This is a genomic window from Streptomyces sp. NPDC052040, from assembly GCF_044548405.1.
Classification (GTDB): domain Bacteria; phylum Actinomycetota; class Actinomycetes; order Streptomycetales; family Streptomycetaceae; genus Streptomyces.
In genome coordinates, this window is the sequence record NZ_JBIUBV010000023.1 from 1 (window position 1) to 55846 (window position 55846).

Below are 55846 nucleotides of genomic sequence, written 5' to 3' on the forward strand. Positions count from 1 at the left end.
GTCACCGTTGGGTGATCGAGCGCACCATGTCGTGGCTGTCCGGCTACCGCCGCCTCAGCCCCCGTTACGAACGAAATCCCCGCAACTACCTGGGCTTTCTGGGGCTCGCAGCCGCACTCTGCTGCTACAAGCGATACGTCCGCCTCACCCCATAGGACACGGTCTAAGTGGTCAACTCTCGAAATCCTTCGGGGGTTGCCGCAGCGGCGGGTGCCGTGCCAGGGGGCAGGGAGGATGCCTGCGTGGGGTAGGACCTCCTCGGTGGCGCGGGCGCGGGCGGTGGTTCGAAGTGGGCGATCGCGGCACTGCGGGATGGAGGCCGTGCGCCACTGGACAGATAGTCTCCGCATAGATAATCTATGGATAGATCATCTAGTCGAGGAGGCCACGCATGTGGGAGTACGAGCACACCATCGAGACCACCGCCACCCCCGAGGCGATCTGGCGGCTCTGGGCCGACGTTGAGAACTGGGGCACCTGGAACGCCGAGATTGAGAAGATCGAGATCAGTGGCCCGTTCGCGGCGGGCACGCAGATCACGATGACGCCGCCCGGAGACGACCCGGTACTGCTGCGCATCGCCGAGGCGGTCGAAGGTGAACTATTCGTCGACGAGGCGCGCTTCAACGGCCTGCTGCTGCGCACCACCCACCGGATCGACCGGATCGACCAGCACCGGATCCGCGTGGTGTACCGGATGGAGATCACCGGCACCGGCGCCGACGAGACAGGCCCGCAGATCGGCCCGGGTATCACCGCCGACTGGCCCGAGACCATGGCCTCGCTGGCCGAGTTGGCGCTGCGCTGATGCCCCTCAGCCCCGGCGACAGCCCCGGATTCCTGCTGTGGCACGCCACTCTGCGCTGGCAGCGCGACATCGCCACAGCCCTGGCCCCGCTCGATCTTACCCACGTTCAGTTCGTGCTGCTTGCCTGCACCTGGTGGCTCAACACCCAAGGCGAGCACCCCAACCAGCTGACCCTCGCCCGCCAAGCCGGCACCGACGTCAAGATGACCTCCCAGGTACTACGCACCCTGGAACACAAAGGGCTCATCGAGCGTGAAGTCGACCCGGCCGACACCCGCGCCAAACGACTGCGCGTCACCGACACCGGCGCCGACCTGGCCCCACGCGCGATTGCCGCTGTTGAGCGCGCCGACGCACGGTTCTTCCAACCGGTGCCTCTCGACGACGCAGTAGCCCTGCTCGGCCGCCTGGCCCATCCCGAAACCTGAATCGCCCTCTCCGACTAACGCTCGGCGGGGGGTTTGTTGGTGTATCGCGGGCCTTCTGGCCTGGTGTGTTGTGGGTTCGTTGAGAAGTTGAGTGGGCGGTTGGGTCGGGGTGGGCGGGGTGTGTGAGCTGGGGTTGTGTGTGGTGTGTGGAGTGTGGCCCTGGTGGGTTGTAGGTAGTTCTAGCGTGTAAAGGCTCGTTTGGCGTTTTCACTGGTCAGCGCCGTTTTGCCTGGCGGGTGGGGGTTACTGACGTTGTTGCCGTGATGTCGTCAATGTGAGTTCGGTTTCGGCGAGACATCCGTCGATGAGGTTGCTGCGGTACTGGATCTGGCGGAGACCATGCCGGAGCGTGCTGATGAGGTGGTCGGGGTCGGTGAAGGCGGTGTTGACCTGGCTGCTGCGCCGCAGCAGGGACCAGATGCCCTCGACGGGGTTGAGGTCTGGTGCATAGGCCGGCAGGAAGTAGCAGGTGATCCAGTCGTGGGCGTCGATGAACTCCCGCAGTCGGCGGTCCTTGTGGACGTTGAGGTTGTCCCACACGAGCACGATGGGTGCACCGAGCTGTTGGTGTGCGGCGATGAGCAGGTCGCGGTAGTCGGTCCAGGTGAAACTGCGTCTGCCGCCCCGCTTGTGATCGACATGCCGCTTGGGCCGGTAGATCAGCCGTGAGCGTTCACCTTGCTTGTAGCAGGCCAGAGCGGCGACGGAGAAGCGGCGCTGGGAGCGTCCTCGCACCTGGATGAGGGGTGTGCGTCCGCGCCGGGCCCAGGTCCGTGCGGTGGGCGGCGTCATCGAGAAGCCGGCCTCGTCTTCGAAGCACAGCCAGGCGTCGAGCGCCGCCACGGACCTTCCACCTGCGGCCAGGTCTCCTTCACCCAGCCCGCCACGGCCTCCTCGTCGCGCTCGAGGGCCCGGCGGGCAGGGACCTGGTGGCTGAAGCCGTTCCGGTGCAGCATCCGCGCGATCGCCGACAGTGTCATGCTCTTGTGGAACCGGCGCCCGATCAGCGTCTTGATCCGCGCCAGCATCCACGTCTGGTCCGGCCAGCCGTGCGCGACCGGCCCCTTGGCGAGCTCCTGCTCGAGCACGGTGAACAGGGCCTCACTCAGCTTGGGCCGTGACACGGGCCCGGCAGACCGCAGCCCCTCGGTCCCGGCGTCGTGCCAGGCTCGGCGCCATCGCTGCACTGAGCGCACACTCACCCGTAAGTCCTTGGCGACCTCGGCGTTGGAGGCACCCGCAGCGAACCGCTCCGCGGCCTCCAGCCGGATCCGCTCGCGAAACGCCTGCCGTTCAGGCGTCAGCCCACCACCCTGCGGATATCTCACACAACCGGCATACCTCGACGATCACACATCGTCAGCCCTCAAGGGTCTGTCAAACGAACGGTGTAACCAGGATGGTTGGGTTACTGGCGTGCCGCTGAGAGCCGGCCGTCGAAGCTGATGTCGAAGGCGTTCAACGCGGTCTTCCATCGCATGGTCCAGCGGGCCTGGCCCTTGCCGGTGGGATCGAGCGACATGATCGCCATGTAGACGCACTTCAAGGCGGCCTGCTCGTTCGGGAAGTGTCCGCGGGCCTTCACCGCTCGCCGGATCCGCGCGTTGACCGACTCGATCGCGTTGGTCGTGCAGACGATGCGTCGGATCTCGGAGTCGAACCGTAGGAACGGGGTGAACTCCTCCCAGGCCGACTCCCAGAGTTTGACGATCGCCGGATACTTCCTGCCCCAGGCGTCGGCGAACTCCGCGAATCGTTCCAGGGCGGCCTCTTCGGTCGGGGCCGTGTAGACGGGCTTAAGCAGCTTAGCGATCTTGTCCCAGTCCTGGCGGGCGGCATAGCGGAAGGAGTTCCGCAGCAGGTGGACCACGCAGGTTTGCACGATCGTCCTCGGCCAGACCGTCTCCACGGCCTCGGGCAGACCCTTGAGGCCGTCGCAGACCAGCATCAGCACGTCGCCCACGCCGCGGTTCTTGATCTCGGTGAGGATGTGCAGCCAGTGCTTGGCTCCCTCGCCGCCGTCGCCGGCCCACAGCCCAAGAATCTCCCGTCGGCCCTCAGTGGTGACGGCCATAGCCACATAGATCGGCCGGTTGGCGACGGCGCCGTCGCGGATCTTCACGTGGATGGCGTCGATGAAGACCACCGGATAGACCACGTCGAGAGGCCGGTTCTGCCACTCGGCCATGCCCTCCAAGACCTTGTCCGTGATCGTGGAGATCGTCTGCCGGGAGACCTCGGCGCCGTAGACCTCCGCGAGGTGAGCCTGGACCTCACCGGTGGCCAAGCCCTTCGCGGCCAGCGAGATCACGATCTCATCGACGCCGGTCAGACGCTTCTGCCGCTTTTTCACGATCTTCGGCTCGAAGGAGCCGTCCCGGTCGCGGGGCACGGTTATCTCCACCGGTCCCACGTCGGTCAGCACGGTCTTGGAGCGTTTCCCGTTGCGGGAGTTGCCGCCGTCCTTGCCCGCCGGATCATATTTGTCATAGCCGAGGTGGTCGGTGATCTCGCCCTCCAGGGCGGACTCCAGCAGCCGCTTGGCCAGCTGCTGGAGCAGTCCGCCCTCGCCGGCCAGCTGCAGGCCCTCGGCCTGGGCCCGGCTCACCAACTCGTCGATCAGCTGGTCGTCCACGGCCTTCGCCGACACAGCCGCTGCGGACTCGACGCCCTCGTACTCGGCCACGTTCTCACTGGTCATCGATGCATCTTCCATGATCGGGAGTTACACCGAACGATTTACAGTCCCCAGGTGCAGGGTGCATGGGAACCGTCGCCGTTGCGCAGGCGCGACGAGGACGACGTCGTCGTGACGCCGTCCCTCCAAGCGCGCCCCAGCCATCCACGAGCACGGTTGCTGACCGTGGACCGGCGAGGGCCTTGAATTTGAGGGAGCGGAGGCACACCGATGCGCCGATATCGCGAAGACAGCTCGGCGACGCTGCAGAGCTCGGATATAGGCATGCTCCAACGGTGGCCCCGACTCGCCGACTCCGGGGTCGACCAGGAGTTCCTGGCCTGGTTGGAGAGGCGGGTGCGGAAGATCTCGTGCTCGGTCGACCGAATTGCGCTGGCCGAGATGCGCTCCTGGCACCTGGATGCATCGACGGGGAACATCAAGCACAGCAGCGGCCGGTTCTTCACGATCGAGGGACTGCATACCCGTACGACCCATGGCACCGTCGCCGAGTGGAGCCAGCCGATCATCAGCCAGCCCGAGATCGGTATCCTCGGACTTCTGGTCCGGAAACACAACGGCACCCTGCAATGCCTGATACAGGCGAAGATGGAACCCGGCAACGCGAAGATGATGCAGTTGTCACCGACCGTCCAGGCGACTCGCAGCAACTACACCCGGGCGCACCACGGGAGCGCCACCCGTTATCTCGAGTACTTCACCGATCCGCAGGGTCACACCGTCCTGGTCGACGTTCTGCAGTCCGAACAAGGTTCGTGGTTCCTGCGCAAACGCAATCGCAACATGATCGTCCTGGTCGAGGAGGACTTGGCAGTCGACGACGGCTACCGCTGGGTGGACGTCCGTGATCTGCGGCGGCTGCTGAGGGTCGAGCAGCTGATCAACATGGACACCCGGTCGGTGCTGTCGTGTCTGCCTGACGGGGAGCGTGGAGAGCCGGACACGACCCGCCTCCTGCGGTGGTTCACCGGGGTCAAGAGCAGGCACGAAGTCGCGACCCGGCGAGTTCCCCTGCGAGGCATCGAGGGGTGGCGGTACGGGCCGGAGCGGATCACACACGATTCGGGGCTGTACTTCGACATCGTCGGTGTCTGCGTCACCGCGGCCGACCGGGAGGTCCTTGAGTGGGATCAGCCGATGCTCTCTCCCCGTGGGCAGGGCGTCGTGGCCTTCGTCGTCAGGAACGTCGACGGTGTCGCCCACCTGGCAGTGCGGGCCCGGTTCCAGGCAGGAGTGCTGGACGCCGCGGAACTGGGCCCGACCGTGCAGTGCACTCCCGCGAACTACTCACAGCACCCGCCGCGTTTCCTGGACTACGTCCTCGGCGCCAGTGCGGACCGCATCCTGTTCGACACCGTCCTCACCGAGGAGGGCGGTCGCTTCTACCACTCCGAAAACCGGTACATGCTCGTCGAGGCCGACGAAGACTTTCCGGTGGCACTTCCGCCGGAGTTCTGCTGGGCAAGCGTCCACCAGCTCGAAGCCCTGTTGCGACACGGCTACTACGTCAACGTCGAGGCCCGCAGCCTGCTGGCCTGCCTCCAGGCCGTCAGGTGCGGCGCATGACCGAGGACACCGAGCAGCCGCCACTACGCTTCGGCGTGCTCGGTTGCGCCGATATCGCCTTGCGCAGAACCATTCCGGCCATCCTCGCCGCCCCCACCGCGCGGTTGGTCGCGCTGGCCTCCCGCACACCGCGCAAGGCCGAACACTACGCGGACCACTTCGGGGGAGTAGCTGCCTGTGACTATCACGACCTGCTCCGACGCGATGACATCGATGCCGTCTATGTTCCACTGCCGACCGGCCTGCACGCCGAATGGATCGAGTCGGCACTGGTGGCGGGCAAACACGTGCTGGCGGAAAAGCCGCTGACCACCTGTCACCCCGACACCCTCGCCCTCACCGCGCTGGCGAACAGGCTCGGACTCACCCTGCAGGAGAATCTCACCGCTGCCCGGCACCGGCTGCACGCAGCCGTCTCTGAGCTGGTCGCGGCGGGAGAAATCGGTGAGGTGCGCGGTGTCGAAGCGTGTTTCGGTATTCCGCCGCTGCCCGCAACGGATGTGCGGTACGCCAGTGACCTGGGCGGCGGTGCGCTGTTGGACGTAGGTGTGTACCCGCTGTACGCCGCAACCCGGTTCCTGGGCGCCGGGCTGACCGTTGCGGGTGCCGTGTTGAAGACAGATCCGGCCCGGGGCGTCGATGTCGCGGGACACGCTCTGCTCTGTTCACCGTCCGGCTCAGCCGCTCACGTCACCTTCGGTTTCGAGCATGCCTATCGGTGCAGCTACCGGCTGTGGGGCAGCGAGGGTGTGGTGTCGGTCGACCGCGCGTACACGCCGCCACCGGGGTTCAGTCCGGTGATTCGCCTGGCACGCGCGGATCACGGGCGCGAGGTCGTCGTCCCTGCCGAAGACCAGTTCTTGACGACGATTTCCGAATTCGTCGCACAGACCCGGAATTCACAGATCCAGCGGTACGGCGAGAGCGACTTCCTGGAACAGGCCCAGCTCGTCGACGACGTTCGTGACAGGGCACGCATATGTGCCATCAACGGGCGGACGTGAGCGACGTCGTGAGCGCGCCGCACCGCGGCGCGCCGTCGCAGGACCGTGGCAGCGGCCCACGGCGCTGCCGGCGTACTAACTCCCAGCCACGTCCACAGGCGGTTCGTTGGCGTGGGGCGGTGGCTCGGTGTCCACATGGCCCAGCCTGGGCTCCGGTGCCAGCGGGCTGAGGTGGAACACGGCAAGCGCCGACTCGCTGCCGTGGTTGACCAACCGGTGCCTCGCACCGATCGGCACCATGATCGCTTCGTCGGCGGCGAGTTCGAGGTCCCTGCCGTCCACGGTCGCGACCATACGGCCCCTGACCACGTAGAGGAACTCTTCGGAATAGGGGTGGTAGTGCTCGGAAACGTACTCGCCCGGTTCGAGCGTCACCGCCCCCATGAACCCCGATACCGAGCCGACAGTGCTCGGACTCAGTCCGACCCTGATCTCACCGCCCCGGCGACGATTCGGCGGCACATCGCTGAATCGGACCTTCTCCACCGCAGCACGGTTGGCCTGTGACACCGCAGCTCCTTCCGGTCGAGTCGCTCTGACGACTCAGCGTCGGACGGCCCGGTCGAACATCGCTGGGAGCGGACTGGGGGCCTCGCCGACCAGCCGGACACCAGTGGTTCCGGAGTCCGGCGGCGGAAGATACCGCGAACGGCACCGACGGAGGCAGCAACGATGCGCGCGTTGTTCATCACTTGGCCCTGGGGCTCGCATCTGTATCCGATGACACCCTTCGGGTGGGCGCTGCGTGCGGCGGGACACGACGTGGTCGTCGCCGCGCAGCCCGCCTTCGCATCGACGATCACCCAGGCTGGTCTGGTCGCGCTCCCGGTCGGCGAGGACGTCGACGTCAAGGGGCAGCTCCGCCGAGCACACCAGCACGACTCCCTGGACCGCACGGCGATCGAGCACCGGGGCGCGGCTGCCGTGCAGGCGGCAACCGACAGCGCGATCGCCATAGCCGAGGACACCTATCGATTCGCGGCACACTGGCGCCCGGACTTCGTCGTCTACGAGCCGATGGCATACCTCGGTCCCGGTATCGCGCGAGACCTGGCCATCCCCGCACTGCGCCTGCTCTGGGCGACGGACTTCCTCGCCTCGGTCACGGACTTCGGCCCGACCGGGGAAGAGCTCCTCGGCGGGCTGACGACCCGGCGGGAGCTGCAGGAGTCCAACGCGTTCGGCGACCTGACGCTGGACCCCTGCCCGCCGCAGCTGCAGGTCGCCGCCGACCTGCCACGGCAGGGCATGCGCTACGTCCCATACAACGGCCCCGCTCAGCTGCCGCATCGACTGCGCACACCGCCGCAGCGACCGCGTGTCGTCGTCACCTGGGGCGGCTCGCTGCACCACCTCGGCTGGCAGCGGGCGTTCCTGGCACCCCGCATCGTGGCGGCGCTGGCCGGCCGCGACATCGAGGTGGTCGTCGCGGTACTCGACGAGCAACGCGACAGCTTCACTTGCCTGCCCGACAATGTCATCCACGTCGGCCCCGTCGCGCTGAACCTGCTACTGCCGGGCTGCGCGGCGATCATCCACCAGGGCGGTGCCGGCACCACCATGACCGCGGTGAGCTACGGCGTCCCGCAACTGATCCTGGCCTGGGCCGCCGATGCCATCGTCAATGCCGGACAGGTGGAAGCGACCGGCAGCGGGCGCCGGTTGCGGCCTGACGACCTCGATGACGCCGGCCTGGCCGACGCACTCGAGGAGTTCCTCGGCGGTCTGGCCGGGCACCAGGAGTGCGCGGACGACTTGCTCCGGGCACACCTGGCGCTGCCCACACCGGCCGAGGTCACCACCCAGCTCGCGCACGACTTCCAGCACGCCACCGGCGTATGGACGAACTTCGGGAAGCAAACAGCCTCGAACCGACGGGAGAGTGGCGACCATGACGGAGAAGCCCGACGCCGACATTCCGTTGTTTCCGATGAGCAGGCCGGGGCCGTTTGAACTGCCGGCCGAGTACGCCCGGATGCTGGAACACTGTCCGGTCCGGCGCGCCAGGCTGGCCAACGACACCGCCGTGTGGCTGATTTCCCGCTACGATGACATCCGCGCGGCCCTGACCGATCCCAGGATTCGCGCCGACCGGTCCGCTCCGGGGTTTCCCTTTCTCAACGCGGAAACCACCCATCTGCGCCAGGTCCGGGTCTTCTTCGGCATGGACTCGCCCGACCACGGGCCGGCACGGCACATGTATCAGACGGAGTTCACCGCCCAACGCTGCGAAGCGATGCGGCCGTTCCTCAAGCACTGTGTCGACGAGCGCGTCGACCGCCTGATCGCGGCCGGACCTCCCGCGGACGTGGTGCGCGCCCTGGCCTATCCGATACCCACGCTGGCGGTCGCCCGGGTTCTCGGCGTCCCGGAATCCGACTACGACGGGTTCGAGCGGATCGCGACGGCGACGATGACCAAGCGGGACGAGTCGCACTTCGCGGCGCTGTTCGCGTACATGCGTGACCTCGTCGACTATCGGGGAAGGGTGCCCGGAAACGACCTGACCAGCCGGGTTCTGCGAAAGCACGTGAAGCGTGGAAGCATTTCCACCCAGGATGTGCTGCACACCATCTTTATGATCATGACGGCCGGCATTGAGACGACGGCGGGCCTCGTGTCGCTGGGCATCGCGACGCTGTTGCAGCATCCGGATCAACTGGCCGAGCTGCGTGCCGATCCGGCACTCATGGACGGAGCAGTCGACGAGCTGTTGCGGTACCTCTCCGTCGGCGAGCTGGCGTCGGTACGGATCGCGGGCGAGGACTTCACCATGCGCGGTGTGCACATCCAAGCGGGGGAGGGCATCGTGGCGTTGGGCGCGGCAGGCAATCGCGACCCGAGAACCTATCCGGACCCCGACACCTTCGACATCCACCGGGACGCACGTCGGCACCTGGCCTTCGGCCACGGGCCGCACAAGTGCATCGGCTGGCGGCTGGCCCGACTGGAGCTGAACATCATCTTCTCCACGCTGATAGCGCGCCTGCCCGAGCTGCGGCTGGCCGGCGCCATCACCGACGACCTGCTGGACAACGAGGCCCTGGTGTTCGGGCTGCACGCCCTGGATGTGACGTGGCGAGATGGAAAGCAAGCTTGACACCCTGGGGGGTGACAAGTACGCTTTCCATGTGCGGAACAAGGTCAAGGAGCTGCGCTCGGCGCGCGGGCTCTCCCAAGCGCAGCTCGGGGCGGCCGTCGGGGTCTCACGGCAGACCATCAACTCCATCGAGGCCGAGCGGTACACGCCGTCCTTGCCGCTTGCCTTGTCCTTGGCCAGGTTCTTCCAGAGCAACGTAGAGGAGATGTTCTATGCCGACGGGGACAAAGCCCATGACTAGGACCCCGGCCACGTGGTCCGTACCGGCGTTCTTCCTCGGTATCGGCGTGGTCTGCCTGGTGACTGCGTCCGTCGGCGGCCATGTCGGCATCGGGCTCGTGGTGTTCGGCGTCATGGCGTTGTGCAGCCTGACGTTACTGGTGCTGGCACGCCGCAGTGAGGGCTACCGCGAGGCCGTCGCTCATCCGGACGAACGCTCCCACTCGATCAACCTGCGCGCCTGGGCCGGCGTGGGCGTGATCCTCACGGTGGGAAACCTGAGCGCCTTCATCGGCGAACTCGCATCCGGCCGCAGCGGCAATCCCTACTACTGGATGGTGATGGTGGCCGCCATCGGCTACATCGTGCTCATCCTGCTCTTCCGCCGGACCAGTTGAGCACCGTGTCAGCCGCACACTGAGGTGGTGATTCCCTCGGGACGTCCAAGGCCCTGGTACGGGCCGATGATCCATGCCGACGATCCCTACCCCGGCGGACTCTTCATCCTGCTCCTCACACTGATCGGCCCGGCCTATACGGCGATGGGCCTACCAGCCGGGCTCGCGGTGCTCAACTCCGGTGCCCTCGGCCTCTTTGCGGCACTGTTCGCCGTGAGCCAGTGGATCACCCCCACGTATCCGCTCGTCCTTCGGCTGTCGTGCTACGCGGGACTGACCGCACTGACGGCCTGGGGAGAGTGGGCGCTGGCACCGGGGTGGTGGGCGACCGCCGTGCTGACGGCGGTCGCGTGCGCGAATCTCCTCGTCCGCACGCGTGAGGCGGTCCTTGGCATAGCTGCCGTCACACTGCTGAGCCTGCTCTCGGGTGCTGCGCTGTCAGCGGCAGCGCTGGTCGCGGCCTCCGGCGCCATCGCCGTCCTGCGCGGCCGCCTCCTGCTGGAGGTCGCCCGGTCCCGGGCCAGCCGAAAGGCTTACGCCACAGCGGCGGTCGACAACGAGCGGCTGCGGTTCGCCAGGGATCTGCACGATCTGTTGGGCCACAGCCTGGTCACCATGATGGCGAAGGCGGAACTGGCGCAACGGCTGGCCGGCGTGGACCCGGCAGCGTCAGCGGCGGCTGCCAAGGATGTCCACGAAGTGGGACGGACCGCCATCCTCGAAGTGCAGCAGGCGATCACCGGCTACCGGTCGACGTCGTTGGCTGACGAGATCGACCAGGCGCACCGGAGTCTCGGTCCCCTGTTCCACAGCGTCGTCGTGACCGTGCCGGACCGGAGATGGCCGGCCCAGGTCGATTCGGTACTGGCCTGGGGCGTACGGGAAGCGGTGACGAACGTTCTCCGGCATGCCGATGCCAGCGAGTGCGCGATCACCGTCGAGTCGACCGGACGATCGGTCCGGCTCGACGTCGTCAACGACGACCTGGGCGGCCGAACGGTCCAGACCGGCCGCTCGGGTGGCCATGGGTTGACCGGCCTGCGGGAACGCGCGCGGGAACTCGGTGGCGACCTGACGGCCCAGGTCCGGCAGGACGGCGGGTTCCGGCTGACCATGGAACTGCCGATCGCTGCGGACGAGCCGTCCTGATCCGGGTCCGCCGACCGGCACGGCACAGGAGAAAGCTCCTGAACAACTGGGGTAGTTCCGCCTCTGTCCGGCTCTCGGTGCGACTGAAACGATCGATGACGGGCCGGCGGCACAACGGCCGCGGCGCGAGGGAACGGCACAGGGGAAGGGCACATGGCACACACAACGCAGTCTCGGCCACAAGTCGGCGGTCTGCTGACGATCATCCTGGAACTGGTCGTGTCCATCGCGGGGTACTACTGCCTGCGAGCATTCGGCATCGGCGTGATCTGGTCGCTGGCGATTCCCGGCATCGTGGTCGGTCTCATCGCGCTGGGCAGCACGATTCGCCGCAGGAAGCTCGATGCGACGGGGATACTCGTACTGCTCGAACTGGCGGCGACACTGGCGCTGTCGCTCAGCACAGGTGATGTGCGCATCGCGGCCTGCCGCCAGCCGTTGTACGTGCTGCTCGGCGGAGCGTTCTGTCTGTGCACCCTGCTCGCGGCCCGGCCTTTGACGGCGACCTTCATCGGGTCGGCGGCGACCTTCGGAGATCCCGTGCGGGCCAAGGCCTTCGAGCTGGCGTGGCAGGAGAGCCCCGACTACCGGCGTGCGCAACGAGCCATGACGTTCGCGGTCGGCTCCATCATGGTCATCGACTCCGGGTTACGGGTGCTGGTGATCTACCTCTTTCCCGCCTCGCGGATCGATCTGTCGCTGCTGCTGTCCAACGGCGCCGGCATCGTGATGTTCGTGCTGATCGGTTTCGTCGCAAGGGCCATGGTCATGCCGGCGCGGCGGATCGTGCTCGACTACGTCGACCGTCTCAAAGCCAAAGCCGAAGCCGAAGCCGAAGCCGAAGCCGAAGCCGGTCAGCCGTAGCGACCACCCCTCACCGTGCCGGGTGCTTCTTGAGTGGTCCTCGACCGGTTCGGTCCATGGTCGAGGGAACTACTCATGGATGGAGGCAACCGCTTGTGCGCGTTCTCGTTGTCACATGGGCTTGGCCCTCGCATCTGCAGCCCATGGTTCCGCTGAGCTGGGCGCTGCGGGCAGCCGGGCACGAACTGATCGTCGCAAGCACCGAGGGTCTTGTGCCGGCCATCCGGGACGCCGGGCTGCCCGCCGTGGTGCTCGGGCAGGAGCGCCCGGATGTGACGCGACGGATGACCGGATTCTATTTCGACTGGCTCGCGTCGTTGCCGGGGCCCGCGAGGGTCGAGGACGTCCGGAAGCTGGGCCCCCATGCCGTGGCGATGTACGTGGCGATGGCCGAAGCGACGATCGACGACACGTTGAGATTCGCTCGGACCTGGCGGCCTGATCTGGTGGTCTACGATCCCACCACCTTCGTCGGCCCGCTGACCGCCGCCGCCGTGAACGTCCCTGCGGCACGCCACATTTGGGGGATGGACTACACCTCGGTGACCAGGCAATTCGAGCCGGAAGCACTCGGGAAACTGTGCTCGCGCATCGGGGTCGACCCCATGGACACCCTGGGCACGGTCACCCTGGATCCCTGTCCACCGTCGTTGCAGACCGAGCTTGACGTAGCCCGGTTGCCGATGCGTTTCGTGCCGTACAACGGTCCGGGCGTCCTCCAGCCATGGCACCTGGAGACGCCCACGCGACCGCGCATCGTCCTGCTGGCCAGCAGCATCGCCGAGCTCTACCGCGAAACGGACTCGGCTAAGGGACTGTTCGCCGCGGTGCTGCGGGGCCTGGCCGGGCTGAACGTCGAGGTTCTGGCGATCGCGGGGAGCCGGACGGAGGCATTCCTCGAATCGCTGCCGGCCAACGTGCGGGTGATCGACCCGACCCCCCTGCATCTGCTGCTGCCGACGTGTGACCTGGTGATCCATCAGGGTGGCGGCGGGACCGTGATGACCTCGCTGGCCTACGGCGTGCCGCAGTTACTGCTGCCGATGTCGGTCGACCACGTCTGGAACGCCGGGCGGCTCACCCGCAGCGGTGCGGGAGACTGGCTGTCCGCGGAATCGGTCACCGCGGAGGCCGTCCGCGACCACGTCGAGCGGCTGCTGGAGGACCGGGGCCCGCGCGAGCAGGCACTGCGGTTGCGGGAAGAGATGGCGGCCCAGCCGTCCGCGGCGCAGGTGGTGGACTCGCTTGAGCGTCTCGTGGCGGAGCGGGGCGTCGCGGACGGACCGGCTCTGCTTCACCGGTGAGTGGCGAACGCTTCACCAGTGGGTGGCCAGCGACGGACTGCCCCGGTCTGGGACAGTCCACCTTTCCGCTTTCCGCCTGTCAGCCAAGAGGTTTGCGCAACGTGACGAACTGGCTGAGGACGGGATAGTTCCAGCTGGGAAAGAACTCGTCGATCCGGTCCGCGATGCGCTGCGGGTCGAACTCCGGGAACCCGCACAGCTCGGCGGGGTCGCCGCATTCGACCGTCAGGTTGTTTCGCGACAACAGGGCATGCACGTCGGTGTTTCGTCCCCAGGCGTTCTTGTCAAGCAGCCCGAAAGGTTTGACGTCGAGGAACAGGTCGATGCTCAGCACGATCAGCCCGCCCGGTGCCAGGAGGTGGCACATGGTGTCGACCATCAGCTCGGCCTCGTCCTGGTCAACGTGTTCGAGAACCGAGAGGGAGAAGATCCGGTCGAAGGAGTTCGCCTCGAAGTCGGCGTCCTGCAAGCGTTCGCTGACCAGCGTGACGTCCACGTCGAACATCGAGGTGAACCAACTGTGGATCTCCGCATGCGCGTCGTTGGTCTTCTCGACCCCGACCGACCACTTCTCGTCCTCAGACGGATCGACGTTGACGACCTTGCACCCTTGCTTGGCCAGAACGACCTGGAACCCGCTGAGCCATCCGCCGACGTCCAGCACCCGCATTCCCGGCTGCGGATCGGCGGTGAAGTAAGCCCAGGGATACTCCATGGTCCTGGTGTGGCTGGTCGGCTGGAAACCGAAGGGACCATAACGTTCCGGGTTCTTGGCGCTGAACCTCTGCAGACTCACCTGCGAGTGGTCGACGTGGAAACCGTAGGGTGCCCCCCAGCGCTTGTTCCACTCCCGGTATTCGGGCGGGATGTCCTTCTTCGCGAGCATGCCGGATTCCTCTCGTGCCGTTCGGGTCAGCATTGCCCCGCCGCCTCAAGGACCGGTGGGAATGCGGTGGGGCGGGGCTCCGGCAAGGGGCCAGCGGTTCTCCCAGGTGTTTGCGAGCAGTCCGGCCGACCATGGGGCGATGCGCGCCTTGTTCATCACCTGGGCCTGGAACACTCACTTCTACCCCATGGTCCCGCTCGGCCACGCACTGCGGGCGGCAGGCCACGAGGTCATGGTCGCCAGCCAGCCCTCGTTCACCAGCACCATCACCGACGCGGGCCTGCCCGCCCTGCCGGTCGGCCCCGACATCGACATGCAGGGCCGCGTCACAGAGGCGTACCGCAATTGGCGCCCGCCTGCCCATGGTGCCAAGGGCACATCCAAGGCCCCACGCGGCCGGAGAACCTACCAACTCGCCGCGGACTGCGCCGAGGCGATGGCCGACGAGGCGATGGACTTCGCGCACTCCTGGCAACCGGATGTCGTCGTGTACGAGCCGATGGCGCTGTTGGGGCCGCTGATGGCCGCCCACCTGGGCGTCCCCGCAATGCGGCTGCTGTGGGGAATAGACTTCTCGCGCGCGATCACCCTGCTCGGCGACGAGCTCTTCGGCGGCCTGGCCGAACGGCTGGGCGTGGACGAGTTCGCCCCGCTGGGGGATGTGACGCTGGATTCGTGCCCACCCCGGCTGCAGGTCCCCGCCGATGACGTCACCCGCCAGCCGCTGCGCTACGTCCCCTACAACGGCCCAGCCCGGCTGCCCGCTGTGCTGCGCCGTCGGCCCGACCGGCCACGCATCGCCGTCACCTGGGGCAAGACCCTGCTTCCCATCGGCCTGCACGACGGCACCCTCGGCCCCCGTATCGTCCGCGCACTCGGCCGCCACGACGTCGACGTCGTCGTCGCCACCTCCGCCGACCAACGTCAGCACTACACCGCGCTGCCCGACAACGTGAGCCATGTCGGGCCCGTCCCGCTGGACCTCCTTCTGCCCGGTTGCGCCGCCATCATCCACCACGGCGGCGGAGGTACCACCATGACCGCGATGAGTCACGGCGTCCCCCAACTGCTCCTCCCCTGGATCCCCGACGGTGTGGTCACCGCCCGGCAACTCCAGGCCACCGGCAGCGGACGTCACCTCCAACCGCAGGACCTCGACGACACCGCACTCACCGACGCACTCGAGGCGTTCCTCGCCGACCTGCCCACCTACCAGGACCACGCCGGCCGACTGGGCAGGGAGAACCGGGCCCTGCCCACCCCCTCTGAGGTCGCCACCCTGCTCGCCGCACGGCTCAGCGGCCGCACAGGTCCATGGGCCCAAGTCCGTTCCCAGCCATGCACGAGTCGTTCCCCAGCTCGCTGCCGGAACATGACCATGGACCGAATAAGTGGAGGCACACGCTGATGCGCGCACTGTTCATCACTTGGCCGTGGAATTCTCACTTCTATCCGATGGCACCGCTGGGCTGGGCACTGCGCGCCGCAGGGCACGATGTGATGGTTGCCAGTCAGCCGTCCTTCGCGCCTACGATCACCGGAGCCGGGCTGCCCGCGCTGCCCGTGGGCCCCGACCTCGACATCGTCGGTCAGCTGTCGGAAATGTACCGTGGCTGGCGCCCGGAGAACGACCGGGCCGTCGTCGAGAACAGCCCACACCGAAAGAACGGCATCGTCTCGCTGTACCGGATCGCGGAGTCCGCGGAGGCCATGGCAGAGGAGGCAACGGAATTCGCCCGGCAGTGGCGGCCGGACTTCGTCGTCTTCGAGCCGATGGCCTTCCTGGGGCCGGTTCTCGCCAGTGCGCTCGGGGTTCCCTCGATGCGCCTGCTGTGGGCCACCGACTCGTCCGCGAAAATCGCGCGCATCCAGGACGAGATGCTGGGCGGCCTCGCCCAGCGGATCGGGGCCGACCAGGTGAACCTGGTCGGCGACCTGACGCTGGACCCGTGCCCACCGCGGCTGCGCCGGGTCGACCCCAGGGTGACCGGCACGTCCATGCGTTACATCCCCTACAACGGCCCCGCCGAGCTGCCGCTGTGGTTGCGCACCCCGCCCAGCCGGCCGCGCATCCTCGTCACCTGGGGCGGGTCGTTGTTCCAGTACGGCTGGAACGAGGGCATTCTCGCTCCTCGCGTCGTGCGTGCCCTCGCGGACCAGGACGTGGAGGTCGTCGTTGCGGTGCACGGGGAGTACCGCGAGATGTTCACCGACCTGCCGGCGAACGTCGTGCACGTCGGCCCGGTCGCGCTGCATCTGCTGCTGCCCAGCTGCGCGGCCATCGTGCACCAGGGCGGCGCGGGCACCACGATGACGGCCGTGAGCTCTGGTACGCCGCAGTTCGTCGTGCCCTGGTGGCCCGACGCCATCGTCAACGCCAGACAGGTCGAAGCCACCGGCAGCGGACGCCACCTGTGGCCGGTCGACCTTGAGGACGCCACCCTGAAAGAGGCGCTCTGCCAGTTCATCGCCGATCTGCCCGACTACCAGAACGCCGCCACGCGACTACAGGACGAGCATCTCGCTCTGCCTACGCCGGCCGAGGTCGTCACCCAGATCGAGCGGGACTCAGCGGCAGGCACGGGCCTGTGGGCGGCCAGGAAACCGGCGTAATCCAAAGGGCGCGAGGGAGTTCAGATGAAGGCTCGTCCGCTGACCCTACCGGGCGCGTTCGAGGTGATACCCGACCGGCATCGCGACAAGCGGGGTGTCTTCCTCGAATGGTTCCGCGCCGACTGGCTGCGCGAGGCCACGGGACACACGTTGAACGTAGCCCAGGTCAACCTGTCGGTCTCCACACTGGGTGCGATCCGTGGCCTGCACCTGACCAGGACGCCACCGGGACAGGCCAAGTACGTCTCCTGCATGAGCGGCGCGATCGTCGATGTCCTGGTGGACCTGCGGCTCGGCTCGCCGACGTTCGGACAGCACGAAAGTGTTCGACTGGACGCGACGGAACAGCACAGCGTGTATGTGCCCGAGGGTTTCGGGCACGGGTTCTGCGCCCTCACCGAGGGCGCCACCGTCTCCTACCTGTGTTCCACCTCGTACGCTCCCGAGATCGAGTACGTGCTGAACCCGCTGGATCCCGAACTCGGCATCAGCTGGCCGGTCGCCGATCCGATCCCGTCGGACATCGCGGCCCAGGGCCGCGGACTGCGCGAGTGCCTGGATGAACAGCTCCTGCCGACCTATGACGAATGCCGGGCTCTTGCCCAGGCGCACCCGGGCCGGCCGACGTGACCCCACCGCAGCCGCGCGCGCTCGTGCTGGGTGGTACCGGCTACCTTGGTCGTCGGCTGTGTACGGCACTGGACGCCGCAGGCTGGTCCGTGCTCGCCGTAGGGCGCCGGTCAGTACCGGTCACCGCAGCCCGGCTGCTGGTGGCGGATCTCACCAGTGCGGACATCTCTGACGTGCTGGCCGAGGCGCAGCCGAGCCTGGTGGTCAACGCCGCCGGCGGGGTATGGCAACTGAGCGAACCCGAACTGATCGACTCCAATGCCGTGCTGGTCGACCGGCTGGTGGCCGCGCTCGCGAAACATCCCCGAGCGGTACGTCTCATTCAGCTGGGTTCGGCCAAGGAGTACGGCACCGGACCGGCCGGCGTCGCGATCGCCGAAGACGCCGTCGCACGGCCCGTGAGCACCTACGGCAAAAGCAAGTTGTCGGCGACCCGAGCGGTGCTTGCGGCCACGCGGCGAGGCGAACTGGAGGGTGTGATCCTGCGCCTGCCGACCACGATCGGGCCGGGCAGTCCCCAGGTGAGCCTGCTCGGTACGGTTTCCGCGGCACTGGCCGCCGCGGTGCGGGAGAACCGGCCCGCGGTGCTGCGGCTGTACCGGCTGACGGCCCATCAGGACTTCCTGGCGCTGGACGACCTGGCCCGTGGCGTCCTGGCGGCGGCGCAGAGCAGGCAGGCGGTGGGGCGGATCATCAACCTCGGCTACGGGGAGGCGATCTCCGTGCGATCACTGGTCGAGACGCTGGTGGCTGTCAGCGGTTGGCCGACACAGATCCGCGACGATGCGCCGCCGTCGGGAACCGACCGGATCGAATGGCAGCGCCTCGACATCTCGACGGCCGCCGAGTTGCTCGGCTGGACGCCTCGGCAACAACTGCGCGACGCGCTCACCGAGGTGTGGTCCGCGGTGAATCCTCAGCGCGACGCCGACGTCGCCCCCGACTCCGCGGACCGTCGGGCGACGCATTCCAAGTAGACGCCGCAGTCGGGCACGTGCCCCGCCGCGGGCCACCGCGGCCCGAGCGCGGCTGCCACTCGAGAACCGGCTGTGCCTGCTCCGTCATGACCTTTGACGCTCACTCTGGGATACCGGCACGCCTATGGACCGGTACCTCAGCGGTATTCGAGAAGGCCGTCCTAACGTTCGTTGCATGAAGGCTCTCGTTTTGTCCGGTGGCTCGGGCACGCGTCTGTGGCCCCTGACGCACACGTCGCCCAAACAACTGGTACCGGTGGCCAACAAACCGGTTCTCTACTATGCCCTTGAGGATGTCGCACGAGCTGGGATCACCGAGTTGGGGATCGTGGTCGGGGAGACCGCCTTCGAGATCCAGGAAGCGGTGGGCGACGGTTCCAAGTTCGGTCTGCAGGTGACCTACCTGCCGCAGGAAAAGCCGCTGGGACTCGCGCACGCGGTCCTCATCGCCCGGGAATACCTCGGCGACGACGACTTCGTCATGTATCTGGGTGACAGTTTCGCCGTCGGCGGGGCCGCGTGCCTGGTGCGTGAGTTCCGCGCCGACCCGACCGACGCGCGGGTCCTGCTCACCCAGGTGCCGGACCCGACCGTCTTCGGCGTGGCCGAAGTGGCCGACGACGGGCGGATCCTGGGCCTGGAGGAGAAGCCGGCGCGGCCCAAGAGCGACATGGCCGTGGTCGGCGTGTACCTCTTCACGCCCGTCGTGCACGAGGCGGTGCGAGCCGTCGAGCCGTCCTGGCGCGGCGAGCTGGAGATCACCGACGCCATCCAGCGGCTGATCGACACCCGGCATGAGGTCCGGTCGACGCGTTTTCACGGCTACTGGAAGGACACCGGCGACGCCTCCGGCGTCCTGGAGGCCAACCGGTCGGTGCTGGAGAACGTCGAGCCGCGGACCGAGGGCACGGTGGACGCGGACAGCGAGGTGATCGGCCGGGTCAGAATCGAGGCCGGCGCACAGATACGCGGCTCCCGCGTGGTCGGCCCGGCCGTGATCGGCTGCAACACGGTCATCAGCAATTCGTACGTCGGCCCCTACACCTCCATAGCGGAGGACTGCCGGGTGCAGGACACCGAGATCGAGTACTCCATCGTGCTGCGCGAGGCCCGCCTGGACGGTGTGGGCCGGCTCCGGGCATCCCTCATCGGCCGCAACGCGAGCGTGACCCCCGCCGCGCGGAAGCCGTTCAGCAACCGGCTGATCCTCGGCGATCACAGCGAGGTGCAGATCTCTCCATGAGCATACGGAGGAACGCGATGAGCGGCGGTGCCGTCGGCACTGATGGCGGTGCGGCGTGAGGGGGACGCTGCGCACCGTACGCGGTCTGGTGAGCGACTACTGCCTGCGGCCACTGTGGCGCTGCCTGATGACGTACGGATCACTCCACGTCACACCTGTCCCCCCCGACCCGTTCGATTTCTCCATCGTCGAACAGTTCGTGTATGTCACCACTTCTTGGCTCGCCCCGGTCCGCTACGCCCAGCACCAGCCCGCAAGGCTGGCCGGGCCGCGGGCCGGCCACCCCGAGCGCGTGAGGCCTGACGTGCCGCTGACGGAGCGGGAACGGCTGCTCGACCTTGAGGTCTGGTCAGCGCAGCGCCCGCACCGGACCCAGCCGCCCCGGCGGTCGCAGCGCCGCCGCGGCAGGTCCGCCCGGTAGCCTGGACGGTACGGGACAGGCGTGAGGGAGAGCGGACGTTCGTGATCAGTGTGGCGATCGTCGAGGACCAGGCGATGTTACGTTCGGCTATCGCAGCTCTGCTGGAACTGGAGCCCGACATCAGGGTCGTGGCCCAGCTCGGCCGGGGGGACACGGCGGTGGAGACCCTCGCGGATACCGGATGCGACGTTCTCCTGCTGGACGTCGAGATGCCCGGTGTCAGCGGTCTGGACGTCGCCGAGGCGCTCAAGCAGCATTCCCACCCACCGCTGGTGATGATGCTGACGACATTCCAGCGGCCCGGGTACGTGCGGCGGGCGCTGGAGGCGGGAGCGCGCGCCTACATCACGAAGGACTCGTCGGTGGGAGAGATCGCCGCCGCCATCCGACGGGTGGCCGCAGGCGAACTCCTCTTCTCCGGCCAGCAGGTGCGGCTGGCCATGGAGTCGGGCGACAGCCCGCTGAGCAAGCGGGAAGGTGACGTGCTGCGTGCCGCCCAGTTCCACGACACTCTGGCCGACATCGCGGAGTACCTGCATCTGTCGGTGAGCACCGTCAGTAACTACATCACCGCGGCGATCGCGAAGACCGCCTCCCGCAACCGGGGCCAGGCCATCAGGATCGCGCGCGACCGCGGCTGGTTGTAGCGGGCGGCACTCGCGCTGTCCTTCACCAGTCCTCGACCGGCGCGGTCCATCGTGAGGGACCTGAGAGAAGGGGTTCCTCACATGCGTGTGCCCGCTGTCACCCGCCCCATGCGCACCGCCCGCTCTGGCGACCGGGCGCGCGAACCGCGCCTCGTCGAGGCCGGGGAGCGGCGGTGAAACGGACTCTGGGGAGCCTGGCCGTCCTGGGCGGCGCGCCGGCGTTCGACACTCCCGTGGTCTTCGGACGGCCCAACATCGGTTCACGCAAGGCGTTCTACGACCGGCTGGACACGGTTCTCGACAGCAGATGGCTCTCCAACGGCGGTGTCCTGTGCGAGGAGTTCGAACGGCGCGTCGCCCAGGAGGCCGGCACCCCGTACTGCATCGCCACGTGCAACGCCACCTCCGCCCTTCAACTCGCCTTGCGGGCACGGGGTGTGACAGGCGAGGTGATCATGCCGGCATTCACCTTCGCCGCGACCGCACACGCCCTGTCATGGATCGGGCTGACCCCCGTCCTGTGCGACGTTGACCCCGACGACGGCTCGCTGCTGCTGTCGGAGGCCGAAGCCCTCATCGGCCCGGACACCACGGCCATCCTGGGCGTCCACATCTGGGGTCGGCCCAGCCGGCTGGACGAACTGACCTCGCTGGCCCGGCGCCACGGTCTCGCCCTGATCTTCGACTCCGCGCACGCCTTCGGGTGCGGCTGGAACGGGCGGCGCATAGGCGGCTTCGGCGACGCCGAGGTGTTCAGCTTCCACGCCACGAAGTTCATCAATTCCTTCGAGGGCGGTGCGCTGGTCACAGCCGACGGGGAACTGGCCCGCCGGGCCCGACAGATGCGGAACTTCGGCATCGCCGGGCACGACGACGTCGTCTCGGTGGGCACCAACGCCAAGCTGCACGAGGCCAGCGCCGCCATGGGCCTGACGTCCCTGGACGACATGGACCACTTCGTACGCAGCAACCGGGAGAACTACCGGCGCTACCAGGACGAGCTCGCTGGCACGCCGGGACTGCGGCTGCTGGAGGTCGACGAGCGCGAAGCCAACAACTACCAGTACGTCGTGCTCGACGTGGACGCCGCACGCACCGGACTGGACCGCGACGACCTGTTGGCGGTCCTGGCGGCTGAAAACGTCTTCGCCCGCCGCTACTTCTATCCGGGCTGCCACCGCATGGACCCCTACCGCACCCACCGCCCGTTCCCGGGTACCGACAGCATCGCCGCCCGCGTCATGGTGCTGCCCACCGGCGAATGCGTCACCGCTGATGACATCACCGCGGTGTGCGCGATCATCCGGTTCGCGGTGGAGCGGGGCCACGAGGTCACCCGGTGCCTGCGCCGGGCCGCCTGACCACGTGGGCTCGTACGGCACCCCGAGTCGGCCCGGACGGTAACCAGGACGTCTCGGGAACCGGTAGAAGCCACGTGCAGGAGCCGACGCCGACACATGTCCAGCGGCTCTGGAGCCCCGGGCACTGTACTGGCCGTCCGGTATGGCCGAGCTCGCGCCAATGGAAAGCCAAGGAAAATAAGGGGGGCGCACCAGATGCCCGGACTCGCATCCCGCGGGAAGCCCATCACCATACGCCGGGCAGTGGTGATCGGAGCGGGCGGATTCATCGGCAGGGAGCTCAGCGCGGTGCTGCACCAGACGGGCATCGACACCGCGTGTTTCACCAGGAAGGCCGCCTTCATGCCGCCCGTCGGGCTCGCGCACTGCCTGCTCACCGCGGACGTCGTCTTCTACCTCGCCAGCAGCATCAACCCGCTGCTCGGGGAACAGCACCCCGAAAGGGCCCAGGCGGACCACCGGCTGTTCGCGGAACTGCTCTGCCGACTGGCCCAGATGCAGGATCCACCAACGGTGATGCTGACCAGTTCCGGCGGCACGGTGTACGACCCGGACGTCCGCCCGCCATTCTCGGAAGTCTCGCCGACCCGCGCCACGGCCTCCTACGGCGCCGCCAAACTAGCGTTGGAGGAGGAGCTGTCCGCGTATTGCGGCACCATCCCGGGCATCATCCTGCGCCTGTCCAACGTCTACGGTCCCCGACAGCGCGCGACGGCCGGGCAGGGCGTCCTGGCCCACTGGCTGCGCGCGGTGCGCGAGGGCACACCGCTGAGGATCATCGGCGACCCGGCAAGCACCCGGGACTACGTGTACATCGACGACGTCGTCGACTGCATGCACCGGCTTCTGCACGTCGACCGGAGCGGGCTCCTGGCCACCTGGGGAAACCCGCTGGTCCTCAACGTCGGCTCAGGACGGCCCACCTCCCTCGCCGAACTGGCCGACGTCGTACGGAGGGTGGTGGACCATCCCCTGGTCTTCGAACACCTACCGTCCCGCGGCCTCGACCGCGCTCAGGTCTGGCTGGACGTGCGGCGGGCCCGTACCGCGATCGGCTGGCAGGCGCGAACGTCCCTGACCGACGGCGTCAGGGAGGCGTGGCGTGCGGCCGTCCCCGCGGCTGCAGGGTGATCAGGAACCGTTGACGACGCTCCAGCCGGGGGCCGGGGCGCCGTCTCCTCGCCCCGGCCCCCGGGCGCTCATGACGGTGCAGGCTGCTCGGCAGCGCGCTCGGCGACGGTGGCCAGTGCGCGCACCGTCGGGTTGTCATAGATCTCGACGACCGGGACGCGGACGCCGCAGTCGTCGGACAGGAGAGCGGCAGCCCGGATCGCCATGACCGAAGTCCCGCCCAGGGAGAAGAAGTTGTCGTCGACCCCTACGTCCTGCCGCTCCAGCACCTGCGACCACACCCGGACGACAGCGTCCTGCCACGGTGTCAGCGGGCGGACGTCCCCGGTGGCTGCCCGCGCGGACCGCGGACCAGGCCGGTCCGCGTCCCGCGTCCCGGTGCCCCGTCCCGGGACGTAACCCAGCAGCAGGTAGGGTTCGCCCGCGTCGAGCGCGAGCTCGAACAGGTCGACTGCCTCGTCCCGGTTCATGGTCCGAAAGCCCCGGCGGCGGACCGCCACGTCGAGCTCGGCGGCCTTCCGGCTCATACCGAGGCCCGACCACACGCTCCACGCCTGGGCGTGCGCCGATGCGGAACCGGGCCGGCGCGGGCCGCGGGCGAAGGCGTCGACGCCTGTGCAGGCCGCCGCGTAGGAGCCGAACGGGGAGGCACCGAAGGCGCCGTTGAGCGAGGAGAACAGCACCAGCGTGCACGAGGGGCGCCGGGCCGCCAGTCGCGCGGCGGCCCAGGCGGTCAGGAACTTGTTCCGCAGGACGGAGCGGAACGTGTCCACCGGCTCGTTCGCCACCACATGCCCCTCCGGCTCCAGCCAGTTGCTGCCCACGTCCTGCGACGCGAGGTGCAGCACCAGCCCCACCGTGCCGCCCCACCGGGTCTCCGTCTCGGTGACGGCCCCCTCGAGGGCCGCCTCGTCACCGGCGTCGCAGCACACATAGTGCACGCGGCCCCGCTCCGCCAGCGCGGTGAGGCGCCGCGCGCGCTCTCCGGCGCCGCCCACGCCCACCGGGGTGCGTCCCACCAGCACCAGGTCCATGCCGTACCGGCCCTGGAGGTGCCGCGCGAGCTCGTACCCCACATCGCTCAAACCACCGGTGATCAGTGCCGTGGCGCCGGTGCGCAACGCGGACGGGGTGCCGGGGTCAGCCGGAGCCGGCGCCTGCACGGGGACCTTGCGGGGCACGTACCGGGTGCCGTCCCGATAGGCGGCGACGGCCTCGCCGTCGGCGCTACGAGCCTCGCCGGCCAGGGTGTCCAGGACGGTGGCGGGGGTCTCGGCTGTGCCGAAGTCCACCTGCCGCACGTCGAGCCGGACGCCCTCCGTCCGTGCCGTCCTGACCAGTCCGGTCACGGTCGCCGCCAGCGGGTTCACCGGTTCGTCCGCGCGGACCGCGCATGCGTGGCGCGTCACGATGAGAAACCGTTCGGGAGGTGCCGGGGCACGCTGCGCGGACTGCAGGGCGACCAGCAGCGAGGCGGGCCCGCCTCCGTCGAGGACCTCGGGCCCCGGTGTCCGGGGCAGCGTGGTGTCCGCTCCGGGCAGCCAGATGTAGACCGCCGTCCGGGGACGCAGGCCGTGACGGTCCAGGGCGGTGTGCACAGCCGCGTGCGAGGCGGGGTCGTCCGGGTCGATCTCGTAGCGCAGCGGGGTCAGTTCACGGAAGGCGGGGCCGCGTGAGACGACGACGCTGCCGGGCGGCGCGATTCGCGCGTCCTCCGCGTCGCCGAACAGCAGCAGCACCCCTGGCTGCGTCCCCTGGGGCGGTGGCGCGGGGGTGGGGTCCCAGATCTCCGTGCACATCCAGGATGCCGGGTCCTCGGAACGGGCGTACTCCTTGGCGAGCCGCTTCCGCTGGATCTTGCCGATCGCCGTCTTCGGGAAGGACTCCGCCGGGATCAACACCACGTCGTCGGGCACGAAACCAAACCGACGTCCCGTCACCTCACGTACGGAGGAGACGAGTTCCTCCGACGTCGCGGTGGCGGCACAGGTGCGGGCCGCGAAGACGACGGTGCGGCGCTGTCCGCGGTGGGTGTGCACCCCGCACACCGCGACGAAGCCGGGCCTGAGGTCGGGGACCGACTCCAGTGCCGCCTCGATGTCGTGGACGGGGACGTTGACACCGTTGACGACGATGGCGTCGGTTCCCCGCCCCACGAGGGTCAGCTCGCCCTCGTGGACGAACGCCCGGTCCCCGGTGCGGAACCAGCCGTCGGCGGTGAACGCCTGCCGGTTCGCCTCCACGTTGCCCACGTAACCGCGAAACAGCGTGGACCCGCTGATCTCCAGGTCGCCCACCCGGTCGCACGGCAGCACCTGGCCGTCCTCGCCGGTGATGCGGACCGTGACGCCCGGCAGGGGGACGCCCGTGACGGTGAGGGCAAGCGACCTCGGCAGGCCGGGGCGGACGAAGGCCAGTGCACCGTCGAGGGAGGCCGCGTCCACATGCACCATGCCCACGGCGGTGTCGGCGGCGTCCAGGCGCGAGTAGACCACCCCGGAACCCGTTTCCGACATGCCCCAGCTCGGGTGCACGGCGTCCGTGTGAAGACCGTGCCCGGCCAGCCGGGCGGCGAACTCCTGGGCGGTCGCGCCGACGACGGCCTCGCCACCGTTGAGCATGTGCCGCAGCGCGCGCAGGTCCCAGCTGCGCCCGGTGCCCCGGCGCAGCTCGCTGTTGACGAGGCCGTAGGCGAAGTTGGGCGCCCAGGTCATCGTGGCGCGGTGCGCGCTGAGCAGGTCGAGCCACGCCAGCGGGTCCCCGAGGATGAGGCGGGTGTCCACGTCGACGTAGTCACACCCCAAGAACGCGGACTGCAGGCACCACATGACCAGACCGCCGATGTGGTCGAGCGGCATCCAGTTCAGCGCGACCTCGTCGGGCCCGAACCCGTTGTGCCGGGCCGCGGCCCACGCACGGTGGGCCAGCGCCCGGTGGGTCAGCGGCACGCATTTCGCCACGCCGGTGCTGCCCGACGTCAGCAAGTGCACCGCGACGTCGTCCGGGCACCGCTGCACGGCCCCACCGGGCTGCGGCTCGGCCGCCTGGCTGCCGGACGGGGGCAGCGCTCGCAGGTCGAGGCGGCGGATGGCGGCGTCCTCGTCGGCCCAGTCCTCGTCGACGACGACCAACGGCCCGCGGAACAGCTCGCACACGCCCCGCAGCCGGCCCCGGTCGGCCTCCCCGGAGGGGCCCGCCGCCGGCGGCGCGATCGGGGTCGGTACCGCTCCTTCGAGCACACACGCCCAGAACGCGGTGAGGAATCGCATGCTGTCGCGGACCGCGAGCACGACCGGCTCACCGGGACCGACGCCCGCCGCGCGCAGCGCCGACCGCGCCGGGCCCGCGGCATGGGCCAAATCACCGTAGGTGACCGCCAGTTCCTCGCCGCCTGCGTCGACGGTGGTGACGGTGCGGCCACCGTCCGCCGCACGCAGCAGCGCGGCGCTCAGAGTCGCCGGCCAGTCGGTGGGCGGCTCGGCCGCTTCCCCGCTCAGGACCGCCTGCGGTGGTGCGCTTACCACGTGACCTCCAGCCTCTTCAGCCCGAAGAGCACGGCCTCGTAGTCGACCGCGTCGTGGGGAATGCGTTGCGCGAGCCGCAGACCGGGCAGGCGCTCCAGCAAGGTGGTCAGGACGACAGTCAGCTCCAGCCGCGCCACCCGCGCCCCGATGCAGGCATGGGGGCCATGACCGAAGGCCAGGTGCCGACCGGGGGAGCGGTGGACGTCGAAGCGCTCCGGGTCCTCGAACACCCTCGGGTCCCTGTTGCCCGCGGCGCCCAGCAGCACCACGCCGTCGCCGGCCCGGATCGTCGTCCCGCGCAGTTCGATGTCCTCGGCCGCTATCCGCACGGCGGCGAGCTCACCGACCGACAGAAACCTCAGCAGTTCCTCGACCGCCTGGGGTACCAACTCCGGATGCCGGCGTACCGCGGTGAGCTGCTCCGGATGGTGCAGCAGTGTCAGGACGCCCAGCGAGATCATGTGCGCGGTCGTCTCGTAGCCCGCCAGCAGGATGACGAACACCGTGGCCAGCATGGACCACATTTCGAGCTGACCGGCCGCGACGTACTCCCGCAGCACTCTGCCGATCATGCCGGCGCCGGCCGAAGCGGGCGATGCGGCTGCGTCGTCGGCGATCTCCCTGACGAAGTTGAACAGTTCCTCGAACGCCTCGGTGCCACGATGGGTGAGCGCGGCCACCGACAACTGCTCCAGCCGGGGTAGTGCGCCCTCCGGCGCGCCGAGGATCCGGCCGATAGTGAGTGCGGGCACGGGCATCGCCAGCGATGTCACCAGGTCGGCCGACGGCCCTTGCGCGACCATCCGGTCCAGGTGCCCATCGACGCAACTCTGCACGAACGGCCGCAGCTCATCGACCTGCCTGGGCAGGAACTCCGACAGGAACATGCGGCGGTGCGCCAGATGGTCCGGCGCGTCCATGCCGAGAAACACCGGCACGGTGGCGAGCTGGGCGGTCTCGCTGTCGAGGGAGGGAAAACCAGGCCGCGACCGGTCCGAACTGAGCCGGGCGTCGCCCAGCAGGGCCCGGATGTCTTCGTAGCGGGACACCAGCCACACCAGGGAGCCGCCGGCCAGACGCGCCCGCCGTACCGGCGCGTGCTCGCGCATCTCGGCGTAGGCGGCCGGCAGCCCGAACGGGCAGGGCCGGCGCATCGGGAACAGCGGCACGCCTGCGGGCACGGCCTCCACCGGGCACCTGCCACCGGCCGCGGGGCTTTCTCCGCGTCCATCGGGGGCGTCCATGCGCCGACCTCCGTTCTCCTCAGGTGGCGCCGCCGACGCTGGTGCGCGGCCGTCGGAGCGGATTCGTGCCCGCATCGAGCTGCTGATCGAGGGGCAGGACAGCGATGCTGGATCGGTATCCGAGCCGTCCCCGGCATGCTGCGTCCACCATGACTGTTCTTCTCCGCGAGGACTTGCGGCTCAGCCCCGTCGGCCTCGGCACCACCATGTCGGTCTTCAGCCCGGCTGCCGAACCCGTCAGCCCGCACGAGGCACTCGCGCTCCTGCGGCACGCCGTCGACATCGGTGTCACCTTCCTCGACACCGCCGATGTGTACGGTAACGGCGCGAACGAGGAACTCGTCGGCCGGCTGCTGGCCGACCGGCGCGCCGAAGTGACGGTGGCGACGAAGTTCGGCATCACCGGCGATCTCCAGGGGGCCAGGTGCGCCCGCGGCGACCGGTCCTATGTGGCGCGCTGCGCCGAAGCCAGCCTCAGGCGGCTGGGCACCGACACCATCGACCTGTACTACCTGCACCGGGTGGACCCGAACGTGCCGATCGAGGAGACCGTCGGCGCGATGGCCGAACTCGTCACCGCCGGGAAGGTGCGCCACCTGGGTCTGTGCGAAGTCACCGCGGCCGAACTGCGTCGCGCCCACGCGGTCCACCCGATAGCGGCCGTGCAGTCCGAGTGGAGCGTGTGGAGCCGCGACGTCGAGGCCACGGTGGTCCCGGCGGCGGCCGAGCTCGGTGCCGGGTTCGTACCGTACTCGCCGCTCGGCCGCGGCATGCTCGCCGGCACGGTCAGCGAAGACTCGCTGTCGGCCGACGACCTGCGACGGGCCTTGATGCCGCGCTACAGCGAGGACAACCTCGCGGTGAACGTCTCCGCGACCGGGACCATCGCCTCGGTCGCCGAGGAGACCGGTCTGACCCAGGCGCAAGTCAGCCTTGCCTGGCTGAAGGCCAAGGGCCGGGAGTTCGGCCTGCCGGTGGTGCCGATCCCCGGCACCCGGCGACGGCGGTATCTGGCCGACAACCTCGCATCGGCCGGCGCCGTGCTCGGCGAGGACCACATCCGGCGACTGGACGCCGTGGCCGGGGCGGTGGCGGGGGCCCGGTCCCGGGACCCGCACTGGATCTCCGCCGGCCGCGGATGACGGACAACCCTTCGACGGACGGGAGACGAGGAGTTGAACGACACGCAGTCGGCCCCGCTGCACAGCGGCGCACGTACGGTGCTGACCAGAGCCATGGACGACATGGTCGCCGCCGGGGCCACCGGAGTCCTGGTACGGGTGCACGACCGGCTCGGCGTGTGGACCGCCACGGCGGGCGTCGCCCGACGCGGTCGGCCGGATCCCGTCCCCGAGGATGCCCGCTTCCGCATCGGCAGCGTCACCAAGACCTTCGTGGCGGCCGTCGTGCTGCTGCTCATGGCCGAGGGCGAGCTGGATCTCGACGATCCAGTCGACCGGTACCTTCCGCGCTTCGGCCTTGATGGCCGCATCACCATACGGATGCTCCTCACCCACGTCAGCGGCCTGTACAGCTACTCGGGGGAGAACGAGCGCGACAGCAAGGCGCAGACCGGGCTCTTCGCCACCAGCGGCGAGCTGTACGTACGGCAGCTTGCGACCTCCTACACTCCCGACGAGCTGGTCCGCTTCGCGCTGGACCGGCCCGCGTACTTCGCGCCCGGAGAGGGCTTCGCGTACTCCAACACCAACTACGTCCTGGTCGGACTGCTCATCGAGGAAATCACCGGAGAACCGTACGCACAGCAGGTGGACCGGCGGATCGTGCAGCCGCTGGGCCTGGCCGACACCACCGTGCCGGGGTGCGACATGGCCATCCCCGGCCCGCACGCCCACGGCTACCTCGGCTACCGGCACGACGGGCGGCCGATGGTGGCCGACGTCACGCACTCCAGCCCGTCCTGGTACGGGGCCGCCGGCGAGATCATCTCCAGCGCCCGGGACCTCGACGTGTTTCTCGCCGCGCTGCTCGACGGCCGGCTGCTGCCCCCGCCCGCGCTCGCCGAAGTCACCTCCTTCATCCCGCCACCCCCCAGCCCCGGCGTCAGCCCTGGTCTGTTCCGCCGGGAGTTCGCCCCCGGCCGCACCGGTATCGGCCACTTCGGCAGCGTCCCCGGCTACCTCTGCAACGCCTACAGCACCGTCGACGGTGCGGCCCGGCTCGTGATGTCGGCGACCAAGGGCGCCGTCGACCGGTTCGACCCGGCCGCCTTCTCGGCGTTCCTGACCGCCATGGACCGCGCGCTCGTCGCCTGCTTCACGTCGCTGGTTCTGCCGTCGTGACCAAGGACGTACGGTGGCTCGCCGGTCTGCCCGCACCGCAGGCCCGGTACTGGTTCGGCGAGAAGGAGAGCCCCGGATCACCGGACGCGATGGACTCCTTCACCTTCCGGATCACCGGCCCGGTCGACGAGGCGGCGCTGCGGGGGGCCCTGCGCACGGTCATCGGCCGGCACACCGCCCTGCGCACCCTCATCACCAGGCAGTCCCACCGGCTCCTCACCACGGTCGTGGAACCTGACGCCGTGGGCGAGGTGCTGGAGGTCCGCCACGCCGCGCCGCCTGAGCACGAGCAGGCTCTGCGTGCGTTCGCCCATCGCCCCTTCCACCTGGACCGCGACCTGCCGGTGCGGGCGCTACTGGTGGCCTGCGGCACGACCGACGACGGGCCTTCACACCTCGTCGTCTGCGTGCACCACGTCGCGTTCGACGGATGGTCGGCGACGCTGTTCTTCTCCCAGCTCGGCGCCGCCTACCGCGCGTTGAGGCACGGCGAACTCCCGCCCGGCGATCCGCCCAGCCACTACGAGCGGATCTGGCGTGCGCAGAGCGAGGCGGAGACGGAACGGGACCGCAGCGACCTGATGGAGTGGGCCCAGGACCTCGTCGGCGTGCCTGACCTGCCGTTGCCGCTGAGCCCCGTGCCCGACTCACCCGGCGCCCTCGGCGAACAGCTGGTCGTCCTGTCGCCCCGCCACACCGGTCTGCTCGAAGTGGCCGCGAGGAACGCGGCCACCACGCCCAACGCCCTTCTGCTCACCGCCTGGGTGAGAGCCTTGCGTGCCCTCACCGGCGGTCGCGACTTTGCCGTCGGGCTGCCGGTCAGCGGGCGCACCTCACTGGCGAGCATGACCGCGATCGGATGTTTTGTCTCGGTGGTGCCGTTGAGGTTCCGGGCCCCCGGACACGTCGAGGGCGATGTCGAGCGGGACGTCGAGCGCGACCTCGGGCAAACCGTGGCGGGACTGGCCAAGGCCCTGCGCTTCCAATTCTCTCCGCTGGAAAGCATCGTCGGCGAAGCCGTCGCCCACGACGCACACCGCACACCGTTGTGCCAGGCGGCGTTTGTATCGCAGGAACAGACTGATCTCAGCCTGCGCCTCGATGGCGCCGAGAGTGTGTACGTGCCTCGTCTCAAGCCGGAGTCCGCGTTCGAGGTGACGCTGGAGGTGTGGTTCGCCACCAGGACCACGGCGCGGATCAAACACCGCGTCGACGTCCTCGACCAGCGGCGCGCGGCGCGCCTCGCCGGCCTGTGGCGCACGGAAGTGGACACGGTTGTGAAGGTGTGTGCCGACTCGCCGCGATGACTCGCGTCCGCCGGTACCACTGCGCCGCTACGGCGACCAGTCGTGGCCTGCGGCTGTCATCGCGCACCGGGGCGAAAATTCCGTTACCAGACTGCGGCGCCGTCTTCGCCTGCTTCCGGGATCCGCCGCTGACACCAACCGACGCACGTCACGGGATGGCCGATCAGTGCGCGATGTCAACGATGTCCGTCATACCTCGGTACCACCGATTACGTGACAGGGCTTGATTCATGACGCTCCCGCCTTTCCTGTATATCCCGGAGCCATTCAGTGAAACGAACTCCTCGGGTACGCAACTGGATCTGCACACAAGAAGGCCGATACTGAACCCCAAGGCAATGATCTGGCAAGGAAATGGTGTAGAAATACAAATGCAACTGCGAGCCGACGGGCGGTGCCGGCCGCGACAAGTACCGTGACTTTGCCGGATTGTTCCCGATTTCTCTGACTCAAGCGCACTGTTCGCAACGCACAGGTGACGGACCGTTGCCCTCCCCGGGCCGCAGACCGGCTCGTCGGCCGTCCGGTGCGGGGAAGCTATCGGGCCATATGTGAATACCGCCTTGTGTGCTTGAGACACCTAGTTTCTAATGGTGATCGCGAGCAATTATCGAACGTGCATGGCCGAATCGCACCGCTGTCTATGGCATTTGAACTCGTCATGGATGACCAGTAGCGGGAAGCTTGGCAACAGGGGAGATCTGTTCGGTATGTGGCAGTGTAAAGATGTGGCGGCTGACCGGTGCGCCGCAGACGGCAACGGGAGTGAATCGGACCGTCATCGAGTAAACCGCGGCACCGGAAGAGCGGACGCGTCATCGTTGATGATTTCGGTGCTCAGTCCCTTGAGTCTCACCGTCGGGGGCGTCGACGTCACGCCGACAGCTCCGAAACTGCGGACGATCATCGCCTATCTGGCGCTCCGTAGCAACAGGGTGGTGGCGATCGAGTCGCTGATCAGCGAACTCTGGGGGCAGGAGCCGCCGGTGAGCGCCACGGCGACCCTGCAGACGTACATGTACCAGTTGCGGCAGATCCTCACCCAGAACGGCCTCAACGGCAAGGAAATCCTCCTCACCAAGCCGATCGGCTACGAACTGCGGCTCAGGTCGACAGAACTGGACCTGGACATTTTTCGTAACCTGATGGAGCAGGCCCGGGAGCATCTTCAGGAAGGAGCCGACGAATCCGCACTCGCGATCGTCACGAAGGCACTCGATATGTGCCCGGCGGCACCGCTGAACGATGTGATCGGAGGTGAGATAATCGCTTCCTACATAGGCCAGATCGGTGAATCCGTGCTGCAGGCCGTGGAACTGGGGATCGAGGCCAAGCTGCGGCTCGGATATCATCAGGAACTCGTCGCGGAACTGAAACTGCTGTGTGCCGAGCACCCGTATCACGAGAACCTGCACGCGAAACTCATGATAAGCCTGCAGAGAATGGGTAGGCGCTCCGAGGCGCTGGTCGTCTACCAGATGATCCGGAGGAACCTGCAAGACGAACTCGGCATCGACCCCTCAGCCAGTCTGCAGGAACTCCAGAACAAGATTCTGAACGCTGACTCCAGCACCGTCAGCGAAATCGAGTTATCGTGGCAGGCGCGGGAGACGATCTCCCCGGCACAACTGCCCGGCAACATTGCGGAATTCACTGGACGGGCTGCCGAGATAGAGCAGCTGGACCGTATCCTGACGACGAACCAGAACACCCTGGCGCCGACCGTCGTGACCCTGACGGGCAGCCCGGGGACGGGGAAGTCCGCGCTCGCGGTCCGTGTCTGCCACGAAATCAGGGACCGTTTCTGTGACGGCCAGCTCTACGCCGACCTGGGCGGCGGCAGCGTCGAGCCGTACCAGGTGCTCGGCCGTTTCCTGCGCGGTGCCGGGTTCAAGGGCGAGGAGATCCCGGCCGACCTCGACGAGCGTTCCCAGCTGTTCCGGAGCTGGACCGGGCAGCACGAGGTCCTCATCCTGCTGGACAACGCCGCCTCCCGCGTCCAGGTACGCCCGCTGCTGACGTCGCGACCGGGCAGTACGGTCCTCATCACCGGAACGCAGCTGGCCATCGGCGGCTTAGAGGGGTCGCGGTCGTTCCGGCTGGACGTCCCCGCGCTGGAGGAGTGCGTGGCGATCCTGGGCTCGATGGTCGGCGCGGAACGCATGGCGGGCGAGGAGGACGTCGCCCACGACATCGCCCGGCTGTGCGACCAGCTTCCGGTGGCGCTGCGCATCGTGGCCGCAAAAATCGCCACCGGCGCATACACCTCGCTGACGGCAGCCGCCCAGCGGCTGACCGACCCCGAGGCCCGGCTGGAGGAACTCCGCTTCGGGGAATGGGACATCCGTGACACCTACGCCGCCGGGTACCGCCTGCTCGACGGCCAGGGACGCAAGGCCCTGACCATGATGGCGGTCTCCGAGCTCACCTCCATGACGTCGGTGCGGATCGCCGAACTGTGCGGCTGGGACCGCCTCCACGCCGAACGCGTCCTCACCCAGCTGAAAGATCTGCGGTTTCTGCGCTCGGTCGCCGCCGGCATCGGACCGGGCAGCTACGTCATGCCTCCGCTGGTCCACTCCTTCATGGATGCCCTGATGAACGGCGAACTCGCCATGATGCGCGCGGTCGGAACCTGAACCGGCGAAAAGATACTCGCGCCGGACCCGGAGTACGGCACCCGGGAGAAAACGCCCGGCGAAGTCCGTATGTAGTCCACTACACGGTCCGGGGGCCGGCGGAATGACTGCTGACGAACCGAGCACGCAAGGCGAGGAGCGCAGGGAAATCTATGAAGCGGAAACGACCGCAGCTCGGCGGCATCACAACCGCACTCCTCGCTCTTTGCCGATCGGCGGTCCACAGGCCTTGAGCGCGTTCGGCGTCCGCGTGATACCGGCGCTCACGGCCCCAGGCATCTTGATCGGGGCGTTCACGGCGCTAGCACGATTCACTGGCGCAAACCGGATGTGGTGGTGGGCGCCCAATTCGTCGAAATCGCCGCGGCCATGGTTCTGACATCGGCTTTCCTGCTCCCGTGCGACGACGCCGGGATCATGCTGTTCGTGACCACCGGCCCGGTCTCGAAGAAGCTCCTCCCCACCGACCATCCCAACAGTCACAGACACGCCAACTCCCGCTTCGCGCGGGACACCTAGCGACGGAAGAGTCACAGAGCCGATGGCCGATCTCATTCAACTCGCCCGACTCCGCTTCGACGACTGGGACCGGGTCGGAAGGAAAGCCGCGGTACTCGGCGAGGCACGCCACGCCGGTTTCCGCGTGCCCGACGGGTTCGCGGTGCCCTGGCAGGTTCTCGCGGACGTACTCGACGGCGTCGGCGACGACCCGCGCGCCGCCGTGCAGCGCATCCGCACCGCCCCCCTCCCATCGGCGCTGCGCGAGGAGCTGTCGGCGGCGCTCGACGCACTCGGCGGCGTGCCCGTCGCGGTCCGGTCGTCCGGAGTCGAGGAGGATCTGGCGGGACGGTCGTTCGCCGGACAATACGACTCGGTACTCAAGGTGGTCGGCGTCGACGCCGTGATCAAGGCGCTCCGGCAGTGCTGGGCCTCGGCGTTCTCCGACCACCTCGCCGCCTACCGCAGCGGCGTGGGCACCCCCGCACCGGTCGGCGTCCTCATCCAGGCCATGGTCCCCGCCACCGCGGCGGGCGTGGCCTTCAGCGCGAACCCGGTCACCGGCGACCGCGACGAGACTCTGGTGAGCGCCGTGACAGGTCTCGGCGACCGGCTGATGGCGGGCGAGAGCGACGCCGACGAGTGGTCCGTCCGGGACGGCACGGCCCGACTGGTGTCCGGTCCCGGCAAGGCCATCACCGCGGCGCAGGCAGGCGAGGCGGCCCAGCTCGCCGACCGGGTCGCCGAGCAGTTCGGCACGCCCCAGGACGTGGAATGGGCGTTCAGCGACGGCACGTTGTGGCTCTTGCAGGCCCGGCCCATCACCACGCTCGCGGACGATCCGGCGCCCCCCGCCGTGGAGGTGCCGCCGGGTTTCCACGTCAGGGACCCGAGGTCCCCGGCCCCGAGGCCGCGCCTGGAGGCCACCGTGTACCTGCCCGTGCTGTCGGCGTCCGCGCGGCACCTGTTCGCCTTCACCACGAAAGTCGCGCTGACCGCGACGGAGATCGGCGGCTGGGTGTACCTCAACTCCGGTCCCGCGGAGGCCGGGAGCACGCGGCGCATCGCCGAACAGGTCGCGGAAGGCGAGCCGCTCGCCCTCGTCGAACGCTGGGAGTCCGAGTGGAAACCGGCCTACGCTGCGCGCATCGGGCAGTTACGCCAACGCGACATCCGGGCCCTGACCGAGCCGGCGCTGGCCGCCCACACCGAGGAGGTCGCCGCGTTCTTCGCGGAATTCCACGACGTCTACTTCCGGCTCGCCGGAGCCGCCATGTTCCTCAGTGCACAACTGGGCCTGCTGGCCCAGCGGTACCTCGACTGGCCGCCGGGCGACCTGCTGCCCCTGCGCGGCGGGCTGGCCGGCGCACATATGGGCGCCGTCATCGGACTGGGTGACCTGGCCAGGCAGGCCGCCGACGACCCCGTCCTGCGTGCGGAGCTGGAACGCGACACGGCGGGCGCCCTCGAACGCCTTCACTCGCTCAACCCGCACTTCGCCGAGGCGTTCGAGACGTACCTCGACGAGCACGGCCACCGCAGCCCGGGCTTCGACCTCACCGAGCCGACGTTCGCCGAACGGCCCGCCGTGGTACTCGCCATGGTGAGCGCGCAACTCGACGAACACTTCGACCCCGAGGAGCGCCGCGCCGCCCTGGCCCGCCGTGTCCACCCGCTCCGCGCCGAGCTGGAACGCCGGCTCGCCTCCCGGCCGGCCACCGAACGCCACGCCTTCGCCGCGGCGCTCGCCGCCGCCGAGCTCAGCGCGCCCATCCGCGACGAGAAGTCGCATCTGGCCGTCTCCGCTTGGGCGTTGCTGCGCTACGCCGCCCTGGAGATCGGTGCCCGCCTGGCCGCCGCGGGACAGCTGGACCGGCAGGAGGACGTCTTCCACGTCCCGCTCCAGCAGGCCCTGGCCGCACTCGGCAACTCGGCCGACCTCCACCAGGAGGTACGGCTCGGCCGGACACGGCACCAGTGGGCCCTCGCCCACCCCGGGCCGCGCTTCTACGGCACCCCGACCGCCGGACCCGCCCAGGACCCGGACCCGGACCGGGACCCGTCCGAACTCCCCGCAGGCGTCCGGCACGTGAGGGACGTGGCCCGCTGGACGACCCGCCAGATGCAGACGGCACCGCCGCAGACACCACAGACGGACGGACTCGGCGGACTCGGCGCCTCCGCCGGCCGGACCACCGGCCTGGCCCGCATCGTCCGCGGCCCGGGCGACTTCGGCCGGGTGCGCAAGGGTGACGTGCTCGTCTGCCCCGAGACCACCGCGCAGTGGGCGGTGCTCTTCCCCAGCCTCGCGGGCCTCGTCGCCGACGGCGGCAGCCTGCTGTCCCATCCGGCAATCCTCGCCCGCGAGTACGGGATCCCGGCAGTGGTCGCCACGGGCAACGCCACCGCCGTCCTGCGCGACGGGGACCTGGTCGAGGTGGACGGAACCGCCGGCACCGTTCGGCTGAACACCTTCCTCACCGCCCGGCGCACCGAGCAGCGCCATGGCTGATGGCGCAGCCGGGCCCGGCTGCGGGCGGGTGCCGTCACCGAGCGCGTGCAGGAGAGAGAAATCGCCGACCGCGTCGACACGTTCGACCTCTGGAGGATGAGATGCACGTACTGGTAGCCGGTGCCGGCGTGGGAGGGCTGTGCCTCGCGCAGGGGCTGCGCAAACGAGGGATCGGAGTCGTGGTCCTGGAACGGGACGTCGCCCCGGACGCCCGGGCGCAGGGCCTCCGGCTCAAGATAGACGCACACGGCCGGGCCGCGCTCGCGGACTGCCTGGACGAGGACTACTACCAGCTGGTCACCGCGACGGCGAACAAGCCTTACCAGTCCCGCGGCATGACGCTGGACGAGAACCTCAACGAACTGCACTCCGCCGTCCCCGCCCGGCCCGTGGACGAGGCGACGGCGAGCATCGTCGTCAACCGCCACACGCTTCGCCAGATCCTGATGTCCGAGATGAGCGGCCACGTCTTCTTCGACAAGGAATTCGAGCGTTACGAGCTTGTCGACGACCGGGTCGTGGCCCACTGCCGGGACGGCAGCATCTGGTTCGCGGACGTTCTGGTGGGCGCTGACGGGATCAATTCGACGGTGCGCGGCCAACTCGTGCCGGAAGCCGAGGTGATCGATACCGGGCTGTGGTCGATCTACGGCCAGTTGATGCTCGACGAACAGAACCGCAAGTGGCTGCCGGACAACGTCTTCGGCGGCTCCCGGCCGGTCCTCGGCCCGCAGGGCCGCACCCTGGCACTCGGGTCCTTCCAGCCCCAGATGCCCATCGACGAGGCGATCGCCCAGTTCGCCCCGCCGGCCGAGGTCACCCCCGTCGACGACTACCTCAAGTGGAACCTCATCGCCCCCGCCGAGCAGTTCGGGGTCGACGCTGCGCAGTTCTTCGGCAGCTCCCCGGAATGGTTGCACGCGAAGGCCCGCGACATGACCGCTCAATGGAGCCCGATCGTGCAGCGGATGCTGGCCGAGTCACTCGCGGCGGTGACCTTCCCCCTGGCGATACAGGCCTGCCGGCCCGGGGCGACCTGGCCGGCCGGCCGGGTCACGCTGCTCGGCGACGCCATCCACGCCACCACCCCCGTGGGCGGGGTCGGCGCCAACGTCGCCCTGCGCGACGCCGCCGCCCTGGCGCGCAACCTCGCCGAGGTCGCGGACTTCCCTGACCTCGTTCAGCCCGCCATCGCCCAGTACGAAACCGCCATGCGGGAATACGGCTACCAAGCCGTCAGCGACTCCCTGGCCGGCGCCGAACGCATCCTGCGCAGCAAGCGCCTCCTCGACACCGGACGATCCGGCTGACCACCGCGCACCATCCCCCGGCGCAGACCGGCAGGCTCAAGGGAGACGGAAGACGAGCTTGCCGGTCGTCGCCCCGGTGAGCATGGCGCGCATACCGCGGCCCACCTCACGGATGTCGAGTACGTCGGCCACCGCGGGCCGCACACCAGTGGCGACGAGGAACTCCATCAGGCCACGGAGGTCCTCGGCCGTTCCCATGCCCGAGCCCAGTACCCGGATCTCCCGGAACACCAGGTTGCGCATGGCGTCCGCCGCGCTCCCCGGGAACGTTCCGCCACCGGCCCGGTAGCCCGCGCAGACTATCGCCCCGTGCGGGTGTACGGCGGCCACGTCGTCCAGCCAGCCCATTCCGCTGACGGAGGCGTCCAGTACGGCGTCCACGGGCGCGGGAAGCAGGCGGGAGTCGGTGACGAAGACCTCCGCACCGAGCCTCGTCGCCAGCTCCCGGTCGTCCGGTTCCCCGGCGACCCACACGTGCACGCCCGCCGCGCTCGCGAGCACGATCACCGCCGAGGCGATGGTGCCCAGCCGCCGACGGCCCCGGACCAGCACCGTCTGACCGGGCACGGCGCCCGCGGTGACGAACAGCATGCGGTACGCGGTCAGCCACGCGGTGGGCAGGCACGCCGCGTCGACGGCCGACAGCTCGGGCGGTTTCGGCAGCGCGTTGCGGCACGGCACCACCGCGAACTCCGCAAAGGTCCCCTCGTGCCGCTCGGAGAGCACGGTGCGCCCCGGGTCCACACTCTCCGGCCCCGTCCAGCCGGGGGACCCCACGGACGCGTGCACGGCCACCTCGGTGCCGTCGTCGAGCACACCGCAGCCGTCGCTGCCCAGGATGACCGGATAGCGCTGCCCGGCGCCCGCACGGCCGCCGAGTACGTTGATCTCCCGCATGTTCAGCGACGTGGTGAGCATCCGGACGACCCTCCACCCCTCGGGCACCGGTTGCCGGGGATAGTCACCGACCACCGCGGCTCGCAGCGGGTCGGCGGAGTCGGGCCGGGAACAGTAGACCGCGAGCATGACGCTTCCAACCCCCCTTCCGTGCCGTGCCCTCAGGCGGCGGGCTTGCGGCCGACGACCAGGGTGTCGGCCGGACCGAGCGGAGCGACCCGCACGTCGCCGCAGCCCGCGGCCCCCAGCCACGCGGTGGCCTCGCCGGCCGTGTACTCGGAGCCCTCCTCGGTGACCAGCAGCATGTTGAGACTCACCAGGACGCGCGCCAGGTCGGTGGGTTCCTCGTCGAGCATCGCGTCATAGATCAGCAACGCGCCACCCGGCCTGACCGCCCGGTACGCCTTGGCGACGAGGAACTTTCGTTGTTCCACCGACCAGTTGTGCAGGACGTGGCCGAGGACCAGCACATCGGCTTCGGGCAACGGATCGGTGAAGAAGTCCCCGGTCCGGAAGTCGGCGCGGTCGGCGACGCCGAGCGCGGTGGCGTGCTCCGCGAACGACTCCGCAAGCTCCGGCAGGTCGAACACCGTGGCGCGCAAGGTGGAATGGAGCCTCAGCAACTGCCCCACGAGGTTGCCGCGGCAACCGCCTATGTCGGCGACGTGCCCGTGGGCGGCCCAGTCGAAGGCGCCTGCGAGGTGGCCCGCCACGAGCCCGTTGGCCGAGTCCATCATCCTCAGGTACTGCTCACGCTGACGCGGATCGCCCAGCATGGCCCGGAACGCCTCGGGTCCGGCGCCGGGCGTCTGCGGCTTGCCGGAGACCAAGGCCTCGGCGAGGTGCTGCCACGCCGGGTACAGCATCCGGTCGGCGCGCCGCAGGAACCCGCCCACGTAGTCCGCCCCGCCCGGCACCAAGGCAGCCGTGGCCGCGGCGCTGTTGGCGTAGCGGCCGTCCCGCCGCTCCAGGAGCCCCAGCACGACCAGCCCGTGCAGGAGGTCACGGGCGCCGCGAGGATGCAGCGGCAGCCCTTCCACCAGGTCCTCTGCTGTCGAGGGACCGTATCGGTGCAGGTGGGCGAAGACGCCGAGTTCCTCGGCGGCCAGCAGCAGTTTCGCGTGGCAGAACCCGTTCGCCAGGCGTTTGACCGCGGCGGAGGCAGCATCTGGCATGGACTCGGCGAGCTCGGTCATCGTCGAAACCTCACAGTCGGTGCGACACGGACACGGACACGGGTCGTCATCTCGTCAACTCGTCATCGGTGGATCGCCAGGGCGGCGGCGTTGGCCAGCACGGCGCACAGCGCCAGCACGGTGCGCACCAGATGCCAGTGCGCCCAGCGGGCCCGCGGATCGTCCCAGTCAGGGCCGACGCACAGCGGATCGGTGCTCTTGACCGTCCGGTTGATGGGCACGTTGGCCAGCTGGGACACCACACTCACCCCCGCCTGGGCGACGGCGCCGGCCGTGAACAGGACGACGCGGCCACCGTCGTCGGCCAGGACTGCCAGGACGATGTCGACCCCGGTGGAGCAGATCACCAGCGGCGGCATGACATGGTCGTAGTACTGTCCGACGAGCCGGTGCACACGGATGTACTGGTCCGCAGGCAGTCCCCGGAACGCGGGCACGACCCCCAGGGCCACCGCGACCAGCACGCCGGCCAGCACTCCGCTGGCGGCCAGCACGAACGCGCTCAGGACGGCCATCACAGACCCTCCTCCACCCACGTGCCCGCAGCGTTCCCGGGCGTCTCCCAGTCCGGGATCCGCAGCATCTCCAGGACGGCACAGCCGAAGTTCATGCCGACCCCCGCGCCGGACAGGACCACGCGGTCGCCGGCCCGCACCGCTCGCGACTCCACGAGGTGGGTGAAGGCAGCCGCCTGATCGCCCGCGCCCATGTGGCCGACCTGGCGGCCCCATTCCCAGGTGGTGCGGTCCGCATCGAGGTCGCTGTTCCACCACCGGCCGTTGGGGAACACGTACCGGGCCACCTCGTCGGCCTTGACCTCCGCCTCGTCCAGCGCCTGCTTCAAGGCGCGCTGTTGCCCCGCGGTCAGCGCCGCCACGACAGCATCGCCGGTGGCCCCCGTCGCCAGGTACTCCCGGGTCCGCGCACGCAGGTCGACCGGTACGGTGCGGCCTGCGCGGGGCTCGCCCCAGGGACGGGTGCCCCGGTACGCGCCCTCGTGCGTGGAGTCACCGGACAACACGGTGGACAGCAGCCGGGCGACCGCCGTCGTGCCCGCACGCTCGCCCCGGGACAGGACCATCGCTGCGGCGCCGTCGCCCCGCGGCAGGCCGTTGTCGGACCGGTAGCGGTCGAACTCCGGCAGGCCGTACCGGTCCGCCGTGGTGACCAGCGCCGCCCTGGACTCAGAGCGTGCCGCCAGCCAGGACGCGGCCAGGTCGAGGGCGGCCAGGCCGCCGTTGGAGGCCTGCCGGATGTCCAGGGCCGTCGCGCTTCCCGCGACCGTACGCGCCTGGATGTACGATGCGGGGACCCAGTGGTCCCGCCCCTGGAAACCGACGCTCGCGTGCGCGACGAGAGCGAAGTCGCCCGTAGGGACGGCAGACCGTTCCACGGCCAGCCGGGCCGCCGCCACCGCCATGTCCGGCGGGTGGACGTCGTCCGCGACCCGGACGGCGTGGTACTCGTCCCGGGCCGCCTCCGCCGCGTCGTAGCGGCCTTCGGCGACCGCGTCCCAGACGTCTTCCCGGCGCCCGAGCCACGCCGCGCTGGCACTGACGTAGATGTCCTTCCACCACATGGCTCGCTGCCTTTCGTACCGAGGACTCACTGCGGATGGTTGGGGGGTACGCCCGTCAGGGGCGGGCAGGGCCGTCCACCGGGAGGAGCTGCTCGATGTGGCGGGCGACATCGCCGGGAACGGGCATGTCGAGGTGTTCGGCGTACAGGAGATCGGCGGCTTTGCGGTGGTCGGGCAGATCGGTGAGGAAGGCGTCCACAGTGGTGCGCAGAGCGGCGGCGTCGAGGCCCTGGGTGGAATGGTGCCGTCCCGCGCCGGTCTTCTCGATCTGCCGGGCGTTGACGGCGGCGTCGGGAGCCCAGGGCATGATGAGTTGGGGGGTGGCGGTGGTCATGGCGGTCATGGTGGTGCCCGCTCCGCCTTGGTGGATGACGGCGTCGCAGGAGGGCAGGAGAAGGTGCAGGGCGACGGGGCCGATGTGGGTGACGTTGCCGGGCAGGTCGGTGTAGAGGTGCCGCTGGGCGTCGCTGGTGGCGATCACGATCTCGACGTCGTGTCCGGTGAGGGCGCGTACGACGTGGGGGCCGAGGATGCCGTCGTGCCAGCCCAGGTCGAAGAGCGAGCCGCCCCAGGTGACGGCGATCCGTGGCCGGGCGGGTGGCGTGCGTAGGTGTGCGGGCAGCACGGCAGGGCCGTTGTAGGGCACGTACCGCATCGGTCGGCGCACCACGTCGTCGTGGGAGATCCGCAGCGACGGCGGGGACGGATCCAGTGTCACATCGCCGAACGACTTTGCCACGTCCTGGCCGAGCTGCCCGCCGAGCTGGTCGAACATGTCTGGGTTGCGCTGCACGATGGAGGCGGCGAAGTCGGTGGCCCACAACAGGCGTACCGCGGGCACGCCCAGATCGCGAGCGAGGCCGGGGCCGAGGTAGGCCATCGGCTCGTACACGACGACATCGGGCTTCCAGTGCTCGGCGAACCGGTAGGTGTCGACCGCCATCGCCGCCGCGCTCTCGGCGGGCGCCGCCGTCCAGGCGATGTCCCGCAGCCCGCGCTCGGCTGCCGAGGCATACCCCGCCTCGCCCTCGTCGCTGTCGTCCAGGCTTGCCGGGCGCTGCCTTCCGGGCACGATGACGCGGTTCTTCAGGTCGATGTCCTCGCCGACCGGCAGCGCGGGCAGCCCGGCCTCGGTGATGACCCCGGCGAACGAAGGTTGGCTGGCGACCATGACCTCGTGGCCCGCGGCGCGCAGCGCCCAGGCGAACGGCACCATGGGGTAGTAGTGCGACCTCCAGGCCCAGGTGATGAACAACGCACGCATAAGTCTGCCTCCTCAAGCCCCCAGGGCAGCCGGCGAGCACCGCCCGGCAGCCAGCTCTTCAAGCCGGGCGACCGCCTCGGCCGGTGCGGGTTGGTCCCGCATCTCCTCGCGCAGCGCCTGCGCACGGCTGCGGTACGCGGCACCCGTGAGGACCGCGTCGAGCCGCTTGGCCGTCTCGGCCTCGCCGAACTCCTCGGGCCGCAGCACGTCCCCGGCTCCCGCCGCCAGCACCCGCTCCGCCTGGAATATCTGGTCCGGAATCTGCGGGAGGAGCAGTTGCGGCACTCCGTGCACCGCGGCCGTCAGGGCGGTGCCGTTGCCGCCCTGGTGGATGATCGCGGCGCATTCGGGCAGCACCAGGTGCAGTGCAAGCGAGTCCACCACCCGCACCTGCTGCGGAACCTCCCCGAGACGCTCCGCGTCCTTGCCGACCAGGGCCATCACGACATCGACGTCCATCCCCGCCAGCGCCTTGACGAGCCGCGCCGGCATGAACGTGTCCGGTCCCGTAATACGGCTGGTCGACGTCCCCCACGTCACGCAGACCCGGGGCCGCGCGGGCGGGGTTCGCAACCAACGCGGAAGAACCGCAGGGCCGTTGTAGGGGACATAGCGCATGGCGACACGGCGCACGTCCGCGGGGATCTGCAGTCTCGGCGGGCACGGGTCGACGGTCGCGTGCCCGAGGACGTCCACCTCGCCCACCCCCAGCCGCCCGGCCATCGCCCTGATCAGATCCGGGACGATGTTCCGGGCCTGGTAGGTGACGTCGATGCCGTGCACGTGCCGGACCGCGGGCACCCCGAGCCCCGCCGCGACGAGGGGGCCCGCGTACGTGGTCGGGTCGTACACCACCAGGTCGGGCCGCCAGGCACGGGCGAACACGGCGAGGTCGTCCAGCATCGCATCGGAGTACGCCGCGAAGGTCCCGAACACCTGCTGCACCCGGCGCAGCCGCTCGGGCGGCCAGTTCGCCATGGAGGACCCGGCGGTCGGCACCCGGGGAACGTCGGAGAACGTCATCCCCGCCATCTGCCGGCGCCGCACCTCGCCGTGGTCCAGATCCGGGCCGACGGGCACGGCGGTCGCACCCGAGTCGTTGATCACCCCGGTCAGCGCCGGCTGGCTCGCGACGCGGACCTCGTGGCCCGCCGCCTGGAGCGCCCAGACCAGCGGTGCGAGCGGCATGTAGTGCGAGGCCCAGGCCCAACTGGCGAACAGCACGCGCACGGCAGCACCTTCCTCTGATCGGGCCCTTCCCTGGGCCGTGTCGGCCCGAGCCCTGATCCTGCGGCCCGCTGCTCGGGGATCGTTCGCGCCGCGGTGAAGCGCGCCTGGAACGGACGCGGCGCCGCCCTGCCGCATCGACCACGGCTCCGCCCGTCCTCCAGCGCGCGCGGTGAGGATGCCGCCACCCGACCAAGGAGTTCAGTCATGGAGCTGGGAGTCTTCCTGTCCCACGAGACCGCCTGCGACGTAGCGGAGGAGGCCGAGCGGCTGGGATACGGCATGGCCCTCGTACCGGAGGGGTTCCGCTCGGACGCTCCCACGGTGCTGGGTGCCGTGGCGGCGCGCACGCGGCGGATCGCACTGGCGTCAGGGGTGATGCAGGTGCCTGCCCGCACCCCCGTGCTGACCGCGCTCACCGCGGCCACGCTCGACAGCGTGTCCGGCGGGCGGTTCCGGCTCGGTCTCGGGGTGTCCAACCCCGATGTGTCCCTGGGCTGGTACGGCGTCCCGTTCCCCGAGCCGCTCAGTCGCCTGCGCGAGTACGTGACGGTGGTACGGATGGCGCTGCGCGGCGAGCCGGTCCGCCATCGCGGCCGCCACTATCAGCTGCCGCCCGACGGGACCGACGAGGCGGCCCACCTTGTCGCCGCGCCCGTCCGCGCCGACCTTCCCCTCTATCTGGCCGGCGTCCGCCCCGGCAGTCTGCGACTGGCCGCCGAACTCGCGGACGGCTGGGTCGGCGTCTTCAGTTCGCCTGGGCGCATCGCAGAATCCCTGGAGCATGTGCGCAAGGTGCGGGGCACTCTGGACGGTTTCGAGGTCGTGCCCTCGGTCCCGGTCGCCATCGCCGACGACCCGGAACAGGCCGCCGACACCCTGCGCGGCTACTACGCGAACTTCATCGGTCTCGCCAGCAAGGAACGCGGTGTCTACTTCGCTCTCGCCACCGAGATGGGCTTCGGTGAAGCCGCCGAGGAGATCCACGCCCGCTGCGCGGCGGGCGACCGGGCGGGCGCGGCCAAGGCCGTTCCCTTCGCCTTCATGGACCGCACCGCCCTGATCGGCCCGGTGGCCCGCATCGCGCCACGGATCGCCCAGTACGCCGCGGCAGGCGTCACGACGCTGGGGCTGACCGTGCTCAGCCGCACACTGGCGGGGCAGCTTGCGGTGGTGCGGGCGGCGGCTGAGGCGATGGCGGGCGTGGGGGCCGTGGGCAGCGGCCCGGCCTGAACTGCGGCCGCGGGAACGGGCCTGGTGACGGCCCGGGGCGACGAAGCGGCGGGTGCGTGCGGGGGAGTCGCAGGGCGCTCCTGCGCACCCGCGGCACGGGACGTCTGCGCGGTCAGCCGAGCCAGACGCAGTCGTTCATGATGACGCGGTCCCGCATCTCCCCGAAGTTCCGCCAGGCCTGGACGCGGCGCGGCGTCAGGCACACGCTCACGGTGTCCGGCACGCGGCCGGGATCAAGCGGGAGACGGGCGTGGCGAGCCCGGACCGGGGCTGGGACGTCAGCCGGATCGGTCAGTTCCACAGTGCCGTCGATCAGCACCACGTCGGTCGCCGAACCGAACGCTGCCCGGACCCTGGCGTTGGCCGCCAGGTTGCGGCCGGTGCGGCCCGACCGCCGGGTGAGCATGGTGATCACACCGCCGTCGAAGACGTAGGAGAGCGGGACCACGTGCGGGCGGGGCCCCTCGCTGGCAAGCCAGAGGTGCCGTTCCTCCGCCAGCAGCCGCTCGGTGTCGGCGCGGCGTTGCGCGATCGACCTCGGGGCGGGAAGACCGGTGGCGCCGGGGGGACCGGGGGGACCGGCCGGAGCGTGCCGCGCTGCCGGAGAGGTTGCTTCGGACGGGGACATAGGACCTCCGCTGTGTTGGCCGGCCGAGCCGGGAGCACCGTCTGGGCCGGGATAGGGGTGACGGCCGGGCCGCTACCAGGTCACGGGAATCTCGGTGAATCCCTCCAGCAACGCCCCCTCCTGCCTCTTCAACTCCTCGGCCGGTACCGCCAGCCGCAGGTTCGGGAAACGGGTCAGCAGAGCCTGCGTGGCGATGCGGAGCTCCGCTCGGGCGAGAGAGGCGCCGATGCAGAAGTGGGGGCCGAGGCTGAAGGTGAGGTGAGGGTTGTCGGAGCGGGTGATGTCGAAGGTCCGGGGATCGAAGAAGCGGTCAGGGTCCTGGTTGGCGCAGTCAGCCGCAGGGATGATGCTCGTACCCTTCTTGATCACGCAGTCTTCGAGCTCGATGTCGTCGGTCGCGTACCGCAGCATCGACACGGAGGAGCCGACGAGCTTCCAGCGCAGCAGCTCCTCGATCGCGTTCGGCAGGAGCGCCGGATCCGCACGCAGCAGCCGCAGCTGCTCGGGGTGGCTGAGCAGCATGGCGACGCCGCCGCCGAGTTGCGTCGCGGTCGTCTCGTATCCGACGAGGAGCAGGAGCCGGCACCACCACTGCAGTTCGTACTCGCTCAGCCGCCCCTCGTCGTCATGGGCCCGGATCATCGCACTGACCAGGTCGTCGCCGGGGTGCGCGCGGCGGTGGGAGATGTGCTCGGCGATGTAGCGGCTCATCTCCGTCATCGCCGCCCGGATCTCCTCGCGCGGGAAGTGGCTGACGGACAGGAACGCCGACGTCCAGTGCCGAAACAGCGCCACGTCCTCGTCGGGGACGCCGAGCAGGCTGCAGATGACGCGCACCGGCAGGGGGAAGGCGAGCGCCTCGTTGAGGTCGACAGGGCCGCCCGAGCGTTCCATCGCGTCGAGGAGTTCGTCGGTCACGGCATGGATCCGCGGTTCCAGCCGCTGTACCCGGGCCGCGCTGAACGCCGACGCGACCAGGTTGCGCACCCGCGTGTGCTCGGGCGGGTCCGGGTTGATGCGCGGATCCTGGAACATGCTGTTGTGCCGGCTGATGCGGGCCGCGTCCGGCCGGTCCAGATTGCGGCTGAGGCGGTCGTCGGTGAGCACCTGCCGCACGTCTTGGTACCGGGTCAGCAGGACCGCCTCGTCGCCGCTCGGCAGTACGACGGGCACCAGCGGGTCGTCGTGGATCCCGGCGAGACGCTCCGGGATGCCCAGCGCCGTGGGGCGCGGGAAGGGATAGGGGCAGCGTTCAGCCATGGCAGGGCCTTTCCGGGTACGGGCTCACCAGGTCACGGGGACTTCTTGGAAGCCCTGGGTGAAGGCGTCCTCGACGCGCACCAGGCGGTCCGCCGGCACGCCGAGCCGCAGGTTCGGGAAGCGGTGCAACAAGGAGGCAAGGGCCACCTGCAGTTCAGCCCGGGCGAGCGCGGCGCCGACGCAGAAATGCCGGCCGACGCTGAAGGTCAGTTGCGGTGCGTCCCCGGAGCGGGTGACGTCGAATCGGGCGGGGCAGCCGAAGGCGGACGGGTCGTGGTTGGCGACCTCCAGGGCGGTGATGATGCTGGAGCCGCGCGGGACGGTGACACCGCCGACCTCGATGTCGTCGGTGACGTACCGCAGCATCGACAGGGAGGTGCCCACCACCTGGCAGCGCAGCAGTTCCTCGACGGCGCCGGGCAGCAGCCCCGGGTCCTGGGTGAGCTTGGCGAGCTGGTCGGGGTGGGCCGTCAGCATGACCAGCGCGCTGCACAGCTGGTTCGCGCTGGTCTCGTACCCGGCCAGCAGCAGCATCGTGGACCACCAGTGCAGCTCGGTGGCGTCCAGGCGGCCGTCCTGCTCGTCGTGGACCTCGATCAGTGCGCTGATCAGGTCCTCGCCCGGGCTGGCGCGTTTTCGTTCGATGAGGTCCGTCATGTAGTCCCACGGAGGTGTCTGCTTCAGCGCGAACTGCTCACGCTCGTCGGCTGGCACGCCCAGCAGTTCGCAGATGACCTGGATGCTGAGCGGGAACGCGAAAGCCGTGGCGAAGTCCACGGGCCGGGGCCCCGCCTCCATCACGTCGAGCAGTCCGTCGGTCAGTTCCTGGATCCGCGGCCGCAGCCGCTCCACCCGGGACGCTGTGAACGCCTTGGAGATCAGGGACCGCATCCGGGTGTGCTCGGGCGGATCCATGGACACTTGGCTCTGGAAGGCCTTGACCTTACGGGTCGTCATTCTGGCGATGCCGGGCCGGTTCCTGTTCTTGCTGACCCGGGGGTCGGTCAGCAGCGCCCGGATGTCCTCGTACCGGGTGATGAGCAGCGCCTCGTCACCACTCGGCAGTACGACGGTGACGACGGGGTCGTCGTGGAGCCCCGCGAACTCCTTCGGCTGTTCGGACGCGGACGGCCACGCGAACGGATATGCAAGGGTCCTGCCGGTCACGCAACGTCCCTCCGACGCACGGATAAGTCGGCTTCACCCTGGACCGGTGGCCTAGGGAGCCGGTCAAGTGCCGCTCGTACCCCCGCCGTCGCTCCAGGGACACCAACTTCGCTGGACCGAGAGTCGACTAACGCCCCCAAAGGTGGGCTGATCCTCGCGGAGGAACCAGGAAAGGACCGTTGGCATGCCACATCGGACGCTCATCGTCGCCCGGCTGGAGCCCGTTCACCGGCAGCGGGTGGCAGACCTGTTCGCCAGCTCCGACACCACCGACCTCCCCCATGACGTAGGCGTCAGCCGCCGCACGCTCTTCGGCTTCCACGATCTGTACTTTCACCTGATCGAGGCGGACCGCGACATCCGCCCCGGTCTGGAAAAGGCGCGATCGACCAAAGGGTTCCAGGACCTCAACTCCGAACTGGCCCAACTGGTACGACCGTACGACCCGGGCTGGCGCGAGCCACGCGACGCGATGGCGCAGTCCTTCTACGAGTGGTCGGCCGGAGGGGCGTCGTGAGGGCCGACCGCCACGTGGGGATCGGGATGTCGTGATGGGCGGACGCAAGGCGGTCATCACCGGCCTCGGGGTCGTCTCTCCGGGTGCCCTGGGCGTCAGCGCGTACTGGGATCTGCTGACGGCGGGCCGCACCACGACCCGGCCGATCTCCCTGTTCGACGCCTCCGGGTTCCGCTCCCGAGTCGCGGCCGAGTGCGACTTCGACCCGGTCGCCGCCGGGCTGGACCCCGACCGGGCCGCCCGCCTCGACCGGGTGACGCAGTTCGCGCTGGTCGCCGCGCGCGAGGCGATGGCCGACAGCGGCCTCGTCCCTGGCGAGCCGGCACCCGAGCGGGTCGGCGTCGTCGTCGGGAGCGCCGTCGGCTGCACCATGCGGCTGGAGGAGAACTACCTCCGGGTGAGCGACCACGGCCGCTTGTGGCAGGTCGACCAGCGCCAGGCCGTACCCGAGCTCTACGACTACCTCGTGCCCAGTTCGATCGCCGCCGAGGTGGCGCTGGAGCATGGCGCCCAGGGCCAGGTCGAGTGCGTGTCCACCGGCTGCACGTCGGGCCTGGACGCGGTGGGAACGGCCGCACAGCTCATCGAGGACGGCATCGCGGACGTCGTGATCGCGGGCGCCTCGGAGGCTCCCCTCTCGCCGATCACCTTGGCCTGCTTCGACGCCATCAAGGCCACAACCGCCCGCAACGACGATCCGGAGCACGCCTGTCGCCCCTTCGACCACACCCGCGACGGGTTCGTGCTGGGGGAGGGCGCGGCCGTGCTGATCCTGGAGGAGGCGGGGGCCGCCCGGCGCCGCGGCGCGCACGCGTACGGCAGCGTGCTCGGCTTCGCCCACCGCAGCAACGCCTACCACATGACGGGGCTGCGGCCGGACGGCCGGGAGCTCGGCGAGGCCATCCGGGTGGCGCTCGACCTGGCCCACGTGGACCCGGCCGATGTGGGCTACGTCAATGCCCACGGGTCCGGAACCCGGCAGAACGACCGGCACGAGACGGCAGCCTTCAAGCGCAGCCTGGGCACGCACGCCTACAAGGTGCCGGTGAGCTCCATCAAGTCGATGATCGGGCACTCCCTGGGCGCCATCGGGGCGTTGGAGGCCGCAGCGTGCGCGCTCGTCCTGCAACACCAGGTGGTGCCGCCCACGGCCAACCTCACGGAGCCGGATCCCGAGTGCGACCTGGACTACGTGCCGCGGGTGGCACGTGAACACCCCACCGACGTGGTCCTCAGCGTCGGCAGCGGATTCGGCGGCTTCCAGACCGCGCTGGTACTGGGCCGCCCCGAAGCGGCGGAGGCTGCGTGATGCGACCCTGTGCGGTGACCGGGATCGGCGTGGTCGCGCCCAACGGCATCGGCCCCGAGGCCTACTGGGAACAGCTGTTGAACGGCAAGAGCGGCATCGAGCCCATCCCGGACGGCGTGGCCGGCGTGGTCTCCGGCTTCGAGGCGGCGCAGTACATGCCCGCGCAGCTGATCGTACGGACCGACCGGTGGACGCAGTTGGGCCTTGCCGCAACCGCCCTGGCCCTCCAGGACTCCGGCACCGATCTGGCTGCCGTCCCCGAGTACGAGATCGCAGTGGTCACCGGCAGCTCCTCCGGAGGCAACGAGTTCGGCCAGCGGGAGATCGGGAAGCTGTGGACCGCAGGCCCCGCCGGCGTCAGCGCCTACCAGTCCATCGCCTGGTTCTACGCGGCGACCACCGGCCAGGTGTCGATCCGCCACGGAGCGCGGGGCCCCTGCCGCGTCGTGGTGACCGAACAGGCCTCCGGACTGGACGCGTTGGCGCAAGCGGGACGGGTGCTGCAGCGAGGCGCGCGGGTCGTGCTCGCCGGCGGTACGGAGGCCCCGCTGTCCCCGTACGCCCTGGCCTGCCAGCGGGTAGACGGCCGCATCTCCCCCCACACGGACCCCGAGCGGGCGTTCCGCCCCTTCGACCGGCACGCCGACGGGCACGTCCCCGGCGAGGGCGGGGCCATGTTCGTCGTCGAGGACACCCCCTCAACCGGCCGCCGGCCCTACGGATACCTCGCGGGCCACGCGGCGACCTTCGACCCCAGGCCCGGCAGCGGCGGCCGGCCGGGACTGCGCCGGGCGATCGAACTGGCCCTGGAGCGTGCGGCGCTGACCCCTGCGGACATCGACGCGGTCTTCGCCGACGGCGCCGCCGTGCCCGAACTCGACCAACGGGAGGCGGCGGCGATCGAGGCGGTCTTCGGCCCGTACAGCGTGCCCGTCACCGTGCCCAAGACCATGGTCGGCCGGCTGTACGCCGGAGGCGGCGCCCTCGACATCGCCACCGCGCTGCTGGCCCTGCGCGACGGCGTGATCCCGCCCACGACCGGGGCCCCCGACCTGCCCGAGCACTACCGGATCGAGCTCGTGCTGGACCGGCCGCGCCCCGCCGCCCTGCGGGCCGTGCTGGTCCTGGCACGCGGCCGCGGGGGCCACAACTCGGCCGTCGTGCTCACCGGCGAACCGCGATGAGTGGAGGAAGCAATGTCAACGGACAACGGAACCACCCGGGTGACCGGGTTCACCTTCGACGACCTGCGGGGCGTGCTGCGCAAAGCCGCGGGCGACTCTGATGCCGTCGACGGCGACATCTTCGACGTGACCTTCGCGGAACTGGGCTTCGACTCGCTCATCATGCTGGAGATCACCGCGGTGCTCGAATCCGAGCACCGGGTGAACGACCCCGACGGCGTCATCGAGATCACGCGCACGCCCCGCGAGGTCGTCGCCCTGGTCAACGGCGCCTCCAGCGCGGGCCACGTCGACAACAGCGTCGTCATCGACGCCCCCTACGAACTGGTCTGGGAGCTGACCAACGACGTACCGTCCTGGCCGGAGCTGTTCAGCGAATACGCCTCGGCCGAAGTCCTCGAACGCGACGGCGACACCGTCACCTTCCGGCTGACGACGGTGCCCGACGAGAACGGTACCCAGTGGAGCTGGGTCTCCGAGCGGCGCATGGACAAGGAGAAGGGCACGGTCCGGGCACACCGCGTGGAACGTGGCCCCTTCGCCTACATGGAGATCTTCTGGGAGTACCGCACGACCCCGCAGGGCGTGCACATGCGGTGGGTGCAGGACTTCCACCTGAACCCGCAGGCCCCGCTCGACGACGCGGCCATGGAGGAGCGGATGAACCGCAACACCCTCATCCAGATGGAACGGATCAAGGAACTCGTCGAGCAGCGCGCCAGGCGGCCTGAATGAGCACCGTACTGGCCCCTCTCGCGCTCCTCACCAACGGCATCGCGGCGGGGATCATGACCGCGACCGTCATCGGCATCGTGCCGCTGATGCTGACCCTGCCCTATGAGCGGTACGTGCAGACGGTGCACTTCCTGTGGCCCCGTTTCGACCCCGTCATGCCGCTGACCAACGGCCTGACCGTGCTGCTGGACCTGCTCCTCGCGCTCACCGCAGGGGACGGCCTCGCCCAGGCGGGATTCGCCACCGCGGGCGCACTGCTGCTGTGCGTGATGGGCATCTCCATCACCAAGAACGTCCCCGTCAACCGGTACGTCAAGTCCCTCAGCCCCGCCGCGCAACCCCCCGACTGGGCCGCGACCGATCCGCGGCGCAGGTGGCGGGCCTGGAACACCACCCGCACATCGATCGCGCTGCTCGCCTTCGCGACCAACATCGTGGCCACCGTCCGGCTCGGCTGAGCCCCCACTGCTCCCCAGGAGGGGAAAGCACACCATGCACATATCCCTGTCCGGAAAACGCGTCCTCGTCACCGGCGGAACGCGTGGCATCGGCGCCGCGATCACCCGTGCGTTCGCGCAGGCCGGAGCGAGCGTACTCACGTGTTCCCGCACCGGCGGCGAGGCAGCCGACGCCCTCGCGCGCGAGCTCAAGGCCACGCCCGGCGACCACCACTTCGTGACGGCCGACGTCAGCAGGACCGAAGACGTCCAGCGCCTCGTCGACGCCTGCCAAGAACGCCTCGGCGGGCTCGACGTCGTGGTCAACAACGCGGGCCGCATCACCCACGTTCCCATCGAGGACCTCGGCATGGACGGCTGGCGCGAGATCCTCGACACCAACCTGACCGCCGCCTACGACATCGTCCACCGAGCCGTCGCACTGCTCGGCCCCGGCGCCTCGGTCATCAACGTCGGCTCAGGCTCCGCACTGGCCGGCATCCACCACCGCGCCCACTACACCGCGGCCAAGGCCGGGCTGATCGGCCTGACCCGGTCGCTGGCCAAGGAGCTCGGGCCCCGTGGCGTCCGCGTCAACGTCCTGTCCCCGGGTGTCATCCAGACCGAGGCCAAGCTGTCCGAGGAGGTGCGCACCCGCTACCAGAAGATGACCGCCCTGGGGCGGTTGGGCACGCCCGAGGAGCTCGCCCACGTGGTGCTGTTCCTCGCCAGCGACCTGGCGTCCTACATGACCGGCGCCACCGTCAGCGTCGACGGGGGCATCTGAGATGGCGGAAGTGCTCTACCGCGTCACCTTGCGGATGCCCATACGGCCCGGCATGGAGAAGGAATTCCAGGAAGCATGGCTGGCGGGCGCCGCCCGCATAGCCGACGACCCGGGCAACGCCGGCCAGGAGCTGTCCCGCGGCGAGGGGGACGGCGCCTACTACGTCGTGAGCGACTGGGTCAGCAAGGAGGCCTTCCTCGCCTACGAACGCAGCACGAGCCACCAGGAACACCGCAGATCTCTGGCACCGTACCGTCGTGAGGGAGAGATGACGACCATGCACCTGCTGCACCGGCTCACCGGCAAGGGCGGTGCGGGATGAAGGGGGGCGTGCGGGTACTGCTCCACCTACGGGTCGCTCCCGGGGAGGAGGACCGTGTCGAGGACCTCTACCACCGCGTCAGCCGCGAACTTGCGGGCACCCCCGGGCTGCTCCGCAACGAGCTGCTCCAGGGCCTCGCCGCGCCGCAGGAGTGGGCCGTGCTGAGCGAGTGGCACGACGCCGACGCCTTCCATGCCTGGGAGAACGGGCCACACCATCGCGACACGACCGCACCGCTGCGGCCGTACCAGAACCGGACAGCCGGATCGGCGTTCGGCCTGTACGAGGTCCGGGCGGAGCACTGACACGGGCCCGACGTCCACAGGAGGCAGACGATGAGCGCTCCGCGCCGCATCGATGTGCACCACCACGCGATCGTGCCGAAGATCGCCGCGCTGATGAGGGAGAACGGCGCCCGGTTCACGCTCCCCTGGTCCCTGGAGAGCACCCTTGAGGTGATGCAGGCCCACGGCATCGCACGTGCCGTGGTGTCCAACCCGATCCCGGGGGACCTGTTCACGGACGCTCGGCAGGCGTCCGCGTTCACCCGCCGGGCCAACGAGGCCGTCGCCGAACTGGCGGCCGACCACCCCGGCAGGTTCGGGTTGCTCGCCGCGCTGCCCATGCCGTTCCTCGACGAGGCCCTCGACCATCTCCGCTTCGTCTACGACGAACTCGCGGCCGACGGCGTCGTCCTGGTGCCGCACGCCGGATCCCACTACCTGGGCGACGAACTGTTCGAACCACTCCTCGCCGAGCTCGACCGCCGCCACGCCGTGGTGCTCGTGCACCCGATGACGCTGCCGGGCGGCCCCGTCGAGGCGGCGCCCCCCGTCCTGGCCGACTTCCTGCTCGACACCACGCGCGGCGCCATCGGCCTCATCAGGTCCGGCGCACTGGAGCGGTACCCGCACATCTCCTTCGTCCTGGCGCACGGCGGCGGCTTCCTGCCGTACGCCGCCGAACGGATCGAGGTGCTCGGCGAGGCGTTCTACGGCATCGAACCGGCCCGACTGCGGGCCGCGTTGCGGCGCTTCTACTACGACACCGCCCTGGTGGGCGCGTCCGCGCTGACCTTGCTCCTGGCGGTCGCCGGGCCGGAGCGGATCCTGTTCGGGACCGACTGGTGCGCCGCACCGGCCGAGCCCGTCGCCTCCTGCGCTCAGGCGCTTGGGACCCTGCCGGAAGCTGCTCGCCGACCGATCGAACGTGACAACGCACTGCGCCTGTTCGGGGCCACGGCAGGCGCGGACGCGGCGGTCGCGCGGAAGGAGCCGATCGCAGGATGACCCGCGCGGCCCCGCCGGGGGCCTGGCGGCA

The 55846-nt window shown here is 69.6% G+C and carries 54 protein-coding genes and 1 pseudogene; 39 read left to right on the top strand and 16 right to left on the bottom strand.

The window, feature by feature from the left end; all coding sequences use genetic code 11:
- The 3 genes from ACIHAA_RS29810 to ACIHAA_RS29820 all read left to right on the top strand — a co-directional run.
- The coding region (locus tag ACIHAA_RS29810) for a transposase (protein ID WP_399822723.1) at positions 1-155 on the top strand (155 nt) is incomplete at its 5' end.
- A gap of 236 nt (positions 156-391) precedes the next feature.
- Positions 392-808 (top strand): polyketide cyclase, encoded by a 417-nt coding sequence (locus tag ACIHAA_RS29815; protein ID WP_399822597.1) that lies wholly within the window; start codon positions 392-394, stop codon positions 806-808.
- Complete coding sequence (locus ACIHAA_RS29820; RefSeq protein WP_399822599.1) at positions 808-1236, top strand: MarR family winged helix-turn-helix transcriptional regulator; 429 nt, start codon at positions 808-810, stop codon at positions 1234-1236. The genes ACIHAA_RS29815 and ACIHAA_RS29820 overlap by 1 nt, the downstream gene beginning before the upstream one ends.
- Positions 1237-1479: 243 nt before the next feature.
- Here the strand turns inward: ACIHAA_RS29820 and ACIHAA_RS29825 are convergent, their stop codons facing one another.
- From ACIHAA_RS29825 to ACIHAA_RS29835, 3 genes are all read right to left on the bottom strand, one after another.
- Positions 1480-2028, bottom strand: coding sequence for a transposase (locus ACIHAA_RS29825; RefSeq protein WP_399822725.1), 549 nt, complete (start codon positions 2026-2028; stop codon positions 1480-1482).
- Positions 2025-2564 carry a winged helix-turn-helix domain-containing protein gene (locus ACIHAA_RS29830; RefSeq protein WP_399822601.1) on the bottom strand — a complete coding sequence of 180 codons (540 nt, stop codon included), beginning with the start codon at positions 2562-2564 and terminating at the stop codon, positions 2025-2027. The genes ACIHAA_RS29825 and ACIHAA_RS29830 overlap by 4 nt, the downstream gene beginning before the upstream one ends.
- An 80-nt stretch (positions 2565-2644) precedes the next feature.
- Positions 2645-3937 carry an IS256 family transposase gene (locus ACIHAA_RS29835; RefSeq protein ID WP_399822603.1) on the bottom strand — a complete coding sequence of 431 codons (1293 nt, stop codon included), beginning with the start codon at positions 3935-3937 and terminating at the stop codon, positions 2645-2647.
- Between the two features lie 261 nt (positions 3938-4198).
- Here ACIHAA_RS29835 and ACIHAA_RS29840 point away from each other — a divergent pair, with 261 nt between their 5' ends.
- Both ACIHAA_RS29840 and ACIHAA_RS29845 read left to right on the top strand, forming a co-directional pair.
- Positions 4199-5500: an NDP-hexose 2,3-dehydratase family protein gene (locus ACIHAA_RS29840; RefSeq protein WP_399822605.1), complete on the top strand. Its 1302-nt coding sequence runs from the start codon at positions 4199-4201 to the stop codon at positions 5498-5500.
- Positions 5497-6504 (top strand): Gfo/Idh/MocA family protein, encoded by a 1008-nt coding sequence (locus ACIHAA_RS29845; protein ID WP_399822606.1) that lies wholly within the window; start codon positions 5497-5499, stop codon positions 6502-6504. Before ACIHAA_RS29840 ends, ACIHAA_RS29845 begins: the two co-directional genes overlap by 4 nt.
- Positions 6505-6579: 75 nt before the next feature.
- Here the strand turns inward: ACIHAA_RS29845 and ACIHAA_RS29850 are convergent, their stop codons facing one another.
- Positions 6580-7014: a cupin domain-containing protein gene (locus ACIHAA_RS29850; RefSeq protein ID WP_399822608.1), complete on the bottom strand. Its 435-nt coding sequence runs from the start codon at positions 7012-7014 to the stop codon at positions 6580-6582.
- A gap of 162 nt (positions 7015-7176) precedes the next feature.
- Between ACIHAA_RS29850 and ACIHAA_RS29855 the strand changes: the two genes are divergently transcribed.
- The 7 genes from ACIHAA_RS29855 to ACIHAA_RS29885 all read left to right on the top strand — a co-directional run bounded on the left by ACIHAA_RS29855 (position 7177) and on the right by ACIHAA_RS29885 (position 13538).
- Positions 7177-8457 carry a nucleotide disphospho-sugar-binding domain-containing protein gene (locus tag ACIHAA_RS29855; protein ID WP_399822610.1) on the top strand — a complete coding sequence of 427 codons (1281 nt, stop codon included), beginning with the start codon at positions 7177-7179 and terminating at the stop codon, positions 8455-8457.
- Positions 8396-9604: a cytochrome P450 gene (locus ACIHAA_RS29860; RefSeq protein WP_399822612.1), complete on the top strand. Its 1209-nt coding sequence runs from the start codon at positions 8396-8398 to the stop codon at positions 9602-9604. Before ACIHAA_RS29855 ends, ACIHAA_RS29860 begins: the two co-directional genes overlap by 62 nt.
- Positions 9588-9845 (top strand): helix-turn-helix transcriptional regulator, encoded by a 258-nt coding sequence (locus ACIHAA_RS29865; RefSeq protein WP_399822614.1) that lies wholly within the window; start codon positions 9588-9590, stop codon positions 9843-9845. The genes ACIHAA_RS29860 and ACIHAA_RS29865 overlap by 17 nt, the downstream gene beginning before the upstream one ends.
- Entirely contained in the window at positions 9838-10221 is a 384-nt protein-coding gene (locus tag ACIHAA_RS29870; RefSeq protein WP_399822616.1) for a hypothetical protein, read from the top strand. The genes ACIHAA_RS29865 and ACIHAA_RS29870 overlap by 8 nt, the downstream gene beginning before the upstream one ends.
- 66 nt (positions 10222-10287) lie before the next feature.
- Positions 10288-11370, top strand: coding sequence for a sensor histidine kinase (locus ACIHAA_RS29875; protein WP_399822618.1), 1083 nt, complete (start codon positions 10288-10290; stop codon positions 11368-11370).
- Positions 11371-11523: 153 nt separating this feature from the next.
- Positions 11524-12234, top strand: a complete 711-nt coding sequence (locus ACIHAA_RS29880) for a VC0807 family protein (RefSeq protein WP_399822620.1) — start codon at positions 11524-11526, stop codon at positions 12232-12234.
- Between the two features lie 143 nt (positions 12235-12377).
- A complete protein-coding gene (locus ACIHAA_RS29885) occupies positions 12378-13538 on the top strand; it encodes a nucleotide disphospho-sugar-binding domain-containing protein (RefSeq protein ID WP_399822622.1) in 1161 nt (386 codons plus the stop codon).
- 79 nt (positions 13539-13617) lie between these two features.
- Here ACIHAA_RS29885 and ACIHAA_RS29890 read toward each other — a convergent pair whose 3' ends face one another.
- Positions 13618-14424 (bottom strand): class I SAM-dependent methyltransferase, encoded by an 807-nt coding sequence (locus tag ACIHAA_RS29890; RefSeq protein ID WP_399822624.1) that lies wholly within the window; start codon positions 14422-14424, stop codon positions 13618-13620.
- A 139-nt stretch (positions 14425-14563) separates the two neighbouring features.
- On the opposite strand from ACIHAA_RS29890, the gene ACIHAA_RS29895 reads away from it, so the two are divergent.
- The 9 genes from ACIHAA_RS29895 (at position 14564) to ACIHAA_RS29935 (ending at position 23447) form a co-directional block, all read left to right on the top strand.
- Positions 14564-15832: a glycosyltransferase gene (locus ACIHAA_RS29895; RefSeq protein ID WP_399822626.1), complete on the top strand. Its 1269-nt coding sequence runs from the start codon at positions 14564-14566 to the stop codon at positions 15830-15832.
- Entirely contained in the window at positions 15832-17037 is a 1206-nt protein-coding gene (locus ACIHAA_RS29900; protein ID WP_399822628.1) for a nucleotide disphospho-sugar-binding domain-containing protein, read from the top strand. Before ACIHAA_RS29895 ends, ACIHAA_RS29900 begins: the two co-directional genes overlap by 1 nt.
- A gap of 24 nt (positions 17038-17061) precedes the next feature.
- On the top strand, positions 17062-17667 hold the full coding sequence (locus ACIHAA_RS29905) for a dTDP-4-dehydrorhamnose 3,5-epimerase family protein (RefSeq protein WP_399822630.1): 606 nt from the start codon (positions 17062-17064) through the stop codon (positions 17665-17667).
- Positions 17664-18644 carry an NAD-dependent epimerase/dehydratase family protein gene (locus ACIHAA_RS29910; protein ID WP_399822631.1) on the top strand — a complete coding sequence of 327 codons (981 nt, stop codon included), beginning with the start codon at positions 17664-17666 and terminating at the stop codon, positions 18642-18644. Before ACIHAA_RS29905 ends, ACIHAA_RS29910 begins: the two co-directional genes overlap by 4 nt.
- Before the next feature lie 175 nt (positions 18645-18819).
- Positions 18820-19887: a glucose-1-phosphate thymidylyltransferase gene (locus tag ACIHAA_RS29915; protein ID WP_399822633.1), complete on the top strand. Its 1068-nt coding sequence runs from the start codon at positions 18820-18822 to the stop codon at positions 19885-19887.
- Between the two features lie 55 nt (positions 19888-19942).
- A complete protein-coding gene (locus ACIHAA_RS29920) occupies positions 19943-20308 on the top strand; it encodes a DUF6059 family protein (RefSeq protein WP_399822635.1) in 366 nt (121 codons plus the stop codon).
- Between the two features lie 41 nt (positions 20309-20349).
- Entirely contained in the window at positions 20350-20955 is a 606-nt protein-coding gene (locus ACIHAA_RS29925; RefSeq protein WP_399822637.1) for a DNA-binding response regulator, read from the top strand.
- A gap of 173 nt (positions 20956-21128) precedes the next feature.
- Positions 21129-22316 carry a DegT/DnrJ/EryC1/StrS family aminotransferase gene (locus ACIHAA_RS29930; protein WP_399822639.1) on the top strand — a complete coding sequence of 396 codons (1188 nt, stop codon included), beginning with the start codon at positions 21129-21131 and terminating at the stop codon, positions 22314-22316.
- Positions 22317-22511: 195 nt separating this feature from the next.
- The gene (locus ACIHAA_RS29935; RefSeq protein WP_399822641.1) at positions 22512-23447 is read left to right on the top strand and encodes an NAD-dependent epimerase/dehydratase family protein; all 936 of its coding nucleotides are present in this window, start codon (positions 22512-22514) and stop codon (positions 23445-23447) included.
- Positions 23448-23515: 68 nt separating this feature from the next.
- Here ACIHAA_RS29935 and ACIHAA_RS29940 read toward each other — a convergent pair whose 3' ends face one another.
- Both ACIHAA_RS29940 and ACIHAA_RS29945 read right to left on the bottom strand, forming a co-directional pair.
- Positions 23516-26971, bottom strand: coding sequence for an SDR family NAD(P)-dependent oxidoreductase (locus ACIHAA_RS29940; protein ID WP_399822643.1), 3456 nt, complete (start codon positions 26969-26971; stop codon positions 23516-23518).
- Entirely contained in the window at positions 26965-28161 is a 1197-nt protein-coding gene (locus tag ACIHAA_RS29945; RefSeq protein WP_399822644.1) for a cytochrome P450, read from the bottom strand. Before ACIHAA_RS29945 ends, ACIHAA_RS29940 begins: the two co-directional genes overlap by 7 nt.
- Before the next feature lie 203 nt (positions 28162-28364).
- Between ACIHAA_RS29945 and ACIHAA_RS29950 the strand changes: the two genes are divergently transcribed.
- The 7 genes from ACIHAA_RS29950 (at position 28365) to ACIHAA_RS29980 (ending at position 38784) form a co-directional block, all read left to right on the top strand.
- Complete coding sequence (locus tag ACIHAA_RS29950) at positions 28365-29357, top strand: aldo/keto reductase (RefSeq protein ID WP_399822646.1); 993 nt, start codon at positions 28365-28367, stop codon at positions 29355-29357.
- A 33-nt stretch (positions 29358-29390) separates the two neighbouring features.
- Positions 29391-30518 carry a serine hydrolase domain-containing protein gene (locus ACIHAA_RS29955; protein WP_399822648.1) on the top strand — a complete coding sequence of 376 codons (1128 nt, stop codon included), beginning with the start codon at positions 29391-29393 and terminating at the stop codon, positions 30516-30518.
- The gene (locus ACIHAA_RS29960; protein WP_399822650.1) at positions 30515-31825 is read left to right on the top strand and encodes a condensation domain-containing protein; all 1311 of its coding nucleotides are present in this window, start codon (positions 30515-30517) and stop codon (positions 31823-31825) included. The genes ACIHAA_RS29955 and ACIHAA_RS29960 overlap by 4 nt, the downstream gene beginning before the upstream one ends.
- 620 nt (positions 31826-32445) lie before the next feature.
- Positions 32446-34464, top strand: coding sequence for a BTAD domain-containing putative transcriptional regulator (locus tag ACIHAA_RS29965; RefSeq protein WP_399822652.1), 2019 nt, complete (start codon positions 32446-32448; stop codon positions 34462-34464).
- Between the two features lie 369 nt (positions 34465-34833).
- On the top strand, positions 34834-34983 hold the full coding sequence (locus ACIHAA_RS29970) for a hypothetical protein (RefSeq protein ID WP_399822654.1): 150 nt from the start codon (positions 34834-34836) through the stop codon (positions 34981-34983).
- Positions 34984-35005: 22 nt separating this feature from the next.
- On the top strand, positions 35006-37474 hold the full coding sequence (locus tag ACIHAA_RS29975) for a PEP/pyruvate-binding domain-containing protein (RefSeq protein WP_399822656.1): 2469 nt from the start codon (positions 35006-35008) through the stop codon (positions 37472-37474).
- A gap of 101 nt (positions 37475-37575) precedes the next feature.
- Positions 37576-38784 carry an FAD-dependent oxidoreductase gene (locus tag ACIHAA_RS29980; protein ID WP_399822658.1) on the top strand — a complete coding sequence of 403 codons (1209 nt, stop codon included), beginning with the start codon at positions 37576-37578 and terminating at the stop codon, positions 38782-38784.
- 36 nt (positions 38785-38820) lie between these two features.
- On the opposite strand, the gene ACIHAA_RS29985 is transcribed toward ACIHAA_RS29980, so the two are convergent.
- From ACIHAA_RS29985 to ACIHAA_RS30010, 6 genes are all read right to left on the bottom strand, one after another.
- Positions 38821-39810: a zinc-binding alcohol dehydrogenase family protein gene (locus ACIHAA_RS29985; protein ID WP_399822660.1), complete on the bottom strand. Its 990-nt coding sequence runs from the start codon at positions 39808-39810 to the stop codon at positions 38821-38823.
- 32 nt (positions 39811-39842) lie between these two features.
- Positions 39843-40877, bottom strand: coding sequence for a methyltransferase (locus tag ACIHAA_RS29990; RefSeq protein WP_399822662.1), 1035 nt, complete (start codon positions 40875-40877; stop codon positions 39843-39845).
- A gap of 62 nt (positions 40878-40939) precedes the next feature.
- Complete coding sequence (locus ACIHAA_RS29995; protein ID WP_399822663.1) at positions 40940-41392, bottom strand: anthrone oxygenase family protein; 453 nt, start codon at positions 41390-41392, stop codon at positions 40940-40942.
- Entirely contained in the window at positions 41392-42456 is a 1065-nt protein-coding gene (locus ACIHAA_RS30000; protein ID WP_399822664.1) for a ketoacyl-ACP synthase III family protein, read from the bottom strand. The genes ACIHAA_RS29995 and ACIHAA_RS30000 overlap by 1 nt, the downstream gene beginning before the upstream one ends.
- A gap of 55 nt (positions 42457-42511) precedes the next feature.
- Positions 42512-43720, bottom strand: a complete 1209-nt coding sequence (locus tag ACIHAA_RS30005; protein ID WP_399822666.1) for a nucleotide disphospho-sugar-binding domain-containing protein — start codon at positions 43718-43720, stop codon at positions 42512-42514.
- A 12-nt stretch (positions 43721-43732) separates the two neighbouring features.
- Positions 43733-44950 carry a nucleotide disphospho-sugar-binding domain-containing protein gene (locus ACIHAA_RS30010; RefSeq protein ID WP_399822668.1) on the bottom strand — a complete coding sequence of 406 codons (1218 nt, stop codon included), beginning with the start codon at positions 44948-44950 and terminating at the stop codon, positions 43733-43735.
- A 204-nt stretch (positions 44951-45154) separates the two neighbouring features.
- On the opposite strand from ACIHAA_RS30010, the gene ACIHAA_RS30015 reads away from it, so the two are divergent.
- Positions 45155-46180, top strand: coding sequence for an LLM class flavin-dependent oxidoreductase (locus ACIHAA_RS30015; protein WP_362265954.1), 1026 nt, complete (start codon positions 45155-45157; stop codon positions 46178-46180).
- Positions 46181-46292: 112 nt separating this feature from the next.
- Here the strand turns inward: ACIHAA_RS30015 and ACIHAA_RS30020 are convergent, their stop codons facing one another.
- The 3 genes from ACIHAA_RS30020 to ACIHAA_RS30030 all read right to left on the bottom strand — a co-directional run bounded on the left by ACIHAA_RS30020 (position 46293) and on the right by ACIHAA_RS30030 (position 49235).
- Complete coding sequence (locus tag ACIHAA_RS30020; protein ID WP_399822670.1) at positions 46293-46808, bottom strand: pyridoxamine 5'-phosphate oxidase family protein; 516 nt, start codon at positions 46806-46808, stop codon at positions 46293-46295.
- A 72-nt stretch (positions 46809-46880) separates the two neighbouring features.
- A complete protein-coding gene (locus tag ACIHAA_RS30025) occupies positions 46881-48068 on the bottom strand; it encodes a cytochrome P450 (RefSeq protein WP_399822672.1) in 1188 nt (395 codons plus the stop codon).
- A gap of 24 nt (positions 48069-48092) precedes the next feature.
- Positions 48093-49235 (bottom strand): cytochrome P450, encoded by a 1143-nt coding sequence (locus ACIHAA_RS30030; protein WP_399822674.1) that lies wholly within the window; start codon positions 49233-49235, stop codon positions 48093-48095.
- A 184-nt stretch (positions 49236-49419) separates the two neighbouring features.
- Here ACIHAA_RS30030 and ACIHAA_RS30035 point away from each other — a divergent pair, with 184 nt between their 5' ends.
- The 10 genes and pseudogenes from ACIHAA_RS30035 to ACIHAA_RS30080 all read left to right on the top strand — a co-directional run bounded on the left by ACIHAA_RS30035 (position 49420) and on the right by ACIHAA_RS30080 (position 55815).
- Positions 49420-49752 (top strand): TcmI family type II polyketide cyclase, encoded by a 333-nt coding sequence (locus tag ACIHAA_RS30035; protein ID WP_362265961.1) that lies wholly within the window; start codon positions 49420-49422, stop codon positions 49750-49752.
- 34 nt (positions 49753-49786) lie between these two features.
- Positions 49787-51061, top strand: a complete 1275-nt coding sequence (locus ACIHAA_RS30040; RefSeq protein WP_399822677.1) for a beta-ketoacyl-[acyl-carrier-protein] synthase family protein — start codon at positions 49787-49789, stop codon at positions 51059-51061.
- Positions 51061-52245 (top strand): beta-ketoacyl synthase N-terminal-like domain-containing protein, encoded by a 1185-nt coding sequence (locus tag ACIHAA_RS30045; protein WP_399822727.1) that lies wholly within the window; start codon positions 51061-51063, stop codon positions 52243-52245. The genes ACIHAA_RS30040 and ACIHAA_RS30045 overlap by 1 nt, the downstream gene beginning before the upstream one ends.
- Before the next feature lie 12 nt (positions 52246-52257).
- Positions 52258-52497 (top strand): annotated as a pseudogene (locus ACIHAA_RS30050) (acyl carrier protein); the annotation flags it as partial.
- A 6-nt stretch (positions 52498-52503) separates the two neighbouring features.
- On the top strand, positions 52504-52980 hold the full coding sequence (locus ACIHAA_RS30055; RefSeq protein ID WP_399822729.1) for an SRPBCC family protein: 477 nt from the start codon (positions 52504-52506) through the stop codon (positions 52978-52980).
- Positions 52977-53438, top strand: a complete 462-nt coding sequence (locus ACIHAA_RS30060; protein ID WP_399822678.1) for an anthrone oxygenase family protein — start codon at positions 52977-52979, stop codon at positions 53436-53438. Before ACIHAA_RS30055 ends, ACIHAA_RS30060 begins: the two co-directional genes overlap by 4 nt.
- A gap of 34 nt (positions 53439-53472) precedes the next feature.
- Complete coding sequence (locus tag ACIHAA_RS30065) at positions 53473-54204, top strand: SDR family NAD(P)-dependent oxidoreductase (protein WP_399822680.1); 732 nt, start codon at positions 53473-53475, stop codon at positions 54202-54204.
- 1 nt (position 54205) lies between these two features.
- Positions 54206-54526, top strand: a complete 321-nt coding sequence (locus ACIHAA_RS30070; RefSeq protein ID WP_399822682.1) for an antibiotic biosynthesis monooxygenase family protein — start codon at positions 54206-54208, stop codon at positions 54524-54526.
- A gap of 8 nt (positions 54527-54534) precedes the next feature.
- Positions 54535-54831, top strand: a complete 297-nt coding sequence (locus ACIHAA_RS30075; protein ID WP_362265963.1) for an antibiotic biosynthesis monooxygenase — start codon at positions 54535-54537, stop codon at positions 54829-54831.
- Positions 54832-54861: 30 nt separating this feature from the next.
- Positions 54862-55815 (top strand): amidohydrolase family protein, encoded by a 954-nt coding sequence (locus tag ACIHAA_RS30080; RefSeq protein WP_399822684.1) that lies wholly within the window; start codon positions 54862-54864, stop codon positions 55813-55815.
- The last annotated feature ends 31 nt before the right edge of the window (positions 55816-55846 follow it).

What these genes read in the sequence shown, in the direction of transcription:
- ACIHAA_RS29815 (WP_399822597.1), top strand. Translation starts at nt 392, where the DNA reads ATGTGGGAGTACGAGCACACCATCGAGACCACCGCCACCCCCGAGGCG.
- ACIHAA_RS29820 (WP_399822599.1), top strand. Translation starts at nt 808, where the DNA reads ATGCCCCTCAGCCCCGGCGACAGCCCCGGATTCCTGCTGTGGCACGCC.
- ACIHAA_RS29825 (WP_399822725.1), bottom strand. Translation starts at nt 2,028, where the DNA reads ATGACGCCGCCCACCGCACGGACCTGGGCCCGGCGCGGACGCACACCC.
- ACIHAA_RS29835 (WP_399822603.1), bottom strand. Translation starts at nt 3,937, where the DNA reads ATGACCAGTGAGAACGTGGCCGAGTACGAGGGCGTCGAGTCCGCAGCG.
- ACIHAA_RS29840 (WP_399822605.1), top strand. Translation starts at nt 4,199, where the DNA reads ATGCTCCAACGGTGGCCCCGACTCGCCGACTCCGGGGTCGACCAGGAG.
- ACIHAA_RS29845 (WP_399822606.1), top strand. Translation starts at nt 5,497, where the DNA reads ATGACCGAGGACACCGAGCAGCCGCCACTACGCTTCGGCGTGCTCGGT.
- ACIHAA_RS29855 (WP_399822610.1), top strand. Translation starts at nt 7,177, where the DNA reads ATGCGCGCGTTGTTCATCACTTGGCCCTGGGGCTCGCATCTGTATCCG.
- ACIHAA_RS29860 (WP_399822612.1), top strand. Translation starts at nt 8,396, where the DNA reads ATGACGGAGAAGCCCGACGCCGACATTCCGTTGTTTCCGATGAGCAGG.
- ACIHAA_RS29865 (WP_399822614.1), top strand. Translation starts at nt 9,588, where the DNA reads ATGGAAAGCAAGCTTGACACCCTGGGGGGTGACAAGTACGCTTTCCAT.
- ACIHAA_RS29870 (WP_399822616.1), top strand. Translation starts at nt 9,838, where the DNA reads ATGACTAGGACCCCGGCCACGTGGTCCGTACCGGCGTTCTTCCTCGGT.
- ACIHAA_RS29875 (WP_399822618.1), top strand. Translation starts at nt 10,288, where the DNA reads ATGATCCATGCCGACGATCCCTACCCCGGCGGACTCTTCATCCTGCTC.
- ACIHAA_RS29880 (WP_399822620.1), top strand. Translation starts at nt 11,524, where the DNA reads ATGGCACACACAACGCAGTCTCGGCCACAAGTCGGCGGTCTGCTGACG.
- ACIHAA_RS29885 (WP_399822622.1), top strand. Translation starts at nt 12,378, where the DNA reads ATGGTTCCGCTGAGCTGGGCGCTGCGGGCAGCCGGGCACGAACTGATC.
- ACIHAA_RS29890 (WP_399822624.1), bottom strand. Translation starts at nt 14,424, where the DNA reads ATGCTCGCGAAGAAGGACATCCCGCCCGAATACCGGGAGTGGAACAAG.
- ACIHAA_RS29895 (WP_399822626.1), top strand. Translation starts at nt 14,564, where the DNA reads ATGCGCGCCTTGTTCATCACCTGGGCCTGGAACACTCACTTCTACCCC.
- ACIHAA_RS29900 (WP_399822628.1), top strand. Translation starts at nt 15,832, where the DNA reads ATGCGCGCACTGTTCATCACTTGGCCGTGGAATTCTCACTTCTATCCG.
- ACIHAA_RS29905 (WP_399822630.1), top strand. Translation starts at nt 17,062, where the DNA reads ATGAAGGCTCGTCCGCTGACCCTACCGGGCGCGTTCGAGGTGATACCC.
- ACIHAA_RS29915 (WP_399822633.1), top strand. Translation starts at nt 18,820, where the DNA reads ATGAAGGCTCTCGTTTTGTCCGGTGGCTCGGGCACGCGTCTGTGGCCC.
- ACIHAA_RS29935 (WP_399822641.1), top strand. Translation starts at nt 22,512, where the DNA reads ATGCCCGGACTCGCATCCCGCGGGAAGCCCATCACCATACGCCGGGCA.
- ACIHAA_RS29950 (WP_399822646.1), top strand. Translation starts at nt 28,365, where the DNA reads ATGACTGTTCTTCTCCGCGAGGACTTGCGGCTCAGCCCCGTCGGCCTC.
- ACIHAA_RS29965 (WP_399822652.1), top strand. Translation starts at nt 32,446, where the DNA reads ATGGCCGAATCGCACCGCTGTCTATGGCATTTGAACTCGTCATGGATG.
- ACIHAA_RS29970 (WP_399822654.1), top strand. Translation starts at nt 34,834, where the DNA reads ATGGTTCTGACATCGGCTTTCCTGCTCCCGTGCGACGACGCCGGGATC.
- ACIHAA_RS29975 (WP_399822656.1), top strand. Translation starts at nt 35,006, where the DNA reads ATGGCCGATCTCATTCAACTCGCCCGACTCCGCTTCGACGACTGGGAC.
- ACIHAA_RS29980 (WP_399822658.1), top strand. Translation starts at nt 37,576, where the DNA reads ATGCACGTACTGGTAGCCGGTGCCGGCGTGGGAGGGCTGTGCCTCGCG.
- ACIHAA_RS29985 (WP_399822660.1), bottom strand. Translation starts at nt 39,810, where the DNA reads ATGCTCGCGGTCTACTGTTCCCGGCCCGACTCCGCCGACCCGCTGCGA.
- ACIHAA_RS29990 (WP_399822662.1), bottom strand. Translation starts at nt 40,877, where the DNA reads ATGACCGAGCTCGCCGAGTCCATGCCAGATGCTGCCTCCGCCGCGGTC.
- ACIHAA_RS29995 (WP_399822663.1), bottom strand. Translation starts at nt 41,392, where the DNA reads ATGGCCGTCCTGAGCGCGTTCGTGCTGGCCGCCAGCGGAGTGCTGGCC.
- ACIHAA_RS30000 (WP_399822664.1), bottom strand. Translation starts at nt 42,456, where the DNA reads ATGTGGTGGAAGGACATCTACGTCAGTGCCAGCGCGGCGTGGCTCGGG.
- ACIHAA_RS30005 (WP_399822666.1), bottom strand. Translation starts at nt 43,720, where the DNA reads ATGCGTGCGTTGTTCATCACCTGGGCCTGGAGGTCGCACTACTACCCC.
- ACIHAA_RS30015 (WP_362265954.1), top strand. Translation starts at nt 45,155, where the DNA reads ATGGAGCTGGGAGTCTTCCTGTCCCACGAGACCGCCTGCGACGTAGCG.
- ACIHAA_RS30020 (WP_399822670.1), bottom strand. Translation starts at nt 46,808, where the DNA reads ATGTCCCCGTCCGAAGCAACCTCTCCGGCAGCGCGGCACGCTCCGGCC.
- ACIHAA_RS30025 (WP_399822672.1), bottom strand. Translation starts at nt 48,068, where the DNA reads ATGGCTGAACGCTGCCCCTATCCCTTCCCGCGCCCCACGGCGCTGGGC.
- ACIHAA_RS30035 (WP_362265961.1), top strand. Translation starts at nt 49,420, where the DNA reads ATGCCACATCGGACGCTCATCGTCGCCCGGCTGGAGCCCGTTCACCGG.
- ACIHAA_RS30040 (WP_399822677.1), top strand. Translation starts at nt 49,787, where the DNA reads ATGGGCGGACGCAAGGCGGTCATCACCGGCCTCGGGGTCGTCTCTCCG.
- ACIHAA_RS30045 (WP_399822727.1), top strand. Translation starts at nt 51,061, where the DNA reads ATGCGACCCTGTGCGGTGACCGGGATCGGCGTGGTCGCGCCCAACGGC.
- ACIHAA_RS30060 (WP_399822678.1), top strand. Translation starts at nt 52,977, where the DNA reads ATGAGCACCGTACTGGCCCCTCTCGCGCTCCTCACCAACGGCATCGCG.
- ACIHAA_RS30065 (WP_399822680.1), top strand. Translation starts at nt 53,473, where the DNA reads ATGCACATATCCCTGTCCGGAAAACGCGTCCTCGTCACCGGCGGAACG.
- ACIHAA_RS30070 (WP_399822682.1), top strand. Translation starts at nt 54,206, where the DNA reads ATGGCGGAAGTGCTCTACCGCGTCACCTTGCGGATGCCCATACGGCCC.
- ACIHAA_RS30080 (WP_399822684.1), top strand. Translation starts at nt 54,862, where the DNA reads ATGAGCGCTCCGCGCCGCATCGATGTGCACCACCACGCGATCGTGCCG.